This window comes from Bacillus mycoides, assembly GCF_001757995.1.
GTDB lineage: Bacteria > Bacillota > Bacilli > Bacillales > Bacillaceae_G > Bacillus_A > Bacillus_A mycoides_B.
The window spans coordinates 1-56,290 of record NZ_LXLV01000003.1 but is presented as its reverse complement, the minus strand read 5'-3'; the positions used below and the strand labels follow the sequence as shown (position 1 = coordinate 56,290).

Annotated in this window: 71 protein-coding genes, 2 rRNA genes and 2 other annotated features (1 of these 75 cut by a window edge); of the genes, 1 reads left to right on the top strand and 72 read right to left on the bottom strand. The window is 39.2% G+C overall.

Translation table 11 applies throughout. The features are described 5' to 3' along the window. A protein-coding gene (gene gerD / locus BWGOE10_RS00735; RefSeq protein WP_002063438.1) for a spore germination lipoprotein GerD crosses the window boundary here: on the top strand, nt 1-565 show its 3' portion. 47 nt of this gene lie to the left of the window's left edge; the window shows 565 of its 612 coding nt (coding positions 48-612); its start codon lies beyond the left edge, outside the window; its stop codon occupies nt 563-565. Between the two features lie 56 nt (nt 566-621). Here the strand turns inward: gerD and BWGOE10_RS00730 are convergent, their stop codons facing one another. From BWGOE10_RS00730 to BWGOE10_RS00380, 72 genes are all read right to left on the bottom strand, one after another. Beyond that, a complete protein-coding gene (locus tag BWGOE10_RS00730; protein ID WP_070140540.1) occupies nt 622-1,689 on the bottom strand; it encodes an Mrp/NBP35 family ATP-binding protein in 1,068 nt (355 codons plus the stop codon). A gap of 143 nt (nt 1,690-1,832) precedes the next feature. Continuing rightward, on the bottom strand, nt 1,833-2,546 hold the full coding sequence (cwlD, locus tag BWGOE10_RS00725) for an N-acetylmuramoyl-L-alanine amidase CwlD (RefSeq protein ID WP_002113331.1): 714 nt from the start codon (nt 2,544-2,546) through the stop codon (nt 1,833-1,835). A 66-nt stretch (nt 2,547-2,612) separates the two neighbouring features. Beyond that, nucleotides 2,613-3,041: a DUF2521 family protein gene (locus tag BWGOE10_RS00720; RefSeq protein ID WP_070140539.1), complete on the bottom strand. Its 429-nt coding sequence runs from the start codon at nt 3,039-3,041 to the stop codon at nt 2,613-2,615. A gap of 161 nt (nt 3,042-3,202) precedes the next feature. After that, nucleotides 3,203-3,595 carry a 30S ribosomal protein S9 gene (gene rpsI / locus BWGOE10_RS00715; protein ID WP_000079986.1) on the bottom strand — a complete coding sequence of 131 codons (393 nt, stop codon included), beginning with the start codon at nt 3,593-3,595 and terminating at the stop codon, nt 3,203-3,205. A 21-nt stretch (nt 3,596-3,616) separates the two neighbouring features. Continuing rightward, nucleotides 3,617-4,054, bottom strand: coding sequence for a 50S ribosomal protein L13 (rplM, locus tag BWGOE10_RS00710; RefSeq protein WP_001260795.1), 438 nt, complete (start codon nt 4,052-4,054; stop codon nt 3,617-3,619). A 152-nt stretch (nt 4,055-4,206) separates the two neighbouring features. After that, the gene (truA, locus tag BWGOE10_RS00705) at nt 4,207-4,950 is read right to left on the bottom strand and encodes a tRNA pseudouridine(38-40) synthase TruA (RefSeq protein WP_070140544.1); all 744 of its coding nucleotides are present in this window, start codon (nt 4,948-4,950) and stop codon (nt 4,207-4,209) included. 14 nt (nt 4,951-4,964) lie between these two features. Next, nucleotides 4,965-5,759 carry an energy-coupling factor transporter transmembrane component T family protein gene (locus BWGOE10_RS00700; RefSeq protein WP_070140538.1) on the bottom strand — a complete coding sequence of 265 codons (795 nt, stop codon included), beginning with the start codon at nt 5,757-5,759 and terminating at the stop codon, nt 4,965-4,967. Next, nucleotides 5,747-6,628 carry an energy-coupling factor ABC transporter ATP-binding protein gene (locus BWGOE10_RS00695; RefSeq protein WP_002113327.1) on the bottom strand — a complete coding sequence of 294 codons (882 nt, stop codon included), beginning with the start codon at nt 6,626-6,628 and terminating at the stop codon, nt 5,747-5,749. The genes BWGOE10_RS00700 and BWGOE10_RS00695 overlap by 13 nt, the downstream gene beginning before the upstream one ends. Further along, entirely contained in the window at nt 6,604-7,446 is an 843-nt protein-coding gene (locus BWGOE10_RS00690; RefSeq protein WP_070140537.1) for an energy-coupling factor ABC transporter ATP-binding protein, read from the bottom strand. The genes BWGOE10_RS00695 and BWGOE10_RS00690 overlap by 25 nt, the downstream gene beginning before the upstream one ends. Nucleotides 7,447-7,552: 106 nt before the next feature. Then, the gene (gene rplQ, locus BWGOE10_RS00685) at nt 7,553-7,915 is read right to left on the bottom strand and encodes a 50S ribosomal protein L17 (RefSeq protein ID WP_000331490.1); all 363 of its coding nucleotides are present in this window, start codon (nt 7,913-7,915) and stop codon (nt 7,553-7,555) included. A gap of 35 nt (nt 7,916-7,950) precedes the next feature. After that, the gene (locus BWGOE10_RS00680) at nt 7,951-8,895 is read right to left on the bottom strand and encodes a DNA-directed RNA polymerase subunit alpha (protein ID WP_000569644.1); all 945 of its coding nucleotides are present in this window, start codon (nt 8,893-8,895) and stop codon (nt 7,951-7,953) included. Between the two features lie 180 nt (nt 8,896-9,075). Continuing rightward, nucleotides 9,076-9,465: a 30S ribosomal protein S11 gene (gene rpsK, locus BWGOE10_RS00675; RefSeq protein ID WP_002009745.1), complete on the bottom strand. Its 390-nt coding sequence runs from the start codon at nt 9,463-9,465 to the stop codon at nt 9,076-9,078. A 24-nt stretch (nt 9,466-9,489) separates the two neighbouring features. Beyond that, nucleotides 9,490-9,855: a 30S ribosomal protein S13 gene (gene rpsM, locus BWGOE10_RS00670; RefSeq protein WP_002009746.1), complete on the bottom strand. Its 366-nt coding sequence runs from the start codon at nt 9,853-9,855 to the stop codon at nt 9,490-9,492. A 21-nt stretch (nt 9,856-9,876) separates the two neighbouring features. Beyond that, nucleotides 9,877-9,990 carry a 50S ribosomal protein L36 gene (rpmJ, locus tag BWGOE10_RS00665; RefSeq protein WP_000868344.1) on the bottom strand — a complete coding sequence of 38 codons (114 nt, stop codon included), beginning with the start codon at nt 9,988-9,990 and terminating at the stop codon, nt 9,877-9,879. Between the two features lie 35 nt (nt 9,991-10,025). Next, nucleotides 10,026-10,244 (bottom strand): translation initiation factor IF-1, encoded by a 219-nt coding sequence (gene infA / locus BWGOE10_RS00660; RefSeq protein WP_001029884.1) that lies wholly within the window; start codon nt 10,242-10,244, stop codon nt 10,026-10,028. Nucleotides 10,245-10,312: 68 nt separating this feature from the next. Further along, entirely contained in the window at nt 10,313-11,059 is a 747-nt protein-coding gene (gene map / locus BWGOE10_RS00655; protein ID WP_070140536.1) for a type I methionyl aminopeptidase, read from the bottom strand. Continuing rightward, nucleotides 11,059-11,709: an adenylate kinase gene (locus BWGOE10_RS00650; protein WP_002063428.1), complete on the bottom strand. Its 651-nt coding sequence runs from the start codon at nt 11,707-11,709 to the stop codon at nt 11,059-11,061. The genes map and BWGOE10_RS00650 overlap by 1 nt, the downstream gene beginning before the upstream one ends. Nucleotides 11,710-11,763: 54 nt before the next feature. Next, nucleotides 11,764-13,065 carry a preprotein translocase subunit SecY gene (gene secY, locus BWGOE10_RS00645; protein ID WP_070140535.1) on the bottom strand — a complete coding sequence of 434 codons (1,302 nt, stop codon included), beginning with the start codon at nt 13,063-13,065 and terminating at the stop codon, nt 11,764-11,766. Beyond that, nucleotides 13,065-13,505: a 50S ribosomal protein L15 gene (rplO, locus tag BWGOE10_RS00640; protein ID WP_002009754.1), complete on the bottom strand. Its 441-nt coding sequence runs from the start codon at nt 13,503-13,505 to the stop codon at nt 13,065-13,067. Before rplO ends, secY begins: the two co-directional genes overlap by 1 nt. 33 nt (nt 13,506-13,538) lie before the next feature. After that, complete coding sequence (gene rpmD / locus BWGOE10_RS00635; protein ID WP_001085231.1) at nt 13,539-13,721, bottom strand: 50S ribosomal protein L30; 183 nt, start codon at nt 13,719-13,721, stop codon at nt 13,539-13,541. A gap of 13 nt (nt 13,722-13,734) precedes the next feature. Continuing rightward, nucleotides 13,735-14,235: a 30S ribosomal protein S5 gene (rpsE, locus tag BWGOE10_RS00630; protein ID WP_002009759.1), complete on the bottom strand. Its 501-nt coding sequence runs from the start codon at nt 14,233-14,235 to the stop codon at nt 13,735-13,737. Nucleotides 14,236-14,256: 21 nt separating this feature from the next. After that, entirely contained in the window at nt 14,257-14,619 is a 363-nt protein-coding gene (gene rplR, locus BWGOE10_RS00625; RefSeq protein WP_002009761.1) for a 50S ribosomal protein L18, read from the bottom strand. Nucleotides 14,620-14,650: 31 nt separating this feature from the next. Next, on the bottom strand, nt 14,651-15,190 hold the full coding sequence (gene rplF / locus BWGOE10_RS00620; protein ID WP_070140534.1) for a 50S ribosomal protein L6: 540 nt from the start codon (nt 15,188-15,190) through the stop codon (nt 14,651-14,653). A 32-nt stretch (nt 15,191-15,222) separates the two neighbouring features. Then, nucleotides 15,223-15,621 (bottom strand): 30S ribosomal protein S8, encoded by a 399-nt coding sequence (gene rpsH, locus BWGOE10_RS00615; RefSeq protein WP_000245511.1) that lies wholly within the window; start codon nt 15,619-15,621, stop codon nt 15,223-15,225. 29 nt (nt 15,622-15,650) lie between these two features. After that, entirely contained in the window at nt 15,651-15,836 is a 186-nt protein-coding gene (rpsN, locus tag BWGOE10_RS00610) for a 30S ribosomal protein S14 (RefSeq protein ID WP_001085700.1), read from the bottom strand. Nucleotides 15,837-15,869: 33 nt separating this feature from the next. Further along, nucleotides 15,870-16,409 (bottom strand): 50S ribosomal protein L5, encoded by a 540-nt coding sequence (gene rplE / locus BWGOE10_RS00605; RefSeq protein WP_002091528.1) that lies wholly within the window; start codon nt 16,407-16,409, stop codon nt 15,870-15,872. A 26-nt stretch (nt 16,410-16,435) separates the two neighbouring features. Further along, a complete protein-coding gene (rplX, locus tag BWGOE10_RS00600) occupies nt 16,436-16,747 on the bottom strand; it encodes a 50S ribosomal protein L24 (protein ID WP_000558201.1) in 312 nt (103 codons plus the stop codon). 38 nt (nt 16,748-16,785) lie between these two features. Beyond that, on the bottom strand, nt 16,786-17,154 hold the full coding sequence (gene rplN / locus BWGOE10_RS00595; RefSeq protein WP_000615912.1) for a 50S ribosomal protein L14: 369 nt from the start codon (nt 17,152-17,154) through the stop codon (nt 16,786-16,788). A 43-nt stretch (nt 17,155-17,197) separates the two neighbouring features. After that, complete coding sequence (gene rpsQ / locus BWGOE10_RS00590; RefSeq protein WP_002091526.1) at nt 17,198-17,461, bottom strand: 30S ribosomal protein S17; 264 nt, start codon at nt 17,459-17,461, stop codon at nt 17,198-17,200. A 20-nt stretch (nt 17,462-17,481) separates the two neighbouring features. Continuing rightward, nucleotides 17,482-17,682 carry a 50S ribosomal protein L29 gene (gene rpmC, locus BWGOE10_RS00585; RefSeq protein WP_000855718.1) on the bottom strand — a complete coding sequence of 67 codons (201 nt, stop codon included), beginning with the start codon at nt 17,680-17,682 and terminating at the stop codon, nt 17,482-17,484. Next, the gene (gene rplP / locus BWGOE10_RS00580) at nt 17,672-18,106 is read right to left on the bottom strand and encodes a 50S ribosomal protein L16 (RefSeq protein ID WP_000928969.1); all 435 of its coding nucleotides are present in this window, start codon (nt 18,104-18,106) and stop codon (nt 17,672-17,674) included. Before rplP ends, rpmC begins: the two co-directional genes overlap by 11 nt. A 1-nt stretch (nt 18,107) precedes the next feature. Beyond that, complete coding sequence (rpsC, locus tag BWGOE10_RS00575; RefSeq protein WP_000529958.1) at nt 18,108-18,767, bottom strand: 30S ribosomal protein S3; 660 nt, start codon at nt 18,765-18,767, stop codon at nt 18,108-18,110. A gap of 3 nt (nt 18,768-18,770) precedes the next feature. Then, complete coding sequence (rplV, locus tag BWGOE10_RS00570) at nt 18,771-19,112, bottom strand: 50S ribosomal protein L22 (RefSeq protein WP_001148024.1); 342 nt, start codon at nt 19,110-19,112, stop codon at nt 18,771-18,773. A 17-nt stretch (nt 19,113-19,129) separates the two neighbouring features. Beyond that, nucleotides 19,130-19,408 carry a 30S ribosomal protein S19 gene (gene rpsS, locus BWGOE10_RS00565; protein WP_000124454.1) on the bottom strand — a complete coding sequence of 93 codons (279 nt, stop codon included), beginning with the start codon at nt 19,406-19,408 and terminating at the stop codon, nt 19,130-19,132. A gap of 60 nt (nt 19,409-19,468) precedes the next feature. Then, entirely contained in the window at nt 19,469-20,299 is an 831-nt protein-coding gene (gene rplB / locus BWGOE10_RS00560) for a 50S ribosomal protein L2 (protein ID WP_000511584.1), read from the bottom strand. A gap of 28 nt (nt 20,300-20,327) precedes the next feature. Next, nucleotides 20,328-20,618, bottom strand: a complete 291-nt coding sequence (gene rplW / locus BWGOE10_RS00555; protein WP_001205557.1) for a 50S ribosomal protein L23 — start codon at nt 20,616-20,618, stop codon at nt 20,328-20,330. Then, nucleotides 20,618-21,241: a 50S ribosomal protein L4 gene (gene rplD, locus BWGOE10_RS00550; RefSeq protein WP_001127261.1), complete on the bottom strand. Its 624-nt coding sequence runs from the start codon at nt 21,239-21,241 to the stop codon at nt 20,618-20,620. The genes rplW and rplD overlap by 1 nt, the downstream gene beginning before the upstream one ends. Before the next feature lie 25 nt (nt 21,242-21,266). Further along, on the bottom strand, nt 21,267-21,899 hold the full coding sequence (gene rplC, locus BWGOE10_RS00545; RefSeq protein WP_000160209.1) for a 50S ribosomal protein L3: 633 nt from the start codon (nt 21,897-21,899) through the stop codon (nt 21,267-21,269). A 34-nt stretch (nt 21,900-21,933) separates the two neighbouring features. After that, nucleotides 21,934-22,242, bottom strand: coding sequence for a 30S ribosomal protein S10 (gene rpsJ, locus BWGOE10_RS00540; RefSeq protein WP_001040595.1), 309 nt, complete (start codon nt 22,240-22,242; stop codon nt 21,934-21,936). Between the two features lie 400 nt (nt 22,243-22,642). Then, nucleotides 22,643-23,833, bottom strand: a complete 1,191-nt coding sequence (tuf, locus tag BWGOE10_RS00535) for an elongation factor Tu (protein ID WP_002113319.1) — start codon at nt 23,831-23,833, stop codon at nt 22,643-22,645. Nucleotides 23,834-23,950: 117 nt separating this feature from the next. Then, on the bottom strand, nt 23,951-26,029 hold the full coding sequence (gene fusA / locus BWGOE10_RS00530) for an elongation factor G (protein WP_070140533.1): 2,079 nt from the start codon (nt 26,027-26,029) through the stop codon (nt 23,951-23,953). Nucleotides 26,030-26,235: 206 nt separating this feature from the next. Further along, nucleotides 26,236-26,706, bottom strand: a complete 471-nt coding sequence (gene rpsG, locus BWGOE10_RS00525) for a 30S ribosomal protein S7 (RefSeq protein WP_001137492.1) — start codon at nt 26,704-26,706, stop codon at nt 26,236-26,238. 29 nt (nt 26,707-26,735) lie between these two features. Continuing rightward, entirely contained in the window at nt 26,736-27,158 is a 423-nt protein-coding gene (rpsL, locus tag BWGOE10_RS00520; protein ID WP_001142341.1) for a 30S ribosomal protein S12, read from the bottom strand. A 114-nt stretch (nt 27,159-27,272) separates the two neighbouring features. Beyond that, the gene (locus BWGOE10_RS00515; protein ID WP_070140532.1) at nt 27,273-27,521 is read right to left on the bottom strand and encodes a ribosomal L7Ae/L30e/S12e/Gadd45 family protein; all 249 of its coding nucleotides are present in this window, start codon (nt 27,519-27,521) and stop codon (nt 27,273-27,275) included. A 113-nt stretch (nt 27,522-27,634) separates the two neighbouring features. Next, on the bottom strand, nt 27,635-31,246 hold the full coding sequence (gene rpoC, locus BWGOE10_RS00510; protein WP_070140531.1) for a DNA-directed RNA polymerase subunit beta': 3,612 nt from the start codon (nt 31,244-31,246) through the stop codon (nt 27,635-27,637). Nucleotides 31,247-31,283: 37 nt separating this feature from the next. Then, nucleotides 31,284-34,817 (bottom strand): DNA-directed RNA polymerase subunit beta, encoded by a 3,534-nt coding sequence (rpoB, locus tag BWGOE10_RS00505; RefSeq protein WP_002115309.1) that lies wholly within the window; start codon nt 34,815-34,817, stop codon nt 31,284-31,286. Nucleotides 34,818-35,108: 291 nt separating this feature from the next. Beyond that, entirely contained in the window at nt 35,109-35,708 is a 600-nt protein-coding gene (locus BWGOE10_RS00500; RefSeq protein ID WP_070140530.1) for a class I SAM-dependent methyltransferase, read from the bottom strand. Between the two features lie 76 nt (nt 35,709-35,784). Next, complete coding sequence (gene rplL, locus BWGOE10_RS00495; RefSeq protein WP_002009788.1) at nt 35,785-36,144, bottom strand: 50S ribosomal protein L7/L12; 360 nt, start codon at nt 36,142-36,144, stop codon at nt 35,785-35,787. 67 nt (nt 36,145-36,211) lie between these two features. Then, nucleotides 36,212-36,712, bottom strand: coding sequence for a 50S ribosomal protein L10 (rplJ, locus tag BWGOE10_RS00490; RefSeq protein ID WP_002009790.1), 501 nt, complete (start codon nt 36,710-36,712; stop codon nt 36,212-36,214). Nucleotides 36,713-36,751: 39 nt separating this feature from the next. Beyond that, nucleotides 36,752-36,897 (bottom strand) — a sequence feature (ribosomal protein L10 leader region). 49 nt (nt 36,898-36,946) lie between these two features. Then, nucleotides 36,947-37,639, bottom strand: a complete 693-nt coding sequence (gene rplA, locus BWGOE10_RS00485) for a 50S ribosomal protein L1 (protein ID WP_002009792.1) — start codon at nt 37,637-37,639, stop codon at nt 36,947-36,949. A 180-nt stretch (nt 37,640-37,819) separates the two neighbouring features. After that, a complete protein-coding gene (rplK, locus tag BWGOE10_RS00480) occupies nt 37,820-38,245 on the bottom strand; it encodes a 50S ribosomal protein L11 (RefSeq protein ID WP_001085872.1) in 426 nt (141 codons plus the stop codon). A 168-nt stretch (nt 38,246-38,413) separates the two neighbouring features. Next, nucleotides 38,414-38,947, bottom strand: coding sequence for a transcription termination/antitermination protein NusG (gene nusG, locus BWGOE10_RS00475; RefSeq protein WP_002009795.1), 534 nt, complete (start codon nt 38,945-38,947; stop codon nt 38,414-38,416). Between the two features lie 131 nt (nt 38,948-39,078). After that, the gene (secE, locus tag BWGOE10_RS00470; RefSeq protein WP_002009797.1) at nt 39,079-39,258 is read right to left on the bottom strand and encodes a preprotein translocase subunit SecE; all 180 of its coding nucleotides are present in this window, start codon (nt 39,256-39,258) and stop codon (nt 39,079-39,081) included. Nucleotides 39,259-39,290: 32 nt separating this feature from the next. Then, a complete protein-coding gene (gene rpmG, locus BWGOE10_RS29390) occupies nt 39,291-39,437 on the bottom strand; it encodes a 50S ribosomal protein L33 (protein WP_012260172.1) in 147 nt (48 codons plus the stop codon). 128 nt (nt 39,438-39,565) lie between these two features. Continuing rightward, nucleotides 39,566-40,225 (bottom strand): RNA polymerase sporulation sigma factor SigH, encoded by a 660-nt coding sequence (locus BWGOE10_RS00465; RefSeq protein ID WP_002009799.1) that lies wholly within the window; start codon nt 40,223-40,225, stop codon nt 39,566-39,568. 67 nt (nt 40,226-40,292) lie between these two features. After that, nucleotides 40,293-40,805: an NYN domain-containing protein gene (locus BWGOE10_RS00460; protein WP_070140529.1), complete on the bottom strand. Its 513-nt coding sequence runs from the start codon at nt 40,803-40,805 to the stop codon at nt 40,293-40,295. A 3-nt stretch (nt 40,806-40,808) separates the two neighbouring features. Further along, entirely contained in the window at nt 40,809-41,552 is a 744-nt protein-coding gene (gene rlmB, locus BWGOE10_RS00455; RefSeq protein ID WP_070140528.1) for a 23S rRNA (guanosine(2251)-2'-O)-methyltransferase RlmB, read from the bottom strand. Further along, nucleotides 41,549-41,956, bottom strand: a complete 408-nt coding sequence (locus tag BWGOE10_RS00450) for a Mini-ribonuclease 3 (protein ID WP_002063411.1) — start codon at nt 41,954-41,956, stop codon at nt 41,549-41,551. Before BWGOE10_RS00450 ends, rlmB begins: the two co-directional genes overlap by 4 nt. A gap of 2 nt (nt 41,957-41,958) precedes the next feature. Further along, nucleotides 41,959-43,356 carry a cysteine--tRNA ligase gene (gene cysS, locus BWGOE10_RS00445; RefSeq protein ID WP_070140527.1) on the bottom strand — a complete coding sequence of 466 codons (1,398 nt, stop codon included), beginning with the start codon at nt 43,354-43,356 and terminating at the stop codon, nt 41,959-41,961. Continuing rightward, nucleotides 43,337-44,002, bottom strand: a complete 666-nt coding sequence (cysE, locus tag BWGOE10_RS00440) for a serine O-acetyltransferase (protein ID WP_070140543.1) — start codon at nt 44,000-44,002, stop codon at nt 43,337-43,339. Before cysE ends, cysS begins: the two co-directional genes overlap by 20 nt. Nucleotides 44,003-44,149: 147 nt before the next feature. Then, nucleotides 44,150-44,395 (bottom strand) — a binding site (T-box leader). Nucleotides 44,396-44,442: 47 nt separating this feature from the next. Further along, complete coding sequence (gene gltX, locus BWGOE10_RS00435) at nt 44,443-45,900, bottom strand: glutamate--tRNA ligase (RefSeq protein ID WP_070140526.1); 1,458 nt, start codon at nt 45,898-45,900, stop codon at nt 44,443-44,445. Between the two features lie 89 nt (nt 45,901-45,989). After that, nucleotides 45,990-46,466, bottom strand: coding sequence for a 2-C-methyl-D-erythritol 2,4-cyclodiphosphate synthase (gene ispF, locus BWGOE10_RS00430; protein ID WP_000488386.1), 477 nt, complete (start codon nt 46,464-46,466; stop codon nt 45,990-45,992). A gap of 117 nt (nt 46,467-46,583) precedes the next feature. Continuing rightward, nucleotides 46,584-47,264 (bottom strand): 2-C-methyl-D-erythritol 4-phosphate cytidylyltransferase, encoded by a 681-nt coding sequence (ispD, locus tag BWGOE10_RS00425; RefSeq protein ID WP_070140525.1) that lies wholly within the window; start codon nt 47,262-47,264, stop codon nt 46,584-46,586. Nucleotides 47,265-47,280: 16 nt separating this feature from the next. Then, entirely contained in the window at nt 47,281-48,384 is a 1,104-nt protein-coding gene (locus BWGOE10_RS00420; RefSeq protein WP_070140524.1) for a PIN/TRAM domain-containing protein, read from the bottom strand. Between the two features lie 160 nt (nt 48,385-48,544). Continuing rightward, on the bottom strand, nt 48,545-49,618 hold the full coding sequence (gene disA, locus BWGOE10_RS00415; RefSeq protein WP_070140523.1) for a DNA integrity scanning diadenylate cyclase DisA: 1,074 nt from the start codon (nt 49,616-49,618) through the stop codon (nt 48,545-48,547). A gap of 3 nt (nt 49,619-49,621) precedes the next feature. Then, on the bottom strand, nt 49,622-50,998 hold the full coding sequence (gene radA / locus BWGOE10_RS00410) for a DNA repair protein RadA (RefSeq protein WP_070140522.1): 1,377 nt from the start codon (nt 50,996-50,998) through the stop codon (nt 49,622-49,624). Nucleotides 50,999-51,092: 94 nt separating this feature from the next. Beyond that, nucleotides 51,093-53,528 carry an ATP-dependent protease ATP-binding subunit ClpC gene (gene clpC, locus BWGOE10_RS00405; protein WP_002063405.1) on the bottom strand — a complete coding sequence of 812 codons (2,436 nt, stop codon included), beginning with the start codon at nt 53,526-53,528 and terminating at the stop codon, nt 51,093-51,095. Nucleotides 53,529-53,550: 22 nt separating this feature from the next. Continuing rightward, nucleotides 53,551-54,615 carry a protein arginine kinase gene (locus BWGOE10_RS00400; protein WP_002091490.1) on the bottom strand — a complete coding sequence of 355 codons (1,065 nt, stop codon included), beginning with the start codon at nt 54,613-54,615 and terminating at the stop codon, nt 53,551-53,553. Between the two features lie 4 nt (nt 54,616-54,619). Continuing rightward, entirely contained in the window at nt 54,620-55,168 is a 549-nt protein-coding gene (locus tag BWGOE10_RS00395; RefSeq protein WP_070140521.1) for a UvrB/UvrC motif-containing protein, read from the bottom strand. Between the two features lie 169 nt (nt 55,169-55,337). Then, entirely contained in the window at nt 55,338-55,799 is a 462-nt protein-coding gene (gene ctsR, locus BWGOE10_RS00390; RefSeq protein WP_002115277.1) for a transcriptional regulator CtsR, read from the bottom strand. 211 nt (nt 55,800-56,010) lie between these two features. Then, a 5S ribosomal RNA gene (gene rrf / locus BWGOE10_RS00385) occupies nt 56,011-56,126 on the bottom strand. Between the two features lie 49 nt (nt 56,127-56,175). After that, a 23S ribosomal RNA gene (locus tag BWGOE10_RS00380) occupies nt 56,176-56,290 on the bottom strand; the annotation flags it as partial.

Genomic DNA, 56,290 nt, shown 5'->3' with positions numbered 1-56,290 from the left:
ACTAGTAGCATGTGCACAAGGAAAAGAAACGAAATCTGAACTAGATTACGATCAAACAAAGAAAATGATTGTTGATATTTTAAAAACCGATCAAGGAAAAAAAGCAATCCAAGATGTATTAACGGATGAAAAAATGAAACAAGCACTCATACTAGATGAAACGGTAGTAAAGAAAACGATTGAAGATGCGATGGTATCCGACAAAGGGCAACAATTCTGGGAAAAGCTCTTTAAAGACCCTGAGTTCTCATCGAAATTTGCTAAAAGTATGGGAAAAGAACAAACAAACTTGATGAAAACTTTACTTAAAGATCCTGAATACCAATCAGGTGTTATAGAGATTATGAAGAATCCTGAAGTAGAAAAAATTATGTTACAAACAATGAAGAGTAAAGAATATCGTCAATATTTACAACAAGTACTAACCGAAACCGCTGAAAGTCCACTCTTCCAAGCTAAAATGATCGACATCATTAGTAAAGGTGTACAAAAAGCCGAAAAAGGCGGATCTGATAAAAAAGGCGGTGAAGGTGGTTCTCAAGGTGGGAACAAAGAGCAACAGTAAAAATTATAATTATAATAATGAGTGGACAATGTATGTATCGCCCACTCATTATTACTTTATTTTTGTGTAACGGCCGTTTTATCAATAACTGTCTCAGCTATCGCACGATAAATGAGACCCGTTGTATGTGTATCTTCATATACTGAAGGTGCAAAGTCTTCTTTATTCCAATCAGGTTGCTGAAGTGGAATTCGGCCAAGTACATCCGTTTGGAGTTCCGTAGCTAGTTTGTCTCCTCCGCCTCTTCCAAACACATACTCTTTCTCACCAGTTGCTTTACTTTCAAAGTATGCCATATTTTCAACGACACCAAGAATGCTATGTTCTGTACGTAAAGCCATGGCTCCAGCGCGCGCTGCTACAAATGCTGCTGTTGGGTGCGGCGTTGTTACAATAATCTCTTTACAAGCCGGCAACATCGAATGCACATCTAGAGCAACATCACCCGTACCTGGTGGTAAATCCAATACTAAGTAATCTAAATCACCCCATTCTACTTCTGTGAAAAAGTGATTTAACATTTTCCCAAGCATCGGTCCTCTCCAAATAACAGGTGCGTTATCTTCTACAAAGAATCCCATTGAGATTACTTTCACGCCTAGACGTTCCACTGGTATTATCTTATCACCTCTTACAATTGGACGTTTTTCTATACCCATCATATCCGGTACACTAAAACCATAAATATCCGCATCAATGATACCAACCTTTTTTCCTAAACGAGCTAAAGCAACTGCAAGGTTAACAGAAACAGTCGATTTCCCTACTCCACCTTTTCCACTTGCCACTGCTAAAAATGTTGTATTTGAGTTCGGTGATAATAAGGATTCACTTTTCTCTTCCTCTTGCGGTGATGCAAACTGAGCTAATTCCTCTTCTGTAAATTCTGCAAAACGAAGCCCAACTGTTGCTGCTCCAAGTTCTTTTACTAACTTTACAATTCCAGACTGCAACTGCATTTGTTCCGCTGTACCTGTCTTTACAATTGCAATCTTAACACTTACATGTTCCTTCTCAGGCTTGACTGTTACTTCTTTAATTGCATTTGTTTCTTTTAACGTTTTATGTATAAACGGATCTACAATCCCTTCCAATGCTTCCACTACCTGCTCTTTTGTTACCATAATTAGCCCAGCCCCCTGTATGAAAAATAACGTAATGTTAATTAAATTTATCTTTCTTTACTTTTGAAATAAATGCGTTTACATTTCCAGTATAACATATTTTCGGAAAACTTCGTTAACGAGAGAAACTCGAAAAATCCTCCTTATTCTGGAGGATTTCCTTTTTCCGTAAAATAACGTAATATACCACGATATATTGCAGCCGCTACTTTTTGCTGGTATTTCTCCGAATTTAACATATATCTTTCATTCACATTCGATAAAAAGCCAGCCTCAATTAAAGCACCTGGTTTTTTGGCATACTTCAATAAATACACGTGAGGAATTGTTTTAGCAGAACGATTCGTATTTTCTAAGCTTGTTCTCAATTCAGCTTGTATAAATTTCGCAGCCCGTTCATTTTCAATCGAAGAACGGTAGTAAAACGTTTGTGCGCCCTTAGATCCACTACTAGTTAGGGCATTTAAATGAATACTCGCAAAAAAGTCTACATCAGGCTTATTAATGATCTCAACACGCTTTTTTAAATCCTCTGCTTTACGTCTACTATATGACTTTGTATCTTTATTAGCTAAATCATAATCTCCTTCACGCGTTAAAATAACTAAAGCACCTTGTTCTTGTAAATAATCTTGTACCTTTTTTGTAATCTCAAGCGTAATATCTTTTTCTACAATATCCTTTCCACCAACAGCCCCTCCGTCTGGTCCCCCATGCCCAGCATCTAGTACAATCACTTTCCCTGATAAGGGTAAATTCCAAGCTCGCCACGATTTTGTAATTTGAAATTCTTGTTTAACTAAAAAAAACAAAACAACCGCAGCGAGCGCAAAAGAGATAATTCGAATTCTCTTCATACCTTTCCTCCTCCAGCTAGTCCCTCTAATTACTTATATGGGACAAGAGGAAAGTTTATGCTTGTCTTAGTGTAGCTTTAATCGATATCTTCTTTCGCCCTTTTCATACCCTTCCTGCCACCACAAGCCGATAAACTGCTGGCACGATTCCAAAAGCAATTCCTCGTCTTGCAACTTAATTTCACGTATAGTCATACTCGTTAAAAATTGAAATAACGTTTCTGTTAATTGTTGCTCTTCTTCTAAAGCCCTATATTTCACATCAAAGAATGATTCACCATGATAACCAAATTTACTGTATCTCGCTCCTAATAAATAAGATTCTATCCCTAGTTCAATACAATAATCTTCATACTGACGATGAAGTTCTTGCATCTGAAAGGCATCACGAATATTTGAACGCAATGTTTTTAATGATAATTCTCGCAGCATCTTCCGCTCGTATTTTAACTGCTTTTCTTTTTGTTTTTCTTGTAAGTTGACAATGACATTCATAGTACTTATAAACCTCCCTAATACGTATTAGTCTAAACTTCTAAAGAAGAAGCATACGTGCGGCAGTAGCACTAAAATATTCCAAGCTACAAAAATTACAAAAGAAGAATTAAACATAAAAAACCCCAACCAAAATGGTTGGGGTTTTAAGTTCGCAAAAATTAACGTTTTGAGAACTGAGGTGCACGACGTGCGCCTTTAAGACCGTATTTTTTACGCTCTTTCATACGTGCGTCACGAGTTAATAGACCTGCACGTTTTAATGTTAGACGGTATTCTGGATCAGCTTTTAATAAAGCGCGAGAAATACCGTGACGAATAGCACCAGCTTGACCAGTGTATCCACCACCATTTACGTTTACAAGTACATCGTAGTTACCTAAAGTTTCTGTTGCAACTAGAGGTTGTTTCACTACTTCACGTAATGCAGCAAATGGGATATAGTTTTCAAAATCACGACCGTTAATGATAACGCGTCCTTCGCCTGGAACTAGGCGTACGCGCGCTACTGAACTCTTACGACGTCCAGTGCCATAGTATTGAACCTGTGCCAAAGTAAGCCCTCCTTTAATTAATTATCCGCGAAGTTCGTAAACTTCTGGTTTTTGTGCTTGGTGTGGATGCTCTGCTCCAGCATACACGTTTAATTTCTTAGACACTTGACGTCCTAAACGTCCTTTTGGAAGCATGCCTTTAATTGCAAGCTCTAACATTTGTACAGGGTAGTTTGTACGCATTTCTAGAGCTGTTCTTTGCTTAAGTCCACCTGGGTGGTTAGTGTGACGGTAGTAAATTTTATCGTTTAATTTATTACCTGTTAAATGAATTTTCTCAGCGTTAATAATAATTACATGATCACCCGTGTCAACGTGTGGTGTAAATGTAGGTTTGTTTTTACCACGTAAAATGGATGCTACTTCAGTAGATAGGCGACCTAAAGTTTGACCTTCAGCATCAACCACATACCATTTACGCTCAACTTCGTTAGCTTTTGCCATAAAAGTCGTACGCATGTGTTTCCCTCCTCGTTATCTTTTCCATAGAAAAAATCTATTGTTTATCTTAAACACGATTTCCTTCCGGGGCTAATCGTGGTTTTAGAAACAATACCATATGTTATGATATACTTTTGAGTTTCTAATGTCAAGCAAATGTTACACCAGGATTAGTTGTTATAGTTTACCTGCCATAAGTAAAGTCCGTGACCTGGAGCCATCTTTCCAGCAAACTGGCGATTTTGTTTCGCTAAAATCTCTGGAATGCTGTCAGGATCAAGCTTCCCTTGCCCTATGCTAAGTAACGTACCAACAATAATTCTGACCATATTATATAAAAATCCATTACCTACAAAACGAAAAATTAATTCATCGTCTTGCTCAATTAACTCGATTTCATAAATTGTTCGCACTTTATCTTTTTTGTCAGTTTTTGCCGAACAAAAAGAAGTGAAATCATGCGTTCCAATAAAATAAGGAATCGCTTTTCTTATAGCATTTATTTCGAGCGGATATGGATATTGATATACGTAATTTCTACGGAATACATCCGCAGTCTTTGATAATAATACACGATAACGATATTCTTTTCTCTCGACACCGTAACGTGCATGAAATTCTTCTGTTTTCTTCTCTACCTGTCTGATAACAATATCATCCGGTAACATTGTATTTAAAGCATTACTCCATTGCCACTCTTCAAGAGACAAAGGTGTATCAAAGTGTATCACTTGTCCTTTGGCGTGAACGGTAGAATCCGTTCTGCCTGATGCCTGCACACGAACAAGTTCTCCTTTATGCAACTTCTGCAATGCTTTCTCTATTTCTTGTTGAACAGTACGATGCTGTGGTTGAATTTGGTAACCACAAAAATGAATGCCATCATATGCAACTGTACATTTTATTCTATCCATTTCTCTATTCTCCATTACGACCGCACCCATGCCAAAATACAAGCTAAACAAAGTAAGCTTACAATTGTTACTGTATCACTTATTTTCCAGCGTAGTTGCCTAAATTTAGTACGTCCTTCGCCACTTCGATATCCACGAGCTTCCATCGCAATCGCTAAGTCCTCTGCACGCTTAAAAGCACTGATAAATAGTGGAACGAGTAGTGAGATGATAGCTTTCATCCTATCTTTTATCGGTCCTCCAGCAAAATCAATACCACGTGACGCCTGCGCTTTCATAATTTTACTCGTTTCATCCATTAATGTGGGGATAAATCGAAGAGAAATTGACATCATTAATGCGATTTCATGAACAGGAACTTTCATACGCTTCAACGGCTTTAATAACGTCTCTAAACCATCTGTAATCTCAATTGGCGTTGTTGTTAACGTTAATAATGTCGTCATTAAAATAATAACGAAAAATCGTATAGAAATGTAGATCCCTTGCTCTAATCCTTTTTCATGTATCGAAAACCAACCAAGCTGGAATAGTACTTCCCCTTCTTTATTTGTAAAAATATGCAGGAAAAATGTAAAAAGAAAAATCCATAAAATTGGTTTTAAGCCCGAAAGTACATAACGAATCGGCACTTTTGCAAAAAATAAAGCAATGAGTGCATATAAAAATAAAAATCCATATGAAATCGCATTATTTGCTAAGAAAACAACAAATACATATAAAAAGACAATCAACAGCTTCGTACGAGGATCAAGTTGATGAATGAGTGACTGACCTGGAATGTATCTCCCAATAATCAACTGCTGCATGATTCATGACCACCTTTTCGTAACACCTGTACAACTTCATGAGTAAGATCCTCTAAAGATAAGGTAGCCTTCGAAATTGAAATACCAAACTTCTCTTCAATTGCACGTTTATACTTTAAAGACATTGGAAGATCCACACCGATTTGTTCTAATTCATCAGCATGTGAAAATACTTCCTCTGCTCTTCCTTGCAAAAAGACCGTTCCTTTATGCATGACCACTATTTGATCTGCATACTTAGCGGCATCCTCCATATTATGGGTAACAAGAATAACTGTAAGCCCCTGTTCCTTATGCAAATTGTAAAACATCTCCATGAGCTCGTGCTGTCCTTTCGGATCAAGCCCTGCTGTAGGTTCATCTAATACAAGCACTTCGGGTTCCATCGCAAGTACGCCTGCTATTGCAACACGCCTCATTTGCCCACCGCTTAATTCAAACGGAGAACGTGCTAATAACTCTATGTCCAATCCAACAAGCTGGATTGCATCTTTCGCCTTTTGTTTCGCCTCTTCTTCAGATACACCAAAATTAGTAGGCCCAAAACAAATATCCTTTTCAACTGTTTCTTCAAATAGTTGATGTTCTGGAAACTGAAAGACAACCCCTACTTTTTTTCGTAGCGGCTTAAGTTTCTTCTCTTTCTTCCCTGCTGAAATTAAATGTTCACCAATTTGAACCGTACCATTTGTCGGCTGCAATAAACCATTTAAATGTTGAATCATCGTCGACTTACCTGAACCAGTATGACCGATAATGGCATAATAGCCCCCACTTGGAAACGACACGTCTACATCATAAAGTGCGCGTCTTTCAAATGGAGTTTTATATTGATAACGATGTTCTACTTTTTGGAATGTAATCTCCAAAGTTCGTTCACCAAGCTTTCCATTGTAAGATGCATATTTTGCAAGTGAATTTCATTTCTTTTTAATAATTCTGCTATTTTTACCGAAAAAGGTACATCTAATCCAATCTCTTGGAGCATATGAGAGGATTTGAAAATTTGCTCTGGAGTACCTTCCTCTAATATTTCTCCCTTGTTCAAAATAATAATACGGTCTGACTGTGCCGCTTCTTCTAAATCGTGCGTAATCGATAACACCGTAATACCCTTTTGATTAACAAGTTGTCTGACCGTTTCTACTACTTCACGTCTTCCCTGAGGGTCTAACATTGAAGTTGCTTCATCTAGTATTAAAATAGATGGCTGAAGTGCTAAAATACCTGCTATTGCGACTCGCTGTTTTTGTCCACCAGATAACGAATGGGGTTCATCATTAAGAAAATCTTCCATATGGACAAGTTGCAGAGCTTGTTCTAGTCTTTCTATCATCTGCTCCCTTGGCATTCCGATGTTCTCAAGACCGAATACAACGTCATCTTGTACTGTCGTTCCAACAAATTGATTATCTGGATTTTGAAATACCATCCCAATTTGCTTTCGAACATCCCATACTGTTTCCTCTGATAAAATCATTGTATCATTTACAGTAATTGTCCCTGATTCCGGTAAAAATAAGCCATTCAATAATTTTGCAAGTGTAGACTTCCCTGAACCATTTTGTCCAATAACAGATACCCATTCTCCCTCATATAAGGAAAACGAAACATCTTTTAATGCATAAGAGGCTGCCCCAGGATATTGAAATGATATATTTTCTGTCCGAAGTTTCTCTTTTTTCAATACAAGGCACCCTTTCTATCGCCAAGTTAGCCTATTTTTTTATACTTAAAAAAAAAGGGCCATGACCAGTTACTTGAAAAGAACTGTCCTGCCCTTTTAATCATCATTATACTAACTCGATAATTACCATTGGTGCTGCGTCTCCGCGACGTGGACCAATTTTTGCAATACGAGTGTATCCGCCTTGGCGCTCAGCATAGCGTGGAGCTACATCAGCGAATAATTTTTGAAGTGCATCTTGACCAGTCTCAGCGTTAGCAACTTCATTACGGATGAAAGCTGCTGCCTGACGACGAGCATGAAGATCTCCGCGTTTACCTAAAGTGATCATTTTTTCCACTACAGAACGAAGTTCTTTTGCACGAGTTTCTGTCGTTTGGATGCGCTCGTTGATAATTAAATCAGTAGCTAAATCACGTAACATAGCTTTACGTTGCGCACTTGTACGGCCTAATTTTCTGTATGCCATTCGTAGTTCCCTCCTTTGTTGATGGGTTTAAATCCTCAGTCGTCTTTACGTAAACCTAAACCTAATTCCTCAAGTTTATGTTTAACTTCTTCTAAGGATTTACGTCCTAAGTTACGAACTTTCATCATATCTTCTTCTGTTTTGTTCGCAAGCTCTTGTACAGTATTAATTCCTGCACGTTTTAGGCAATTATAAGAACGAACAGAAAGATCCAGTTCTTCGATAGTCATCTCTAGAACTTTTTCTTTTTGATCTTCTTCCTTCTCGACCATAATCTCAGCATTTTGTGCTTCGTCAGTTAAACCAACAAAGATATTTAAATGCTCAGTTAAGATTTTGGCACCTAAAGAGATAGCTTCTTTTGGCCCGATGCTTCCATCCGTCCATACATCAAGCGTAAGCTTATCATAATTAGCCACTTGTCCAACACGTGTCTTTTCCACTTGGTAAGTAACACGTGATACTGGAGTATAAATAGAATCAATAGGAATTACTCCTATTGGTTGATCTTCGCTTTTATTTGCATCAGCTGGCGTATACCCACGGCCACGCTTTGCAGTTAAACGCATGCGGAAATGCGCATTTTTTGCTAACGTCGCAATGTGTAAATCTGGATTTAAGATTTCAACATCACTATCGTGAGTAATATCAGCAGCTGTGACAATACCTTCGCCCTGTACATCGATTTCCAACGTCTTCTCTTCTTCAGAGTAGATTTTAAGAGCTAACTTTTTCAAGTTTAAGATGATCGTCGTAACGTCTTCTACTACGCCCTCAACTGTTGAAAATTCGTGTAAAACGCCATCGATTTGGATAGCAGTTACAGCGGCACCAGGGAGTGAGGATAAAAGAATACGACGTAAGGAGTTACCCAAAGTAGTACCATATCCACGCTCAAGCGGTTCAATCACGAATTTGCCATACTTAGCATCTTCGTTAAGTTCAACCGTTTCGATTTTCGGTTTTTCGATTTCAATCATTAACTAAACCCTCCTTCAAAACGTCGAAACCCCGGTTAAACAAAGGAAGAACCTCTGTTCAACCGAAAGTCCCCCTTAGGCAGTTCCCGATTGTGCACAACAAGCGATGTTTCTGTACGAAATTTCTCGATAATGCATCATATCCATTATAGACAAAAGGGAAAATTCTATACAGAAAAATTACACACGACGACGTTTTGGTGGACGACATCCATTATGAGGAACTGGAGTAACATCTCTAATTGCTGTTACTTCTAGGCCTGCAGCTTGAAGAGCACGAATTGCAGCTTCACGACCAGCACCAGGACCTTTAACAGTAACCTCTAAAGTTTTTAAACCATGCTCCATTGCAACTTTAGAAGCAGCTTCAGCAGCCATTTGCGCAGCGAATGGAGTAGATTTACGAGATCCACGGAAACCAAGTGCACCAGCACTAGACCAAGAAAGTGCGTTACCGTGAGTATCTGTAAGAGTTACGATTGTGTTGTTGAAAGTAGAACGAATATGAGCTATACCAGCTTCAATATTCTTTTTCACACGTTTTTTACGAGTGTTTGTTTTACGTGCCATTGTTAGTTCAACCTCCTTTACTTATTATTTCTTTTTATTTGCTACTGTACGACGTGGACCTTTACGTGTACGAGCATTGTTTTTAGAGTTTTGACCACGAACTGGTAAACCACGACGGTGACGAAGACCACGGTAAGAACCGATCTCCATTAGACGTTTAATGTTAAGAGATACTTCACGACGAAGGTCTCCCTCAACTTTAATACGATCGATGATATCACGGATACGTCCTAATTCATCTTCCGATAAATCACGAACTCGTGTTTCCGAAGAAATACCAGCTTCTGTAAGAATTTTTTCAGCAGTTGTGCGACCAATGCCGAATACGTAAGTTAAAGAAATAACAACGCGCTTGTCACGAGGAATATCTACACCTGCGATACGTGCCATTCTGAATGCACCTCCTTCTGATTAACCTTGTTTTTGTTTATGTTTAGGGTTTTCACAAATAACCATTACTTTTCCACGTCTACGAATAACTTTACATTTTTCGCAGATTGGTTTAACTGACGGTCTTACTTTCATGTCTCGAACCTCCTTAAAGATTACGGAGTGCTATATTATTTAAAACGGTACGTAATACGACCACGATTTAAATCGTACGGAGATAATTCTACCGTAACTTTGTCTCCTGGTAAAATACGAATGAAGTTCATACGGATTTTACCAGAAACGTGAGCCAATACGACATGCCCATTCTCTAATTCTACTTTGAACATAGCATTTGGCAACGTTTCAAGAACGGTACCTTCGACTTCAATTACATCATCTTTAGCCATTCAATAGTTCTCCCTTCTTCAAATCAGTAACATTTTACACTGCTCTGAAATCCCGGAGAGCCAGCTACTTATAAAGTGGTAAGGATTTCGTATCCTGCTTCTGTAAGAGCAATCGTGTGCTCAAAGTGGGCACACCATTTACCATCTACCGTTACCACTGTCCAGTCATCAGATAGTGTTTTTACATATCGTCTTCCTTGATTCACCATCGGCTCAACACAGATGACCATTCCCGGCTTTAATCTAGGGCCTCTATTTGGTGGACCATAGTGCGGGATTTGAGGGTCCTCATGTAAGTCTTGCCCGATTCCGTGACCAACATACTCCCTAACGATCGAGAACCCATTCTCTTCAGCATGGGTTTGAACCGCATGCGAGATGTTTGATAATCTTTCGCCTGGTTTTACTTGTTCTAGACCAAGATACAACGATTTTTCTGTGACATCAAGTAGCTTTTGAACAGATTCAGAAATGTTTCCAACTGGATACGTCCATGCAGAATCTCCATGGTACCCATTGTATTTCGCACCAATATCGATACTGATGATATCGCCCTCTTCGAGCTTACGCTTCCCTGGAATCCCGTGTACAAGCTCTTCATTTACAGAAGCACATATGCTCCCCGGAAATCCGTTGTATCCTTTAAAAGATGGCGTAGCACCATATTTTTGAATCGTCTTTTCCGCTATTTGATCGAGCTCTTTCGTTGTAATTCCTGGAGTAATGTGTTGTTTCAACTCTTGATGAGTTAAAGCAACGATCCTGCCAGCTTCTCGCATGATGTCTATCTCGCGAGGAGTTTTGCAGATGATCATTACGCTAAGCCTCCGATGAGAACATCGATATCAGCAAATACTTTATTGATATCTTGCTCACCATTAATGCTTTGTAAGTAACCAAGCTCCTCGTAGAAATCAAGCAAAGGTTTTGTTTGCTTAATATTTACATCTAAACGATTTGCTACAGTTTCTTCATTGTCATCAGAGCGTTGATATAATTCGCCACCACATTTATCGCACACATCAGCTTTTGCTGGCGGATTGAATTCTAAGTGGTAAGTCGCACCGCACTCTTTACAAATGCGACGGCCTGTAAGGCGTGTTAATAACAACCCTGAATCCACATTAATGTTTAAAACATAGTCGATTTTTTTGCCAAGATCTTTCATAATCTCTTCAAGAGCTGATGCTTGTGCAACAGTTCGTGGGAAACCATCTAATAAGAAGCCTTTAATACAGTCTTCCTGACTTAAACGTTCACGAACAATTCCGATTGTAACTTCATCTGGAACAAGCGCACCTTTATCAATAAAAGATTTTGCTTGTAAACCAAGTTCAGTTTCAGCCTTCATAGCTGCACGGAACATATCTCCTGTTGAGATGTGAGGGATGTTATACTTGGCAACAATCTGTTCGGCTTGTGTACCTTTACCAGCACCAGGAAGCCCCATTAAAATTAAGTTCATCCTTGTTCCCCCTCAGTACATGAGCATGTAGGGAAGACAATTCTTCCCACTTACTCACTGCTTGATAAACCCTTTGTAATGGCGTTTTACCAATTGGCTTTCTAGCTGCTTCATTGTTTCTAAAGCAACGCCGACAACGATTAACATACTCGTTCCACCAATCTGTGCAGATGGAGGAAGATTTCCCAATTTCGTAAAGATAACTGGTAATATTGCAATCGCTGCTAGGAAAATTGATCCCACAAAGGTCAAACGATACAAGATTTTTGTTAGATATTGTTCTGTATTCTTACCCGGACGAATACCTGGAACATATCCACCTTGCTTGTTTAGATTCTCTGACATTTGCTCTGGATTAACCTGAACAAATGCATAGAAATATGTGAAGGCTACAATGAGCGCAACATATATAATCATTCCCACTGGGTGAGAATAGTTAAAGTTTGCAATAATCCACTGCGACACATCATGTTTCGGGAAGAACTGTGCAATAGTTGGAGGCGTAATTAAGAATGAAACAGCAAAAATGACTGGAATAACACCCGCACTATTTACCTTAAGTGGTAAATGAGTGTTTTGTGCTCCAGCATGATTCCCATTCCCTCCTGTTACACGCTTCGCATATTGAATTGGAATCTTTCTAACAGCCTGTTGAATGAAAATAACGCCAACAATAACTGCTAGCACAGCTAGTAAAATCAATGCAACTTTAACGATACTCATGAACAATTGATCTCCGATATTTTGAAACTGTTGTTGATACACTTGAGATATAACACTTGGGATCGCTGCGGCAATACCACCAAAGATAAGGATGGAAATACCATTACCTACACCTTTAGATGTAATCTGTTCACCTAACCACATTAAAAATGCAGTACCAGCAGTCAGTACCGTAGCAATGTATAAATAAGTGCTCCAACCAGGATTCAAAATTAATTGCCCACCTACCATACCGTTAAAACCGATCGACATACCAAACCCCTGAATAAACGCAAGAACAATTGTAAAGTAACGCGTGAATTGCGTTAGTTTACGACGGCCCATTTCACCTTGCTTCGACCATTCCGAAAATTTAGGAACAACATCCATCTGCAATAATTGCACGATGATGGATGCTGTAATATACGGCATGATTCCCATCGCAAAGATGGAGAAGTTCTTCAAGGCGCCACCGCCAAATGTATTTAGTATACCTAAGGCATTTAATTGATCTTGTGCTTTCAGTACGTCTCCATTTGTGAATGGCACTGGGATAAACGTGCCAATCCTGAATACGATTAACATCGCTAAAGTGAATAATATTTTACGTCTTATCTCAGCAACGCGCATAAAGTTGGAGATTGTACGAAACATTAGATCACCTCAACTGATCCGCCAGCTGCTTCAATTGCTTCTTTAGCACTTGAAGAGAACTTGTGCGCTTTAACAGTTAATTTTTTCTCTACTGCTCCGCTTGCAAGAATTTTAACACCGTCGTTTAATTTGCTGATAACGCCAGTTTCCAGCAATAATTCAGGTGTTACTTCTGTACCATCTTCAAAACGATTTAACGTTGATAAGTTTACAATAGTAAACTCTTTACGGTTAATGTTTGTGAAGCCGCGTTTTGGTAAACGACGGAATAGTGGAGTTTGACCACCTTCGAAGCCAAGACGAACACCGCCGCCAGAACGTGCGTTTTGTCCTTTATGACCTCTACCAGCAGTTTTACCGTTACCAGAACCGATACCACGACCGACACGGTTACGTACTTTACGAGAACCTTCTGCAGGTTTTAATTCATGAAGTTTCATTCCCAGGCACCTCCTTATATTAATGAGTTATCCTTAAGCTTCTTTTACAGTTATAAGGTGAGAAACTTTGTTGATCATACCAAGAATAGCAGGAGTTTCTTCCTTAACTACAGTTGAATTCAACTTTTTAAGACCTAAAGCTTCTACCGTCGCACGTTGATCTTGTGGACGACCAATTACACTACGAGTGAGGGTAATTTCTAACTTTTTCGCCATTTGTTTTCCCTCCTTAACCTAGTAGCTCTTCTACAGATTTACCGCGTAATTTTGCAACATCTTCAGCGCGCTTAAGTTCGCTTAATCCGTTCACAGTAGCGCGAATCATGTTGATTGGTGTGTTAGAACCAAGAGATTTCGAAAGAATATCTTGTACACCAGCTAATTCTAGTACCGCACGAACAGGTCCACCAGCAATAACACCAGTACCCTCAGCAGCAGGTTTTAAGAATACTTCACCAGCTCCAAAATGACCGTTGATTGTATGTGGAATTGTTGTACCAACTAATGGTACTGCGATTAGGTTTTTCTTAGCGTCTTCGATAGCTTTACGAATTGCGTCTGGTACCTCTTGTGCTTTACCAGTACCGAATCCAACATGACCGTTTTTATCGCCAACTACAACTAGTGCAGCAAAGCGGAAACGACGACCACCCTTAACAACTTTCGCGACACGATTTATCGTAACTACACGTTCTTCAAGTTCTAATTTACTTGGGTCAATGCGTTGCATCAATTTTCCCTCCTTTGACCATTAAAATTGTAATCCAGCCTCACGAGCAGCTTCAGCTAGAGCTTTAACACGGCCATGGTATAAGTAACCACCGCGATCAAATACTACTTCTTTAACGCCTTTCTCTACAGCACGCTTAGCAACTGATTCTCCAACTTTCGTAGCAGCTTCAGTATTGCTAGTACCGTTAAGAGCAAGGTCTTTATCAAGAGTAGATGCACTTACTAATGTTACACCATTTACGTCATCAATAACTTGAGCGTAAATATGTTGGTTAGAACGGTACACGTTTAAACGTGGACGTTCTGCAGTACCAGTAAGTTTAGCACGTACACGTGCATGTCTTTTCTTACGAGTCGCATTTTTAGCAGCTTTAGTGATCATTCTTGTCACTCCTTTCTCTCACCTAACGGGTTTACTTAGCAGTTTTACCTTCTTTACGACGAACAACTTCGCCTTCGTAACGAATACCTTTACCTTTATATGGTTCAGGAGCACGTACAGCACGGATGTTAGCAGCAAATTCGCCAACACGTTGCTTGTCGATACCTTTAATTACGATTTTAGTTGGTGCAGGTACTTCAACTTCAAGACCTGCTTCCGGAGTCATTTCTACTGGATGAGAATAACCTACGCTTAAAACAAGTTTATCTCCTTGTTTTTGAGCACGGTAACCAACACCGACTAATTCAAGTCCGCGTGCGAAACCTGCAGTTACACCTTCAACCATGTTTCCGATTAAAGCACGAGTTGTACCGTGTAATGCACGGTGTTCCTTCTGTTCAGATGGACGCTCAACTGTTAGTGTATTTTCTTCAACTTTGATAGACATATCAGCATTGAATGTACGAGTTAATTCACCTTTAGGGCCTTTTACTGTTACAGTATTGTCTTCTGCAATTGTAATAGTAACACCTGCAGGGATTTCAAGAATCTTTTTACCAATACGAGACATGTGGTCACACCTCCGTTCGTTTTAAATATAAATTACCAAACGTATGCTACTACTTCTCCACCAGTTTGTAATTGACGAGCGTCTTTGTCTGTCATTACTCCCTTAGATGTAGAAACAAGAGCGATACCTAATCCGTTAAGTACACGTGGTACTTCGTCAGCTTTAGCGTAAACGCGTAAGCCAGGTTTACTGATACGTTTTAATCCAGTGATTACACGTTCATTGTTTGCACCATATTTCAGGAAAATACGAAGGATACCTTGTTTGTTATCCTCGATGTATTCTACATCACGAATGAAACCTTCACGTTTTAAAAGTTCAGCGATCTCTTTTTTGATTTTAGAAGCAGGAACCTCTAATTTCTCATGACGTACCATGTTCGCATTACGGATGCGAGTAAGCATGTCTGCAATTGGATCTGTCATCACCATGTGTTTTACCTCCTTCCCATTTGTGGGTTTTACCAACTAGCTTTTTTAACACCAGGAATTTGACCTTTATATGCAAGTTCACGGAAACAAATACGGCAAAGCTTAAATTTGCGGTATACAGAATGCGGACGACCGCAGCGTTCGCAACGTGTATACTCTTGTACTTTAAACTTAGGAGTACGCTTTTGTTTCGCGATCATAGATTTTTTAGCCACGTTTTCGCCTCCTCTACTTAGCGTTGGCTTCCATTATTTTTGGAATGGCATACCGAATTGTGTTAAAAGTTCACGAGCTTCTTCATCAGTTTTCGCTGTAGTAACGATTACGATGTCCATACCGCGGACTTTACTTACTTTATCATAATCAATCTCAGGGAAAATTAGTTGCTCTTTAACACCTAATGTGTAGTTCCCACGACCATCGAATGATTTCTTAGAAACACCACGGAAATCACGTACACGTGGTAAAGAAACTGATACTAATTTGTCGAAGAACTCATACATTTGTTGTCCGCGTAAAGTTACTTTCGCACCGATTGGCATACCTTCACGAAGACGGAAACCAGCGATTGATTTTTTAGCGCGAGTTACAACAGGTTTTTGACCTGCGATTTGAGTTAATTCTTCTACTGCATTGTCTAAAGCTTTTGAGTTAGATACCGCGTCACCAACACCAGTGTTGATTACGATCTTTTCGATTTTCGGTACTTCCATCACAGATTTATAGTTAAACTTGCTCATTAGAGCAGGAGTAATTTCCTTTTGGAACTTCTCTTTAAGGCGATTCAATGAAGTGACCTCCTTTCTTAAGAAAATTATTTATCTAATAATTCACCAGATTTTTTTGCAATACGAACTTTTTTACCATCTTCTACTTTGAAGCCTACGCGAGTAGGTTCGCCTGTTTTCGGATCTAATACCATAACATTAGAAACGTGAATAGGTGCTTCTTTCGTAATAATTCCACCTTGTGGATTTAATTGAGATGGCTTAGAGTGTTTTTTAACGATGTTAACACCCTCAACGATAACACGGTTTTGCTTTGGGAAAGCCACAAGGATAACGCCTTGTTTTCCTTTGTCTTTACCAGTGATTACCTGAACTTTATCACCTTTTTTTACATGCATCTTAATTCTGCACCTCCTTAGCAAGGCAATACCTTAAATTATAGAACTTCTGGAGCTAAAGAAACGATCTTCATGAAGTTGCTATCACGTAATTCACGAGCTACTGGTCCGAAGATACGAGTACCACGTGGGCTCTTATCGTCTTTGATGATAACCGCTGCGTTTTCATCAAATTTAATGTAAGAACCGTCCGGACGACGAGCTCCGCTCTTCGTACGTACCACTACTGCCTTAACAACGTCACCTTTTTTAACAACGCCACCTGGTGTTGCTTGTTTTACCGTAGCAACGATAATATCACCAATGTTAGCATATTTACGACCAGAGCCGCCCAATACTTTAATTGTTAAAAGTTCACGTGCACCAGAGTTGTCAGCAACTTTCAAACGAGATTCTTGTTGGATCATGTTATGAAACCTCCCTTCGGACTAAAAATTCCGATTCGTCTATTTAGATAACAACCGCTTCTTCAACGATTTCAACTAAACGGAAACGCTTAGTAGCAGAAAGCGGGCGAGTTTCCATGATTTTAACGATATCGCCAAGTTTTGCTTGGTTTTGCTCATCATGGGCTTTGTACTTTTTAGAATACTTAACACGTTTTCCGTACAAGGAATGAGTTTTGTAAGTTTCAACTAAAACTGTAATCGTTTTGTCCATTTTATCAGACACAACACGACCAGTATAAACTTTGCGTTGGTTACGTTCGCTCACTATGCAAACCTCCCCTCAATTTATCGATTAATTCCGATCTCTCTTTCACGAACTACAGTTTTCATACGAGCAATCGCTTTACGCACTTCACGGATGCGAGTTGGATTCTCTAATTGTCCTGTAGCAAGTTGGAAGCGAAGATTGAATAATTCTTCCTTTAAAGCTTTAACTTTTGTTTCGATTTCGGCAGTGGTTAATTCACGAATATCATTAGTTTTCATTAGATTCACCACCATTTTCTTCACGTTTTACGAATTTACATTTCACAGGTAACTTGTGAGCTGCAAGACGTAATGCTTCGCGTGCTACCTCTTCAGATACACCCGCAATTTCAAACATAATTTTCCCAGGTTTTACTACTGCTACCCAGCCTTCTGGTGCCCCTTTACCGGAACCCATACGTACTTCTAGAGGTTTTGCAGTGTAAGGTTTAGAAGGGAAAATTTTAATCCATACTTTACCGCCACGTTTCATGTAACGAGTCATTGCACGACGAGCAGCTTCGATTTGACGGTTTGTAATCCATGAAGCAGCTTGTGCTTGTAAACCGAATTCACCGAAAGCAATTTCAGTTCCACCTTTTGCACGACCACGCATTTTACCACGATGCTCTCTACGATATTTTACGCGTTTTGGCATTAACATATTATTTTCCTCCTTCCTCAGAAGCTTTCTTTTTTGTAGGAAGGACTTCTCCACGGTAGATCCATACTTTTACGCCTAATTTACCGTATGTTGTATCAGCTTCAACTGCTGCATAGTCAATATCAGCGCGAAGTGTATGAAGTGGAACAGTTCCTTCACTGTAAGATTCTGCACGAGCGATATCAGCTCCGCCAAGACGACCAGAAACCTGTGTTTTAATACCTTTTGCTCCTGCACGCATAGCACGTTGAATAACTTGCTTTTGTGCACGACGGAATGATACACGGTTTTCTAATTGACGAGCGATGTTTTCGCCTACTAATTTAGCGTTAAGATCAGCTCTCTTAACTTCTAAAATGTTAATGTGTACACGCTTACCTGTTAATTGGTTAAGTGCTTTACGAAGTGCTTCAACTTCAGTACCACCTTTACCAATTACCATACCAGGTTTTGCAGTGTGAATTGTAACATTTACACGATTTGCTGCACGTTCGATTTCTACTTTAGCAACAGCAGAATCTTTTAAGCGTACAGTAATGTACTCACGGATTTTGATGTCTTCATGTAATAATGTAGCGTAATCTTTCTCAGCGAACCAACGAGATTCCCAGTCACGGATAACACCGACACGAAGACCAATTGGATTAACCTTCTGACCCATCGATTATCCCTCCTTCTTTTCTGATACCACAACTGTGATGTGGCTTGTGCGTTTGTTAATTTGGCTTGCACGACCCATTGCACGTGGACGGAAACGTTTCAACGTTGGACCTTCGTCAACGAAGACTTTTTCAACAACTAGGTTGTTAATATCCATCTCATAATTGTGCTCTGCATTTGCGATTGCAGATTTTAAAACTTTTTCTACAACTGGAGAAGCAGTTTTTGGTGTGTGGTTAAGGATAGCAATCGCTTCACCCACTTGCTTACCTCGGATTAAGTCTACTACTAAACGAACTTTACGAGGAGCAATACGAACTGTTCTCGCTACTGCTTTAGCTTGCATTGAAGTGCCTCCTCTCATTATCTTCTAGTTTTCTTATCGTCAGCAAGGTGACCTTTATACGTACGAGTTGGTGCGAATTCACCTAACTTATGGCCAACCATATCCTCAGTGATGTACACAGGTACGTGTTTACGACCATCATATACAGCGATTGTGTGTCCGATGAACTGAGGGAAGATAGTTGAACGGCGAGACCAAGTTTTAACAACTTGTTTTTGCTCAGATGCAACTAATTTTTCCATTTTGCTCATTAAGTGATCATCGACAAATGGTCCTTTTTTTAAGCTACGAGCCATTTTGGTGCCTCCCTTCGTGATTGGCGTACGGTTCTTGAAGCGAACCGTACTACAATCCCATTATTTTTTACGACGACGAACGATAAATTTATCAGACGCTTTGTTTTTCTTACGAGTCTTGAATCCAAGAGTTGGTTTACCCCATGGAGACATTGGAGACTTACGTCCGATTGGAGAGCGACCTTCACCACCACCGTGTGGGTGATCAACCGGGTTCATTACAGAACCACGAACTGTTGGGCGCTTACCTAACCAGCGAGAGCGACCTGCTTTACCGATTTTGATAAGTTCGTGTTGTTCGTTACCAACTTGACCGATTGAAGCGCGACAAGCAGATAATACAAGACGTACTTCACCAGAAGTTAAACGTACAAGTACGTATTTCCCTTCTTTACCAAGTACTTGAGCAGATGTACCAGCAGAACGAACTAATTGTCCGCCACGACCAGGCTTAAGCTCGATGTTATGAACAACAGTACCTACTGGAATGTTGATTAATGGTAATGCGTTACCGATTTTAATGTCAGCCTCAGGACCAGACATAACTTCCATACCTACTTCTAAAGTTTTAGGAGCAAGAATGTAACGTTTTTCACCGTCAACGTAGTTAATTAATGCGATATTCGCAGAGCGGTTTGGATCATATTCGATCGTAGCAACGCGTCCTGGAATTCCATCTTTATTACGCTTAAAGTCGATGATACGGTATTGACGCTTATGTCCGCCACCTTGATGACGTACAGTAATTTTACCTTGGTTATTACGACCAGCCTTTTTGCTTAAAGGAGCAAGTAAAGACTTTTCCGGTCTGTCAGTCGTGATTTCAGCGAAATCATTCGTAGTCATGTTACGACGACCGTTAGTAGTTGGATTATACTTTTTAATTCCCATCTCAATTTCCCTCCTTCTTTAGTAAGAATTAAACGCCTTGGAAGATTTCGATTTCTTTGCTGTCAGCAGTTAGCTTAACGATTGCTTTACGACGACGGCTAGTAAAACCAGCGTGACGACCAACGCGTTTTGCTTTCGGCTTGTAGTTCATGATGTTTACTTTGTCTACATTAACACCAAAGATCGCTTCGATAGCGTCTTTAACTTCTGTTTTATTAGATTTAACGTCCACGTCGAACGTGTATTTTTTTTCAGCCATCATTTCCATAGAACGTTCAGTGATAACTGGGCGCTTAATGATATCACGAGGATCTCTCATTATGCAAGCACCTCCTCTACTTTTTCCACTGCCGCTTTTGTCATGATTAGCTTATCATGATGAAGCACATCTAGCACGTTTACGCCATCAGCAGTGATTACTGTTACTCCAGGGATATTGCGAGCAGATAACTCTACAGATTCGTTTGCATCAGCAGTTACGATAAGAGCTTTCTTCTCAACAGTTAATCCTTTAAGTACTGCTACCATGTCTTTTGTTTTTGGTGCATTTAACACTAGGTCCTCAAGAACTACAATGTTGTTCTCAACTACTTTAGTAGCTAATGCAGATTTAATCGCTAAACGACGAACCTTCTTAGGAAGTTTGTACGCATAGCTTCTTGGTGTAGGTCCGAATACCGTACCACCACCACGCCATTGAGGAGAGCGGATAGAACCCTGACGAGCACGTCCAGTTCCTTTTTGACGCCATGGTTTACGACCACCACCGCGAACTTCAGAACGAGTTTTTACTTTGTGTGTACCTTGACGTAAAGATGCACGTTGCATCATTACAGCTTCGAAAAGTACAGCTTCATTTGGTTCGATACCGAAAATAGCTTCAGCTAATTCGATTTCACCAACCTGTGAACCAGTTTGGTTATATACAGTAACTTTTGGCATTGGAATTCCTCCTTCCTATTGTGAATTATTTGCTAACCTTCACAGCGCCTTGAACAACTACAAGAGATTTCTTAGCACCTGGAACGTTACCTTTTACTAGTAATAAGTTGCGCTCAGTGTCAACTTGAACGATTTCTAAGTTTTGGATAGTAACTTGGTCTCCACCCATACGTCCAGCAAGTTTTTTGCCTTTAAATACACGGTTCGGAGCAACTGGGCCCATTGAACCTGGACGACGGTGATAGCGAGAACCATGAGACATAGGTCCGCGAGATTGTCCGTGGCGTTTGATAACACCTTGGAAACCTTTACCTTTAGAAATTCCTGTTACGTCAACGATTTCACCTGCAGCGAAAACTTCAACTTTTACCTCTTGACCAACCTCTAGTCCGTCCACGTCTGCATCGCGGATTTCGCGAATGAAGCGCTTAGGAGTTGTAGATGCTTTAGCAGTGTGGCCTTGTTCAGGTTTGTTAGTTAACTTTTCACGTTTGTCTTCGAATCCTAACTGGATTGCATTGTAGCCATCAGTTTCAGTTGTTTTCTTTTGAAGAACAACGTTTGGATTAGCGGCGATTACCGTTACTGGGATTAACTCACCGTTCTCAGCAAATACTTGAGTCATACCGATCTTTCTTCCTAAGATTCCTTTGGTCATGAGTTACACCTCCTACATTTTTAAGTTATATAAATTATAGTTTAATTTCGATATCTACACCAGACGGTAAGTCTAAACGCATTAATGAATCTACTGTTTGTGGAGTAGGACTCACGATATCGATTAAACGTTTGTGTGTGCGCATTTCGAATTGCTCACGAGAATCTTTGTACTTATGAACAGCACGAAGAATTGTGTAAATAGTCTTCTCAGTTGGTAATGGGATCGGACCAGAAACTGTTGCCCCAGAACGCTTAGCTGTTTCTACAATTTTCTCAGCTGATTGATCAAGAATACGGTGATCATAAGCTTTTAAACGGATACGAATTTTTTCTTTTGCCATTATTTTCCCTCCTTCGTTCGCCTATTTCTAAAATAGACCTTCTCCATGGAAATTTCCCCACACCATGCCATGGCAAAGCGGCCGGGTGTGTCAGCAACCTTCCACTTCATCGCAGTCAAAGACCAACATTGTCTATTATACAATGTTATTCGTCTAGATGCAAGCATCTTTTTGTTCGCATCTGCTTTTCTCTACTTTTGCTATTATACATGGCACTTTAAAGAATATCAAGTTTTCATCTACTCTTATTCAACTTACAGTTTTTGGGTGTTACTTTCGTTTTATATACTATAGAAGAAACTCATTCAAAACTAGAAAATGTATCTTTTTCTTCTATATAAATAAGCAATAAAAAAACTCAAGGGAGAATCCCTTGAGTTTTTAATAATCTAATTAAAGACTACTCAGCAACGATTGTAGCAACTACACCGTAACCTACTGTACGTCCACCTTCACGAATAGAGAATTTAGTTCCCTCTTCGATAGCGATTGGAGCGATAAGTTCGATAGTCATTTCGATGTTGTCACCAGGCATTACCATTTCAGTACCTTCTGGTAATTGGATGATACCAGTTACGTCAGTTGTACGGAAGTAGAACTGAGGACGGTAGTTAGCGAAGAATGGAGTATGACGTCCACCTTCTTCTTTAGATAATACGAAAACTTCAGCTTTGAATTTAGCGTGTGCTTTTACAGAGCCAGTTTTAGCAAGAACTTGTCCACGTTGGATGTCTTCACGAGCAACCCCACGAAGTAGAGCACCGATGTTGTCTCCAGCTTGAGCTTGGTCAAGAAGCTTACGGAACATTTCTACACCAGTTACAGTTGTAGAAGCATTTTCTTCAGCAAGACCAATGATTTCTACTACGTCACCAACTTTAACGATACCGCGCTCAACACGACCAGTTGCAACTGTACCACGACCTGTGATAGAGAATACATCCTCGATAGGCATTAAGAATGGTTTGTCAGTTTCACGTTCTGGAGTTGGGATGTAAGCATCAACTTCAGTCATTAATTCGATGATTTTTTCTTCCCACTCAGCTTCTCCTTGAAGAGCTTTAAGAGCAGAACCTTTAATTACAGGAATATCGTCGCCTGGGAATCCGTATTCAGATAATAGGTCGCGAACTTCCATTTCTACTAATTCTAATAATTCTTCGTCATCTACCATGTCGCATTTGTTTAAGAATACAACGATGTAAGGAACACCTACTTGACGAGAAAGAAGGATGTGCTCACGTGTTTGAGGCATTGGGCCATCAGCAGCAGATACTACTAAGATACCGCCGTCCATTTGAGCAGCACCAGTGATCATGTTTTTAACATAGTCAGCATGACCTGGGCAGTCAACGTGTGCATAGTGACGAGTTTCAGTTTCGTACTCAACGTGTGCAGTTGAGATTGTGATTCCGCGCTCTCTTTCTTCTGGAGCAGCGTCGATTTGATCGTATCCGCGTGCTTCAGCACCACCAGCTTTTGCAAGAACTGTAGTGATCGCAGCAGTTAATGTAGTTTTACCATGGTCAACGTGGCCGATTGTACCGATGTTAACATGGGGTTTAGAACGTTCGAATTTAGCTTTAGCCATTCTAAATTCCTCCTTAGTTTATATAGGTTATTTTATATTTAGACTAGAAAGTGAAACTTAAGCCTCACTTTCTAAGCTTACATAAGTAGTTATACTTGAACAATCGATAAAAATCAATTATTCACCTTTATTTTTTTTAATAATTTCTTCAGAAACAGACTTCGGTACTTCTTCATAATGATCAAATGTCATTGAGAATGTTCCGCGTCCTTGAGTGTTAGAACGTAATGCCGTTGCATAACCGAACATTTCAGAAAGTGGAACCATAGCGCGAACAACTTGTGCGTTACCGCGAGCTTCCATACCTTCTACACGTCCACGACGAGATGTTACGTCGCCCATAATGTCACCCATGTACTCTTCAGGAATTACAACTTCAACTTTCATCATTGGCTCAAGAATTACTGGGCTACATTTAGAAACCGCAGCTTTAAGCGCCATAGATGCAGCGATTTTGAACGCCATCTCAGATGAATCGACATCATGGTAAGATCCGTCAACTAACGCAGCTTTGATGTCAACTAGTGGATAACCAGCTAGTACACCATTTTTAAGTGAGTCTTCAAGACCCGCTCCAACAGCTGGGATGTATTCACGTGGAACTACACCGCCGACGATTTTGTTTTGGAATTCAAAACCTTTACCTTCTTCATTAGGTTCAAACTCAATCCAAACGTGACCGAATTGTCCACGACCACCAGATTGACGAGCGAACTTACCTTCAACTTTCGCAGCAGCGCGGAAAGTCTCACGGTATGCTACCTGAGGAGCACCAACGTTTGCTTCCACTTTGAATTCACGGCGCATACGGTCAACGATGATATCAAGGTGAAGTTCACCCATACCAGCGATGATTGTTTGGCCAGTTTCTTGGTCAGTGTGAGCACGGAATGTTGGATCTTCTTCAGAAAGCTTAGATAATGCTGTACCCATTTTATCTTGGTCAGCTTTAGATTTTGGTTCGATAGCTACAGAGATAACTGGCTCTGGGAATTCCATAGACTCAAGGATAACAAGACTCTTCTCATCACAAAGAGTATCACCAGTAGTAGTATCTTTTAAACCTACAGCAGCAGCGATATCACCAGCGTAAACTGTTGAAATCTCTTCACGGCTGTTAGCGTGCATTTGTAGGATACGACCTACACGCTCACGCTTACCTTTAGTTGAGTTTTTCACGTATGATCCAGAGTTTAACACACCAGAGTACACACGGAAGAACGTTAACTTACCAACATAAGGATCAGTCATGATTTTGAATGCTAAAGCTGCGAATGGTTCTTCATCGCTAGACTTACGTTCGATAGCTTCATCTGTATCCGGAAGAGTACCTTTAATAGCAGGTACATCTAATGGAGATGGTAGGTAGTCGATAACTGCGTCTAACAGAATTTGAACACCTTTATTTTTGAATGCAGAACCACAGATTACTGGGAAGAATTCTACAGAAGTTGTAGCCTTACGGATACCAGCTTTAAGCTCTTCTACAGTGATTTCTTCACCTTCTAGGTACTTCATCATCATTTCTTCATCAAGCTCAGCTACCGCTTCAATAAGTTTTCCACGGTATTCTTCAGCTAATTCTTTGTGCTCTTCAGGAATTTCGACACGCTCGATGTCTGTTCCTAAATCGTTACCGTACATGTAAGCACACTCTTCAACAAGGTCAATGATACCATTGAACTCATCTTCAGCACCGATTGGTAACTGAATTGGATGTGCGTTTGCTTGTAAACGATCGTGGATTGTTCCTACAGAGTATAAGAAATCTGCACCAATCTTATCCATTTTGTTAACGAATACGATACGAGGTACACCGTAAGTAGTAGCCTGACGCCAAACAGTTTCTGTTTGTGGTTCTACACCAGATTGTGCATCAAGTACTGCTACCGCACCATCAAGTACGCGTAAAGAACGTTCTACTTCTACTGTGAAGTCTACGTGTCCTGGAGTGTCAATGATGTTTACACGGTGACCTTTCCATTGAGCTGTAGTTGCAGCAGAAGTAATTGTGATACCACGCTCTTGCTCTTGCTCCATCCAGTCCATCTGAGATGCACCTTCATGAGTTTCACCGATTTTATGAATACGTCCTGTATAATACAGAATACGCTCAGTTGCTGTTGTTTTACCAGCATCGATGTGAGCCATGATACCAATATTACGAGTGTTTTCTAAAGAGAACTCTCTAGTCATTTGGTGTCTTGCTCCTTCCATATATGGATTGGATTATTTTATTTTAAGTAGCAAAAAAGCCACTTTATATTGTTACATATGCCAGTGTCCAGTACCCTCATTATGTAAAACGAGCGCCCAACGAAAGGGAGAGGCATTCTCCCTCTCCACACTTCCATAAGCGACAAATAAAGCGGTTTATGCTTACATTTATTTTACGTTGAATCCTACCAACGGTAATGAGCAAATGCTTTGTTAGCTTCTGCCATTTTATGAGTGTCTTCACGTTTCTTAACAGATGCACCAGCGTTGTTAGCTGCATCTAAGATTTCGTAAGCTAGACGCTCTTCCATAGTTTTTTCACCACGAAGACGAGCATAGTTTACTAACCAGCGAAGACCTAAAGTTGTACGGCGTTCTGGACGAACCTCAACTGGAACTTGATAGTTAGCACCACCAACACGACGAGCGCGTACTTCAAGAACAGGCATGATGTTCTTAAGAGCTTGCTCGAATACTTCCATTGGTTCTTTATCTGAACGTTCACGAACGATATCGAAAGCGTTATAAAGAATTGTTTGAGATTTACCTTTTTTACCGTCAACCATCATTTTGTTGATTAGGCGTGTTACAAGTTTAGAATTGTACATTGGATCTGGTAACACGTCACGTTTCGCAACAGGTCCTTTACGAGGCATATTGAGTTCCTCCTTTCATTATAAGTTTATTATTTTTTAGCAGGTTTTGGTCGCTTAGTACCATATTTAGAACGTCCTTGCATACGTTTGTCAACACCAGCTGTATCAAGCGCACCACGAACGATGTGGTAACGTACCCCTGGTAAATCCTTTACTCGACCACCGCGAATTAATACTACGCTATGCTCTTGTAGGTTATGACCGATACCTGGGATGTAAGCTGTAACTTCAATACCATTTGTTAAACGTACACGAGCGTATTTACGTAACGCTGAGTTCGGTTTCTTCGGAGTCATTGTACCAACACGAGTACATACACCACGTTTTTGAGGTGCAGAGATATCAGTTGATTTTTTCTTTAAAGAGTTAAAACCTTTGTTTAACGCAGGTGATTTAGACTTCCATACTTTATCAGTACGACCATTTCTCACTAATTGGTTAATAGTAGGCATTTGATTATCCTCCCTTCGCATGTTTGTATGACCACATATCCAGGTGGTTCATTATTAGTTGAAAACAAAGTTTTTGCAAGGAAGAGCAAATGCTCTCTCCTCACAAAAACAGTTTTAACTTATTATTCCTATTGCTGAAGCTCCCACTTGAATCCCCGAAACTTTTCCAAGCTTACGAACTGATTCAACTTTGGTTATGGGTATGTTATGTTGCAAGGCAGTACGAATGATAACATGAGTTAATCTCACATCAGCATCTTCCGCAATGACAACTTCTTTAACTATACCATCTTTGATTGCTTCCAATGTTCGTTTATGACCAACGACTACATTTTCAGCATTTGACACTTTTTGATAAGACATATAAATATCCTCCAAAGCATCGTTCAGGAGCAACCTTGATTATAGTAACATTTTGACTCATACAATGTCAACTAGGATTAGCTGTTTTTATACAAAATTTACGACGGAAAATTTTACTGTTCCACATAAACTTCATCGTTTTCTACATTCATGTTATCTTGTATTGTTTTTACAAGATCCACTTTGCGATAACGATTCATACCTGTTCCAGCAGGAACAAGCTTACCGATAATAACATTTTCTTTCAATCCTAGAAGCTCATCGCGTTTACCCTTAATTGCTGCATCTGTTAGAACACGAGTTGTTTCTTGGAACGATGCTGCAGATAAGAACGAATCAGTTTCAAGTGAAGCTTTAGTAATACCAAGTAGAACCGGTCTAGCTGTTGCTGGTTGTTTACCTTTCAGTAACACCTTCGCATTCGCATCAGTAAACTGATGGATATCTAGTAATGTTCCTGGTAATACATCTGTTTCACCCGCGTCACTTACACGAACTTTACGTAGCATTTGACGTACCATTACTTCTACGTGTTTGTCACCAATTTCTACCCCTTGCATACGGTATACTTTTTGAACTTCACGTAATAAGTATTCTTGAACGGCTGTAATGTCCGTTACTTTTAGTAATTCTTTCGGATCAATAGAACCTTCTGTTAACTCTTTACCGTGGCTAATTGGCTGTCCTAGAGTTACCTTCAGACGAGCACCGTAAGGAATAGCATACGTACGAGCTTCAACTTCACCCTGTACAACTACTTCTTGGCGATCTTTAACATCGTTGATCGCTGCGATAACACCGTCGATTTCACTGATAACTGCCTGACCTTTCGGATTACGAGCTTCGAAGATCTCTTGGATACGAGGTAAACCTTGTGTGATATCATCTCCGGCAACCCCACCTGTATGGAACGTACGCATCGTTAACTGTGTACCTGGCTCACCAATAGATTGAGCTGCGATAATACCTACCGCCTCTCCTACTTCTACGTCTGTACCAGTTGCTAAGTTACGACCGTAACACTTCTTACATACACCGTGGCGAGTATTACACGTAAACGCTGAACGGATATTTACAGTTTCAACACCCGAATTTTCAACGATATGAGCGATATCTTCAGTAATTAATTGGTTTTCACTAACTAATACTTCACCTGTTTCAGGATGTTTTACAGTTTTTCTTGCAAAACGTCCAACAAGACGATCATATAGTGACTCAATAACTTCATTACCCTCTTTAATCGCACCAATTAGTAAACCACGATCTGTTCCACAATCATCTTGACGAACAATTACATCTTGTGCAACGTCTACAAGACGACGTGTTAAGTAACCAGAATCGGCAGTTTTAAGTGCTGTATCGGCAAGACCTTTACGCGCACCATGCGTAGAGATGAAGTACTCAAGTACTGTTAAACCTTCACGGAAACTTGATTTGATCGGAAGCTCAATGATACGACCAGATGGATTGGCCATCAGACCACGCATACCAGCAAGCTGAGTAAAGTTCGATGCGTTACCACGGGCACCGGAATCACTCATCATGAAGATTGGATTGCGTTTATTCAAGGATTTCATCAGTTTTCCTTGGATAACATCTTTTGCATTACTCCAAATAGAGATAACGCGATCGTAACGTTCTTCTTCCGTGATTAAACCACGACGGAATTGTTTAATTACATTATCTACTTTTGCTTGTGCTTCATGGAGAATTTCATCTTTTTCACCTAATACAAGAATGTCTGATACCCCAACTGTAATACCAGCTTTTGTAGAGTATTTAAATCCTAAGTTTTTCATACGGTCAAGCATGCGAGATGTTTCAGTAATTTGGAAACGTTTGAATACTTCCGCAATAATGTTACCAAGGATTTTCTTGCTAAATGGTGCCACTTCTTCGCGACTAGCAATAATTTCTTTAATGTTCGCACCTTTTTCAACGAAATATTCCGCTGGTGTTTCTTTTTCAAGGTTTGAGTTTGTTGGTTCATTAATATAAGGGAACGACTCTGGTAAGATTTCGTTAAATATTAATTTACCAACTGTTGTTAATAGAAGCTTACTCTTTTGCTCTTCAGTAAACGTTACATTATTTACCGAACTCGCAGCAACTGCAACACGTGTGTGCAGATGTACATATCCATTTTGGTATGCAAGTATTGCTTCGTTTGCATCTTTGAAGACCATACCTTCACCGATTGCACCCTCGCGCTCAAGTGTTAAGTAATAGTTACCTAATACCATATCCTGAGATGGAGTAACAACTGGTTTTCCGTCTTTTGGATTCAAGATGTTTTGTGCCGCTAACATAAGAATACGCGCTTCTGCTTGTGCTTCTGATGATAACGGAACGTGAACCGCCATTTGGTCACCGTCAAAGTCCGCGTTGTATGCAGTACATACAAGTGGGTGAAGACGGATTGCACGACCTTCTACTAATGTAGGTTCAAACGCCTGGATACCAAGACGGTGAAGTGTTGGTGCGCGGTTTAGAAGTACCGGATGCTCTTTGATCACAGATTCTAAAACGTCCCAAACTTCAGGGTGTACACGCTCGATTTTACGTTTAGCACTCTTAATGTTGTGTGCTAATCCTTTTCCAACTAACTCTTTCATAACGAAAGGTTTAAACAATTCAAGCGCCATTTCTTTCGGCAATCCACATTGGTACATCTTTAAGTTCGGTCCTACAACGATTACAGAACGGCCAGAGTAGTCAACACGTTTACCTAATAAGTTTTGACGGAAACGTCCTTGTTTACCTTTAAGCATGTGAGATAGTGATTTTAATGGACGGTTACCTGGTCCAGTAACTGGACGGCCACGGCGACCATTATCGATTAATGCGTCTACAGCTTCTTGTAACATACGTTTTTCGTTTTGAACGATGATGCTTGGTGCACCTAAGTCCAATAGACGTTTTAAACGGTTGTTACGGTTAATTACACGACGATATAAGTCGTTTAAGTCAGAAGTAGCAAAACGTCCACCATCTAACTGTACCATCGGGCGTAGTTCTGGTGGGATAACTGGAAGAACATCTAAGATCATCCAAGATGGGTGATTTCCAGAGTTACGGAATGCTTCTAATACTTCTAGACGTTTAATAGCACGAGTACGGCGTTGTCCTTGTGCTGTTTTTAATTCTTCTTTTAAGAAGTCTACTTCTTTATCTAAATCGATGTCTTGCAGTAGTTTTTTAATCGCTTCTGCACCCATAGCAGCATGGAATGTGCTGCCATATCGATCACGATATGCACGGTATTCTTTTTCAGAAAGTAATTGCTTCTTATCAAGTGGTGTATCTCCACTTTCTGTTACAACATAAGAAGCGAAATAAATTACTTCTTCAAGCGCGCGAGGGGACATGTCTAAGACAAGTCCCATGCGGCTCGGGATACCTTTGAAATACCAAATATGAGATACAGGAGCAGCTAATTCGATATGACCCATACGTTCACGACGAACTTTTGCACGCGTTACTTCAACGCCACATCGATCACAAACTACACCTTTATAACGTACACGTTTATATTTTCCGCAATGACATTCCCAGTCCTTTTGTGGTCCGAAAATACGCTCACAGAACAAGCCATCTTTTTCAGGCTTTAACGTACGATAGTTAATTGTTTCTGGTTTCTTAACTTCACCGTATGACCAAGAACGAATCTTGTCAGGTGAAGCAAGTCCAATCTTCATATATTCAAAGTTATTTACATCTATCAAGGGGCCTACCTCCCTTTTAGTCTACAGGTTATCCCAATTATTCCTTAGTTGTCTCAACTTCAACATTCAATTTATCTGCTGATTGATGATCATCGTCATCTTCCGTATCACGCATTTCAATTTCTGTATCGTTGATAGACATCATTTTAACGTCCATACCTAAACTTTGCAGTTCTTTAATCAATACTTTGAATGATTCAGGAACGCCTGGTTCTGGAACATTTTCACCTTTAACAATTGCTTCATACGTCTTAACACGTCCAATAACATCATCAGACTTCACTGTTAAGATTTCTTGAAGAGTATAAGCAGCACCATAAGCTTCAAGTGCCCAAACCTCCATCTCACCGAAACGCTGTCCACCGAACTGAGCTTTACCTCCAAGAGGTTGCTGCGTTACAAGTGAGTATGGTCCAGTAGAACGAGCATGAAGTTTATCGTCAACCATGTGCGCAAGTTTGATCATATACATGACACCAACAGATACGCGGTTATCGAATGGCTCACCAGTACGTCCGTCATACAGGACTGTTTTCGCGTCATTTGCCATACCAGCTTCTTCAATTGTGCCCCATACATCTTCCTCACGAGCACCATCGAATACCGGTGTTGCAATGTGAATACCAAGGTATCTTGCTGCCATACCAAGATGAAGCTCTAATACCTGACCGATATTCATACGAGATGGTACCCCTAATGGGTTTAACATGATATCGATTGGCGTACCATCTGGTAAGTAAGGCATATCTTCTTCCGGTAAAATACGGGAAATAACACCTTTGTTACCATGACGACCGGCCATCTTATCGCCTTCAGAAATTTTACGTTTTTGAACGATATATGCACGTACAAGTTGATTCACGCCTGGTGGCAATTCATCGCCATCTTCACGGTTGAATACTTTTACGTCTAAGATAATACCGCCACCACCGTGTGGTACACGTAGTGATGTATCACGTACTTCACGTGCTTTCTCTCCAAAGATAGCGTGTAATAGACGTTCTTCAGCTGTTAATTCTGTTACACCTTTAGGTGTTACTTTACCAACAAGTAAATCTCCATCTTTTACTTCCGCACCAACGCGAATGATACCACGCTCGTCAAGGTTGCGTAATGCATCTTCCCCAACGTTTGGAATGTCACGTGTAATTTCTTCTGGTCCAAGCTTCGTATCACGAGCTTCTGACTCATATTCTTCAATATGAATAGAAGTGTACACATCATCTTTTACAAGGCGCTCACTCATAATGATCGCATCCTCGTAGTTATAACCGTCCCAAGTCATGAAGCCAACAAGCACGTTACGTCCAAGTGCTAGTTCACCTAATTCCATAGAAGGACCATCCGCAAGGATTTCACCTTTTACAACTTCATTTCCAACACTTACGATTGGACGCTGGTTGTAACAAGTTCCTTGGTTAGAACGAATGAATTTTTGCATTTTGTAGCGATCTAAGTCGCCTTTTACTGTTTGACCGTCAACGTCTACATAGCGACGTACCCAAACTTCACGTGCTTCTACGCGTTCAACAACACCAGGGTGTTTACAGATTACTGCAGCACCTGAGTCTTTTGCTGATACGTACTCCATACCTGTACCTACAATCGGAGATTCCGGATTCATTAACGGAACCGCCTGACGTTGCATGTTCGCTCCCATAAGTGCGCGGTTAGAGTCATCGTTTTCTAAGAACGGAATACAAGCTGTCGCTGCCGACACTACTTGTTTTGGAGATACATCCATGTAGTCGATGCGTTCTTTATTTGTGACAATGTTTTCACCACGGAAACGAGCTACGATATCTTCATCAAGGAATTCCCCTACTTCAGATAATTTCATATTCGCTTGGGCTACAACATAGTTATCTTCTTCATCTGCTGTTAAATAATCAACCTGCCCTGTTACAAGACCAGTTTCTGGGTCAACACGACGGTATGGCGTTTCAATGAAACCAAACTCATTTACTTTCGCAAACGAAGATAATGAGTTGATCAAACCGATGTTTGGTCCCTCTGGTGTTTCGATTGGACACATACGACCATAGTGAGAGTAGTGAACGTCACGTACTTCAAAGCCTGCGCGCTCACGCGTTAAACCACCGGGTCCTAATGCAGATAGTCTTCGTTTGTGAGTTAACTCTGCTAATGGGTTTGTTTGATCCATGAACTGAGATAACTGAGAACTTCCGAAGAACTCTTTAATAGATGCAATAACCGGGCGAATGTTAATTAACGCTTGTGGTGTAATTGCATTTGTATCTTGAATCGACATTCTCTCACGAACAACACGTTCCATACGAGAAAGACCGATACGGAATTGGTTTTGTAGTAACTCTCCTACAGAGCGCAGACGACGATTTCCTAAGTGGTCAATATCATCTGTATCCCCTACTTTATATAGCAAGTTAAAGAAGTAGCTAATAGAAGCAAGAATATCACCTGGTGTGATGTGTTTTATATCACGAGTAATATTTGCATTCCCAATTACGTTTATAGATCGTTCGCCTTCTGATTCTGGAGCGTAAATCTTAATAGATTGCAGCTCAACATCGCCTGCTACCACTCCACCCATTGGTTTCGCTGTTTTGAATCCAATGTTTTTCTCTAAGTAAGGTAGAATGCGATCCAGTGTACGACGATCTAAGACTGTTCCTTCTGCCGCTAAAATTTCACCAGTTTCTGGATCCACCAGTGTTTCAGCTAAACGTTGGTTAAACAATCTGTTTTTAATGTGTAGCTTTTTGTTGATCTTATAGCGACCTACATTTGCTAAATCGTAGCGCTTCGGATCAAAGAAACGAGACACAAGTAAGCTCTTTGCATTTTCTACTGTTGGTGGTTCACCAGGGCGTAGACGCTCATAAATTTCAAGCAATGCTTTTTCTGTGCTATCTGTGTTGTCTTTTTCTAACGTATTGCTTAAGTATTCGTTATCACCTAAAAGCTCGGTGATTTCTTGATCAGAGCCAAACCCTAATGCGCGTAACAAAACAGTTACAGGAAGTTTACGCGTACGGTCAATACGCACATATACAACATCCTTAGCATCTGTTTCATACTCTAACCAAGCTCCGCGGTTTGGAATTACAGTAGCAGTAAAACCACGTTTTCCGTTTTTATCCACTTTGCCACTATAGTATACGCTTGGAGAGCGAACTAACTGGGAAACGATAACACGTTCTGCACCGTTAATTACGAATGTTCCAGTCTCTGTCATGAGTGGGAAATCTCCCATGAACACATCTTGTTCTTTTACTTCACCAGTTTCCTTGTTGATTAGACGCACTTTTACACGAAGTGGTGCTGCATACGTCACATCACGCTCTTTGCATTCTTCTACAGAGTATTTAGGTTCACCTAAGCTGTAGTCGATAAATTCAAGCGATAGATTTCCCGTAAAGTCTTCGATCGGAGAAATGTCCTGGAACATTTCTCGCAAACCCTCATCAAGAAACCACTGATAAGAAGAGGTTTGAATTTCGATAAGATTTGGTAACTCTAATACTTCACTAATACGGGCATAACTTCTTCGTTGGCGGTGGCGTCCGTATTGAACTAGTTGACCTGTCAACTGCTTCACCCCTCAAATCATGAGTATTATAAACACACAAAAAAATTTGTGCAAAATCACAAATAAATACAACTACTGCTATTAGCGTAGTTTTTTTCTCTTAAAGATAGATACGTTGAGTCTTTCTACCTGCTCAAAAAAGAAAAATGGCTTCTATAAGAAAACCATCATTCTGTTTCATAATCTGCTGATTTTACTATCTTTTCCAAGAGAAACAAAAATATACATCTTTCTCAACGCAGAAAATCATATATTGGCATTGTATAATGTTAACATAGCCAAAAATAACCGTCAACGCTTTTTTGATTTTATGATATAATATCCTTTTTTCTTTTCTACAACTTCAACTTTAGAAAATACTTCTTCTAGTTTTTTCAGCGCAGATGGCGCACCTTGTTTCTTTTGAATAACAATCCACAATTCTCCACCTGAAACTAAATACTCCACAGCCTTTTCTAAAATCTCATGCACGATATCTTTACCAGCACGAATTGGAGGATTAGATAGAATAACAGCATACTTGCCATCTACATTTTCATAGACACTACTTTGCAAAATACGTATATTTTCAATTCTGTTATTAGCGGCATTTTCTTTTGCAAGTCCCAAGGCCCTTTCATTCACATCCACCATGTGAATTTCACGATTTTGAAACTCTTTCGCTAACGACAAACCGATTGGACCGTACCCACATCCTACGTCTAACACATTACCTTTAACATCTGGCATTTGAAACGCTTCAATTAAAAGACGAGAACCAAAGTCCACTTCGTTTTTCGAGAACACCCCATGGTCAGATAAAAAAGTAAATCGAGATTCACGAAGTGTAACTTCCCATCGTTTACGATCACTTTTACTAGAAGGGTCGTTAGAAAAATAATGGTCTGCCATATGGCCACCTCTTTTCTTTACAGTTAAAAAAAAAGCTCGCATGAGAGCGAGCTTTTTTTAAAGCACCAAAAGTTAATTACTTAACTTCTACAGCAGCGCCAACTTCTTCAAGTTTAGCTTTCATTTCTTCAGCTTCCTCTTTAGTAACGCCTTCTTTGATTGCTTTTGGAGTGTTGTCAACTAATTCTTTAGCTTCTTTTAAGCCAAGACCAGTGATTTCACGTACAGCTTTGATAACTTTGATTTTTTGAGCGCCAGCACTTGCAAGTACTACGTCAAATTCAGTTTGCTCAGCAGCAGCTTCACCAGCGCCACCAGCTACAGCTACAGGAGCAGCAGCAGTTACGCCGAATTCTTCCTCGATAGCTTTTACTAAGTCGTTAAGTTCTAATACAGTCATAGATTTAACTGCTTCAATGATTTGTTCTTTAGTCATTGTAAATATCCTCCCTTAAATAGGTTTGTATTGTTTTATAGATAACAAGTAATTATCTTTTAAAAAATTAAGCGCCTTGCTCTTCCTTTTGATCTGCAACTGCTTTAGTAGCAAGTGCAAGGTTACGGATTGGAGCTTGAAGAACGCTAAGAAGCATAGAAAGTAAGCCTTCACGTGATGGAAGAGTAGCGATAGCTTTAACCTCATCAAGTGTTACAAGTTTACCTTCGATTACGCCAGCTTTAATTTCTAAAGCTTCATGATTTTTAGCGAAGTCGTTTAATACTTTCGCAGGAGCAACTACATCCTCGTTACTGAACGCGATTGCGTTTGGTCCTGTTAAGAATTCGTTTAACTCAGCCATTTCAGCAGACTCTGCAGCACGACGAGTTAGAGAGTTTTTGTAAACTTTGAACTCAACGCCAGCTTCACGTAAGTTTTTACGTAATTCTGTTGCTTCAGAAACTGTTAAACCACGGTAGTCAACAACAATTGTAGATTTACTCGCGCGAAGTTTTTCAGCGATTTCAGTTACAACTTGTTGTTTAGTTTCGATTACTTTGCTCATGTTATTACACCTCCTGTAGATTATATAGAAGATGTACCGAAAGTGCACTAAAAACCTCCATGCCCAACTTGTAGACATGGAGGCATATAGTCACAGAAAAAAGATTCCGCTTCGTATATTAACACCTAGGTAGGAAATTAAGTCGAATCGACTCCTACTGTCTACGGTACACTATTAAAATTCACAACATAAATGATTATATTAAAACTTCTTTATGAAGTCAACTTCCAATTTTTACGCAAGTGTAGAAACGTCTACGCGCACGCCAGGTCCCATTGTAGAAGCAACAGTTGCGTTCTTCATGTAAGTACCTTTTGCAGCAGCTGGCTTAGCTTTTTGTAGCGTGTCAGCAATTGTTTTGAAGTTTTCTACTAATTTAGCATCTTCGAAAGATACTTTACCGATTGGAACGTGGATGTTACCAGCTTTATCAACGCGGTATTCAACTTTACCAGCTTTGATTTCGTTAACAGCTTTAGTTACATCGAAAGTAACTGTTCCAGTTTTAGGGTTTGGCATTAAACCTTTAGGTCCTAATACACGACCAAGTTTACCAACTTCACCCATCATGTCAGGAGTTGCTACTACTACATCGAAATCGAACCAACCTTTTTGGATTTTACCGATGTAATCAGCATCGCCTACGAATTCAGCGCCAGCAGCTTCAGCTTCTTTTGCTTTTTCGCCTTTAGCGAATACTAATACACGTTGCACTTTACCAGTACCGTGTGGAAGAACAACTGCACCACGAATTTGTTGGTCAGCTTTCTTAGGGTCAACACCTAAACGGAATGCAGCTTCTACAGTTGCATCAAATTTAGCTGTGTTTGTTTTCTTTACTAATTCTACTGCTTCTGTTGCAGAGTAAGCAGATGCACGATCAACAAGCTTCGCAGCTTCAACGTACTTTTTACCTCTTTTAGCCATGTTTGTTTCCTCCTTGAATGTGGTTTTAGCGGAATAACCTCCCACGTTTACGCCTTCATTCCGGGAACCCCCGAGGATGTGCGCCCATCCATTTATTTAAAAATGATAATCATTTACGATAATAAAGGTTGCGAATTGGAATTCCAGACCCGCAACCTTTTTTACAAAAAACAAATCGAATTAGTCTTCGATAACGATGCCCATACTGCGCGCAGTACCTTCAACCATACGCATTGCAGCTTCTACGCTAGCAGCGTTTAGGTCAGGCATTTTAGTTTCAGCGATTTCGCGTACTTTATCACGCTTAACAGTTGCCACTTTATTACGGTTTGGTTCACCAGAACCAGACTCAATACCAGCTACTTTCTTAAGAAGAACAGCAGCAGGAGGAGTTTTAGTAATGAAAGTGAATGAACGGTCCTCAAATACCGTAATTTCAACAGGGATGATAAGACCAGCTTGATCAGCTGTACGAGCGTTAAACTCTTTACAGAAGCCCATGATGTTAACACCTGCTTGTCCTAATGCTGGACCAACCGGCGGAGCTGGATTAGCTTTACCTGCAGGAATCTGAAGTTTTACCATTTTAATTACCTTTTTAGCCACGAGACACACCTCCTTAAGTCCGTGATGTGGTCAATTGGGCAGTGATTTGCCCTCCCACTTCATATTTTATCATAATGATAAAATCTTTTTCAAAAAACGTCTCCGTTACCGAAGACGTACTGACTTAAAAGATATTATCACTTTTTACAATTCATTTCAAGTTTCATTTTATAATTTTTCAATTTGATGGAAATCAAGTTCAACCGGAGTCTCCCGACCGAACATGTCTACAAGCACGCTAACTTTTTTCTTTTCCACATCAATTTCTTCAATCGCACCTGTATAATCCGCGAATGGCCCCTCATTTACACGCACTGTTTCATGAAGTTCAAATTCGAAATCAACCACTTCATTGTCCATTCCCATATGCTTCATGATGGTAACAACTTCCTCTTCTAATAGAGGCGATGGTTTAGATCCTGAACCAGAAGAACCGACAAAGCCTGTTACACCTGGCGTATTACGAACAACATACCAAGAATCGTCAGTCATGATTAGTTCTACTAATACGTAACCTGGGAACACTTTTCTTTTCGTTATTTTTTCTTTACCATTTTTCATTTCTACTTCTACTTCTTCCGGGACAACAACACGGAAAATTTTATCTTGCATACCCATTGATTCTACACGTTTCTCTAGGTTTGCTTTTACTTTATTTTCATATCCAGAATAAGTATGGACAACATACCAACTTTTTTCCATTCATTTAGGACGAGCGTCCTTCCCTCCCTGACGTACATTTTTTTGCGCAAATGAAAAAACCCGTTCACCGGGCTTTTACACAGTTCTTATAAATAACATTATATCATGGATAAGTGCTTCTTATTCAAGAATTAACCAAGAATTAACCGAATTAAAGAAGAAATGCCCATATCAACCACTGCGAAGAAAATCGCAAAGAACACAACTGTCGCGATAACAGTCGTTGTTGAGCGGAGTAATTCATCTTTTTTAGGCCAACTTACTTTTTTCATTTCGCGACCTACATCGCCGAAAAAGTTCGTTAAACGCATCTACGGGACCTCCAGTGTATTATTTCAATTATTTATTTTGTTTCTTTGTGAACTGTATGCTTATTGCATGTTTTACAAAACTTCTTTATCTCAAGTCGCTCTACTGAGCTCGTATCTTTCATCGTAGAGTAGTTTCGATTTTTACACTCTTCACATGAGAGTACAACTTTTTTCCTCATTAGTTACACCAACCTTGTAACATTGTCCCTAAAAATGTATCATACAACAAAAGACAATGTCAATGTCATGACTTTCACTCTCTTCGCAAAAAGAAAACAGGTGAATTATTTTACACCTGCGGCACTTGCTATGAATTTAAAGTTGTACTCTCTCTCATCTCCATATATCTTTCTAATTTCCTTTTTACACGCTGTAATGCGTTATCAATAGATTTCACATGCCTGTTTAACTGTTCTGAAATTTCTTGATAGGAACGACCATCTAAGTATAAAGAGAGCACTTTTCTTTCTAAATCGCTTAATAATTCAGATATTTTCGATTCTATGTCTGTATATTCTTCCTGACTTATAATCATCTCTTCTGGATCAGTTACTTTCGATTCCGAAATAACATCTAATAGTGTTCGATCAGATTCCTCATCGTAAATTGGCTTGTCTAAAGACACATACGAATTTAATGGAATATGCTTTTGCCTTGTTGCTGTTTTAATAGCGGTAATAATTTGTCGAGTGATACACAGTTCAGCAAATGCTTTGAACGAAGACAGCTTGTCCCCTTTATAATCACGAATGGCTTTAAACAATCCAATCATGCCTTCTTGAACAATATCTTCTCGATCGGCACCCACCAAGAAATAAGATCTTGATTTCGCGCGAACAAAGTTCTTATATTTGTGAATTAAATATTCTAGAGCGTCAGTATTACCTTTTCGAACTAACTCAACGATTGCCTCATCCTCTAAATCACGAAATGTAACGTCGCCTACACTTACGAAGCCTGCTTCCACCTTGATCCCTCCGACCGCTATATATTTAGCAATATTATACAGTAAAAAGATAAAGAGCGTCAATGCTTCAACGCTCTCCTCTTCTTAATTTTTCTAATTTTTCTGTAATATCTTCACTAAATATCTTTCGCATGGCGGGTTGCTTTTCTTTCGTGTCTTTTGTACGCCTTCTTACTTGTTGTTCCATCGCTTGCACTTCTAACTCTAATTCACGCGCAGATTTTCGAAGTGCACCTTGCGCAAATATAATCCATTGCTCCGTATAATCCGAAGTTGCAACGTATATTTGTGTATTTATATTTCTAAGCTCAATCGCAAGTTGTTCTATCTTTTCATCTGCAGTTTGATTCTTTCTCGTGAATATTACTTCCACCCGCGATTGTTTCATCTTTTTTTCAATACCATAGACTGTATAGGCATCAAAGACAATCATTACCTTTGTGCCTGTATAGCCTTGATAATCCGCCATCTTATCAATAAGTGCGTCTCTTGATGATTGTAAATCTACATCCCGCAGTTTCTTCAAGTCTCCCCAAGCTCCGATAATGTTGTAACCGTCAACGATTAAAATATCGTCCATTTTTTATTTACCAATTTCGTGACGTTTACGATATACCTCATACATTAACAAACTTGCGGCTACCGAAGCATTTAAGGATGTAACTTTACCGACCATCGGTAAAGTAATTAGGAAATCACACTTTTCACCAATAATACGACTCATACCTTTTCCTTCACTACCAATTACTAGTCCGATTGGCATATTACCATCTAAATTACGGTAATCTGTTTTCCCTTTGGCATCTGTACCAGCAATCCAAAGTCCACGTTCTTTTAATTCATCAATTGTACGTGATAAATTTGTTACACGTGCAACAGGAATATATTCAATTGCCCCAGTCGACGCTTTCGCAACTGCCGCTGTAAGTCCCACCGCTCTTCTTTTTGGAATAATAACCCCATGAGCCCCTGTTGCATCCGCAGTACGCATAATAGAACCTAAGTTATGCGGGTCTTCAATTTCATCTAAAATTAAGAAGAACGGATCTTCATTACGTTTTTCTGCTAATTTAAACAAATCCTCTAACTCAGCATATTGATATGCAGCTACTTGAGCAATTACACCTTGATGATTTCCCTCAACCAATTGATCTAATTTCTTCTTTGGTGCGTGTTGCAAAATAACCTTATTCTCTTTTGCTAATGCTAGTACAATCTGCACTTGTCCTTTGGCAGCACCTTCCGCTACCAAAATTTTATTAATATCTCGCCCCGCTCTTAAAGCTTCAATTACAGGGTTACGCCCGATAATATATTCACTACTCATGATGATGTGCTCCCTTCCTTTTCTTCCAAAACATCAATCGCCTTATATACAATCTCGTCCAATCTTTCACGATTATTCAACAAGTGATGATAACCGATTAGCGCTTCAAAGGCTGTACTATGTCGATATGTTTGTACATCTGTATTTTTCGGAACAGTACCCGAATTCGCATTACGCCCTCTTCTTAATACCGCCTCTTCCTCTTCTGTCAAAAATGCCGTCTCTAATAAATGATAAACAACTTTCGCCTGTGCTTTTGCCGAAACAAAGCTCGTCCCTAAGCGATGTAATTGATTAGGGCGAACTTTCCCTTTTTGAAGGAGGTGATAGCGGATATATTGTTCATATACCGCATCACCCATATATGCTAACGCTAAGCTGTTCAATTGCTTTGCATCAATCATTCTTATCCTCTTTTCCATCTTGTACCTTGAGCGGTATCTTCTAAAATAATATTACTTCCTTTTAAATCATCGCGAATTTGATCAGATAATGCGAAGTCACGATTTTGACGAGCTTCAATACGCTTTTGGATTAGTGCTTCAATTTCTTCATCAAGCAACTCTTCTTGTGCTAATTCTAATCCTAAAATACTAAATAATGTTTCAAGTTGTTTTACATACGCTTCAATTACAACTTTAGAAGTATGTTCTTCTAACAAATATTGATTTGCGTGATTTGCTACGTTATATAATTCAGTAATCGCATTAGCCGTATTGAAATCATCATCCATCGCTTCTTCGAATGCAATCTGGAACTTTTCCATTTCAGCTAACCATTTTTCACTATGGTCCGTTAAATCCGTACTACTTTCTATACGATGCTTTAAGTTACCGTAAGCTGTTTTAATTCTTTCTAGTCCATTATTAGTACTTTGCAATAAATCTTCGCTAAAGTTAATTGGGTGACGGTAATGTACCGATAGCATAAAGAACCTGATTAACTGCGGATCATATTGTTTAATGATATCGTGAACTAAAATGAAGTTTCCAAGCGACTTAGACATCTTCTCGTTATTAATATTAATATATCCATTATGCATCCAATAACGTGCAAATGTTTTTCCTGTCAACGCCTCAGACTGCGCAATTTCATTTTCATGATGAGGAAATGCTAAATCTTGACCACCAGCATGAATATCAATTGTATCCCCTAAATATTTACGTGCCATTGCTGAGCATTCAATATGCCACCCTGGGCGTCCTTTCCCCCAAGGGCTTTCCCAGAAGATTTCTCCTTCTTTCGCATCTTTCCATAAAGCAAAGTCAAGAGGGTCTTGTTTCTTTTCTCCTACTTCAATACGTGCACCGTGACGTAAGTCTGCAATCGGCTGATGTGATAATTTACCGTAACCTTCGAATTCTTTCGTTTTAAAGTACACATCACCTTCTGATTCATATGCATACCCTTTATTCACAAGTTCTTGAATAAATTCAATAATGATATCCATATTTTCCGTTACACGTGGATGAACCGTTGCATGTTTGCAACCTAGTGCCGTGACATCTTCAAAGTAAGCTTCAACAAAGCGATCTGCAATTGTTGGCACATCTTCACCTAATTCGTTTGCCGCCTTAATTAATTTATCATCCACGTCAGTAAAGTTAGATACATACTGCACATCATATCCTTTATATTCTAAGTAACGGCGTACTGTATCAAACACCATAGGTGGTCTTGCATTCCCAATGTGAATGTAGTTATACACTGTAGGTCCGCACACATACATCTTTACCTTATTTTCTTCTAATGGCATAAACTCTTCTTTTTGACGCGTTAACGTATTATAAATGTGAATAGTCATTTTTATCCTTCCTTTCTACCTTCACTTCGAGTTGCTTTCTCATTTTATCAAGTTCTGCTTCCATAACCTTTAATTTATCGAAAATCGGATCCGGAAGATCAGAATGATTTAATTCTTGACCAATCTTTACTCCATTTTGAATAACGACTCGGCCAGGTATACCTACAACTGTAGAATGCGCAGGAACTTCCTTTAACACGACAGATCCTGCTCCTATTTTAGAGTTCTCTCCAATAGTAATAGAACCTAGTACTTTAGCACCTGTTGCAATTAATACATTATCCTGAATTGTAGGGTGCCTCTTTCCTTTTTCTTTACCTGTACCACCTAATGTGACACCTTGATAAATTGTTACGTTTTCTCCAATTTCACACGTTTCTCCAATTACAATCCCCATTCCATGATCAATGAAAAAACGACGACCAATAGTTGCTCCTGGATGAATCTCAATGCCAGTAAAAAAACGACTAACCTGCGAAATCCAACGTGCCATAAAGAAAAAATTCCTTTTATAAAAAGCATGTGCAATTCGATGGGCCCAAACTGCATGTAATCCAGAGTAAGTTAAAATGACTTCGAAATAACTTCGTGCCGCTGGATCCTGTTCAAAAACGACTTCAATATCTTCCCGAAGCCTCTTAAACATCGATGTTCCCTCCCCTTTATGGGCTGCTTTTTTCGAGTGAACTAAATCCCCTAACTCCCCACTTACCCCTAAATCTTTATACAAGGGGATAAAACTTATACTCACACCCATTTACATGGTATAAAAAAAAGACGCCTCTGTCATATAGACAGAGACGCCTTATAAGCGCGGTTCCACTCTGTTTAGGCTAAAGAAGCCTCAAACTCATCCATGATAACGGTTTACACCGCTTCTGTTTACTTTGCGCCCTAAGACGTTCCGCGAAATGCTTCGCTGTTCAACAGAAGACTCGAAGGGGCATTTCAAAAATCCGCTTATAAACCACTTCCAGCCTAAGGGTGGTTCTCTCTGTAAAAAGCCTGATTTTCTACTTCTCCTTCTCGTCGCTTTTCCTTATTAGATTTTAGGTATACTTATTATATTGCTAAACCTAGAAAATGTTAACCAATTACTTTTTGAATACGATTTAAAACTTTTTCTTTTCCAAGAAGAGCAATAGCGTTAGGAAGCTCTGGACCATGCGTTTGTCCAGTAGTAGCAACACGGATTGGCATAAATAGGTTTTTACCTTTATGTCCTGTTTCCTTTTGAACTGCTTTAATAGCCGCCTTAACTGCCGCTGGCTCCATTGCTTCTAAAGCTTCTAATTGATCGGCAAATGCACGAAGTACTTCAGGTACTTGTTCACCTTCCAATACTTCTTGTCCTTCTTCTTCATGATCAACATGATCTTTAAAGAACATTTCAGAAAGCTCTACAATTTCAGCTCCAAAGCTCATTTGGTCATGATATAAAGCAATTACATCACGAACCCAAGCTTGTTCTTGTTCGCTTAAGTTTTCACCCACGCGACCCGCTTTCACTAAATGCGGTAAGCTTAGTTCAACAACCGTATCTAAATCTTGTTTTTTCATATATTGGTTGTTCATCCATTTTAGTTTTTGAGAATCAAATAATGCAGGTGATTTTGATAAACGAGCTGCATCAAACATTTTGATAAACTCATCTTGAGAGAAGATTTCTTCTTCACCTACTGGTGACCAACCTAGTAATGCAATAAAGTTAAAGATTGCTTCTGGAAGATATCCAAGATCTTTATATTGCTCAATAAATTGAATAATAGATTCGTCACGCTTACTTAGCTTTTTACGGCTTTCGTTTACAATTAAAGTCATATGACCGAACTGCGGAATATCCCAACCGAAAGCTTCATAAATCATCATTTGTTTTGGCGTGTTTGAAATATGATCATCACCACGAAGTACGTGTGTAATCTCCATTAAGTGATCATCTACTGCTACCGCAAAGTTATAAGTTGGAATTCCATCTTTTTTCACGATAACGAAATCACCAAAATCATTTGAATGGAATGCAACTTCATCTTTTACGATATCTTTAAACGTGTAGTCGCTATCAGCCGGCACACGGAAGCGAATACTTGGAATACGGCCTTCAGCCTCAAATCCTTTAATTTGCTCCTCAGTTAAATCACGGTGGTTTCCTGCATAACGCGGTGTTTCACCACGAGCGATTTGACCTTCACGCTCTGCCTCTAGCTCTTCTTCTGTCATATAACATTTGTAAGCTAAATCACGCTCTAATAAATCTTCATATAATTTTTTATAAATATCTAAACGCTCTGTTTGACGATATGGTCCAAATTCACCACCAACATCAACACCTTCATCCCAGTCCATACCGAGCCATTTCAAGTATTTTAATTGGCTTTCTTCTCCACCAGCAACATTACGTTTCACATCAGTATCTTCAATACGAATAATAAACTTACCATCTTGATGACGAGCAAATAAATAATTAAATAATGCCGTACGCGCATTTCCGATATGTAAGTGTCCTGTTGGACTTGGCGCATAGCGCACTCTCACTTGCTTTTCCATAGTTGGTACACCTTCCAATCTTAATGTCAACACATTCTATAATTGTACACCAAAAAAACGTGATTATCCATCTTACGAATTAAAAACCACTATTTTTTCTGTAATAAAACAACCGCTTGAGAAGCAATTCCTTCTTCTCTACCTGTAAATCCTAATTTTTCTGTTGTTGTTGCCTTTACATTAATATTATCAATAGACGTTTCTAATAGTTCACTAATACGTTTACGCATGCTTTCAATATGCGGTGCCATTTTTGGCTTTTGGGCAATAATTGTACAATCTAGGTTCCCTAGCTCATAACCTTGTTCACGCACAAATTCCCAAACCTTTTGTAACAATACAGCTGAATCCGCATCTTTAAAGGCAGGATCTGTATCAGGAAAATGTTTTCCAATATCTCCTGCTGCAATTGCTCCTAGACATGCATCAGCAATCGTATGTAACAATACATCTGCATCCGAGTGACCGATTAATCCTTTCTCATGAGGAATTGTAATTCCGCCGATAATTAACGGTCTACCTTCCGCAAATTCATGTACATCAAAACCTTGTCCAATTCGAAACATTCTTTACATCCTCCTCAAACTAAACTACTGAGCTTTATGACTCTATATTATATTGCTATCTCTATAAAGAAAAGCTCGGCAACGGCCGAGCTTTTCTTTACTATAATACCATCACTTCTATTTCCCCTGAACATGAAGGAAACTTTCAGCAATTAATAAATCCTCTGGAGTCGTCACTTTAATATTATAGTAACTCCCCTCTACTACGCCTACTTGCTTCCCGATACGTTCTACGAGACTTGCATCATCTGTACCAAGGAAACAACTTTGTTTTGCACTTCTATGAGCTTCTAATAAAAGAGGAACAGAAAATCCTTGCGGTGTTTGAACCGCTCTCAGCTGAGAGCGTTCTACCGTTTCAACAACAACACCCTGTTCTACTTTCTTAATTGTATCCTTCACTGGCACCGCACAAATGGAAGCACCATGTTTTTCTGCTGTAGTTAATACATCTTGTATCATTTTATTCGTTACGAACGGGCGCGCACCATCGTGTACGAGAACATACTCAACTCCGCTCACATGCTGAAGCGCATTATATACGCTATCTTGCCTTTCAGCCCCGCCTTGAATAAATTGCACCTGTTTTTCAACTGGGTACTTCTGCATTAACTCCTCAAAATAAGGGCGTTCCTCTTCGTTAATTGCGATAATAATACCTTTACATGCTTTATCTTTTTCAAAAGCACGTAATGTATGTACAATGATTGGTACTTCATTTATAAGTAAGAACAACTTATTTTTACCAGCACCCATTCGTTTCCCTTGACCCGCTGCTGGAATAATTAATGTATACATATTAATAATCCTCTACTTATAATGCTTTTTCTAATAATTTACGTTTTGCGAAAATCATACGACCGGCCGATGTTTGCAACACACTTGTAACTAGTACATTAAGTTGCGAACCGACAAATTCTCTACCGTCTTCTACTACAATCATCGTGCCATCATCTAAGTATGCAACACCTTGATTTTGCTCTTTACCATCTTTTACAACATAAACACTTAGTTCTTCGCCAGGGAGTACGACTGGTTTGATTGCATTTGCTAAATCATTAATGTTTAACACTGTTACTCCTTGTAATTCAGAAACTTTGTTTAAGTTGAAATCATTTGTTACAACAGTTCCACCAGTGACTTTCGCTAACTTTACAAGCTTGCTATCCACTTCTTGGATATCCTCGAAATCGCCTTCATAAATTTCTACCGGAATTGGCATCTCTTTTTGAATACGATTTAAAATGTCTAATCCTCTACGACCACGATTACGCTTTAAAGCATCAGAAGAATCGGCAATATGCTGAAGCTCTTCTAATACGAATTGTGGAATTACAATTGTTCCTTCTAAAAACTTCGTTTGGCAAATATCCGCAATACGTCCATCAATAATTACACTTGTATCGAGGATTTTCCAATGAGTTGTAGATTTTTCTACCTCTACCTCTTCGTTCTCACTATTGTTTTTCTTTTTACCTCCGCGCTGGGGTAATGTAAATAATCCTAACAATTCATTTCTCTTTTTAAATCCTACTTGGAATCCTAAATAACCAAGTAAAAGAGTAAAGAATACTTGTAATACTGTACTAATGACTGGAATCGTGAATTCACGAATTGGTATCAAAATTAAATATGCAACAATAAGACCAGAGATCAACCCTAATGTACCAAATAAAACATCCGCTACCGGTGCCTTTACAAGGGCTTCTTCGATATGCTTAATAAGTTTAACAATATAATCTACAAGCCAAAATGTTGTTAAAAATAAAATAATTGCACCAATAATCGCACGAACATACGATCCCTCAAGCCAAGGAACAGCTCCGATGTCCATTACATTAATAACTTTTGGAATTAAGAAAATCCCTAATGCTCCCCCGATCACTAAAAAGAAGAGCTGTACGATCCGTTTTAACATCCAACCACCTCCTACTCATTATTAACCATTGTTTCGCTTATCAAAACGCCGAATGCAAAAGCGGATGTGTTTTTTTGTAAATAGTTTTATTTACCAATATACCATATCATATAACAAAAATGTTCTAGTGTCGTTATATTATGGAATCAATGTAATATTCTTAATTGTGTCTACTCATATAGAGATGCTCTTGAATTCTTTTTAGGCCCTCACGTATTTTCTTCGCCCTAACTTCCCCAATTCCTTCCACATCATCCAATTCATTAATAGTTGCACGACAAACACCTTGTAGCGTTTTAAATCGATTAATTAAATTTTCAATGATAAGTGGTGGAACACGAGAAATTTTGCTTGCGATTCGGTATCCCCTCGGTGTCACGCTTTCTTCTAAGCTCGTTTGCCCTGGATAGCCGAGCAATTTAACTAAATCGCTATCCTCTAAAAGCTGTGTATTTGCAAGATCTTGTAACTTTTTCAAAATTTGATGGTGATCCTGCGTTTTTTCTTGATAATAATCCTTAATTAATAACGCTGCCTCTGCCTCTAAATCGGCTAGTAGTTCTGTAAGTTGTAAACGAATTAACCTGCCTTCTGTTCCTAACTCATGAATATAGCTCAATATTTCATTTTTAATACGCAGTACCATTTCAACACTATGTAAAACGTGAACTACCTCGGACATTGTAACGACCTCTTCAAATTCTAGAATGCCCAAATTCGTAATCCCATCATTCCATACAGCTTTATATTTTTCTAACGTTTGAATAGCTTGGTTTGCCTTTGTTAAAATTACACCTATATCTTTTAGTGTATAACGTAAGTTCCCTTGATATAGTGTAATTACGTTACGTCTTTGTGAAATAGCCACAACAAGGCTAGCTGTCTGCTTTGCTACACGCTCTGCCGTTCGGTGACGCATACCTGTTTCAATAGAATCAATGGATGGATCTGGAACTAATTGTGCATTTGCAATTAAAATTTTGCTTCCAGTTTCATTTAAAATAAGTGCCCCATCCATTTTTGCTAATTCATATAAACTAGCCGGTGAGAATGCACAATTAATGTGAAATCCTCCATCAACAATACTTTTAATCTGCTCATTATATCCAAGAACAATTAGCCCTCCAGTTTGCGCACGAAGTACGTTATCTATCCCTTCGCGTAGTGGTGTTCCTGGGGCAACGAGCTGTAGAATGTTAATCATACTTTTGACACGTTGCTTGTTTTCCTCCATAGCCTAGCCTCCTAATGTCAAACGAAGCGCTTCTCCTAAATTAGAAACACCTACTACCTCAATCCCATCTGGAACTGTCCATCCTCCCAAATTTTTTCTAGGAATAATAGCACGTTGAAATCCTAATTTCGCTGCTTCTTGTACACGCTGTTCAATTCTTGATACTCTTCTTATTTCTCCAGTTAGGCCTACTTCTCCTATTACCGCATCGGTTGGTGCAGTGGCTTTATCCCTGAAACTTGAAGCAATACTTAAAGCGACAGCTAAATCGATTGCTGGTTCATCTAATTTCAAGCCACCCGCGACTTTTAAATATGCGTCTTGATTTTGCAACAATAAACCTGTTCTTTTTTCTAGCACTGCCATAATAAGTGAAACGCGGTTATGATCAATTCCCGTCGCCATTCTTCGAGGATTTCCAAAACTAGTAGGGGAGATTAATGCTTGTATTTCCACTAAAACCGGTCTTGTTCCTTCCATTGAAGCAACCACTGTAGATCCTGCAACTCCAACTGGACGTTCCTCAAGGAAAATTTCAGAAGGATTTAGTACTTCTGCAAGACCTAGTTCCTTCATTTCAAAGATACCCATTTCATTTGTGGAACCAAAACGGTTCTTCACAGCTCGCAAAATACGATATGTATGGTGACGATCTCCTTCAAAGTAAAGAACTGCATCAACCATATGTTCTAGCATACGTGGTCCTGCAATTGCCCCTTCTTTTGTCACATGTCCGACGATAAAAATAGGAATCCCTTTCGTCTTTGCAAGTTTCATTAATTCCGCTGTACATTCACGCACTTGCGCTACACTCCCTGGGGCTGACGTCACTTCAGGTAAATGTATCGTCTGAATGGAGTCAATAACAACAAAAGCTGGATTCATCTCTTCAATGTGCGCTGCAATTCGCTGTAAATCAGTCTCTGCTACAACAAATAGATTACTACCCTTTACATGCAAACGATCTGCACGAAGTTTAATCTGCTTTGCTGACTCCTCACCTGATATGTATAGTACATCATATGAAGAATCTGCTAATTGCGATGAAATTTGTAATAACAATGTTGATTTCCCAATCCCAGGGTCTCCACCAATAAGTACTAAAGATCCATCTACAATCCCGCCACCAAGTACACGGTTAAACTCTTGAAATTTCGTTTCAATACGCGCCTCAGACTTTGTTTCTACCTCTGTTAAGCGTCTTGGTTTTGTTACTTCTGATTGAATTGCATTGGCATAATTAAGGCGTCTTGATGATACAACTGGTTCCATCTCTTCAACAAGCGTATTCCATTGACCACATCCAGGACATTTCCCCATATATTTTGGCGACTGATAACCACATTCTTGACATGTAAATTTTGTTTTCTTTTTAGCCATATCTTTTATAGTTCACTTCACTTTCATCTACAAACGTTTATCCTTCTCGTACAAGAAAGAGGGCTATCGCGTAGCCCTCTTCGTTTGTCTATACTTATTTTACCTTTTCCGCACTATGAATGACAAATGATTCTCCTTCTATATCAAAGATAACTTTTTGTCCTTTCTCAATAGCACCTTTTAACAGTTCTTCTGATAATCTATCTTCTACATGTTTTTGAATTGCTCTACGAAGCGGACGAGCACCGTACTCTCGATCAAATCCTTTATCAGCAATTGCTGAAATTGCTCCTTCTGTTAAGTGCAATTCAATCTCTTGTTCTTTTAAGCGATTCACTAACTGATTCACCATAAGAGTTACAATTTCTTGAATATGTTTTTTCTCAAGCATATGGAACACGATAATTTCATCAATACGGTTTAAAAATTCTGGACGAAATGCTTTTTTCAACTCATCCATTACTTTACCTTTCATATCTGAATAATCGCGGCTCTCATCTTGTACGTTAAATCCAAGATGTTTATTACGTTTTAATGCGTCTGCACCCACATTAGACGTCATAATAACAATTGTATTACGGAAATCAACTGTACGTCCTTTAGAATCTGTTAAACGGCCATCTTCTAATACTTGTAGTAAAATATTAAACACATCAGGATGAGCTTTCTCTACTTCATCTAATAAGACAACTGAATATGGCTTACGACGAACTTTCTCTGTTAATTGTCCACCTTCTTCATATCCAACATATCCTGGAGGAGATCCAACTAAACGAGAAGTAGAATGCTTTTCCATGTACTCAGACATATCGATGCGGATCATTGCATCCTCATCACCGAACATAGATTCCGCTAATGCCCTCGCTAGTTCTGTTTTACCTACACCAGTCGGTCCTAGGAAAATAAATGAGCCAATTGGACGTTTCGGATCTTTTAATCCCGCTCTCGCACGACGAACAGCTTTTGCCACAGCTACAACTGCTTCATCCTGCCCAATTAAACGATCATGTAAAATTGATTCCAAGTTTAATAATTTATCTGTCTCTGTTTGTGCAAGTTTAGAAACCGGAATACGTGTCCATGTGGAAACGACATTTGCAATATCTTCTACTGTTACTTCTGAGTTTTCTTGTCCTTGTTTCTCTTTCCACTGACGCTTTGTATCTTCTAACTTTTCACGTAAACGTTGTTCCATATCACGTAAGGAAGCAGCTTTTTCAAATTCTTGGCTTTGTACAGCTGCATCTTTTTCTTTTCTAATTTCCTCAAGCTTCACTTCAAGCTCTTTTAAGTTTGGCGGTGTTGTATAAGAACGTAAGCGCACTTTTGATGCAGCCTCATCAATTAAATCGATTGCTTTATCAGGTAAAAAACGGTCTGTAATGTAACGATCTGAAAGTTTTACAGCCGCATCAATTGCATCATCTGTAATAGATACGCGGTGATGCGCCTCATAACGGTCACGTAAACCTTTTAAAATTTGAACTGATTCTTCTAAGTTTGGTTCGTCAACATGAATTGGTTGGAAACGTCTTTCTAATGCTGCATCCTTTTCAATATATTTACGATATTCGTCTAAAGTTGTTGCACCAATACATTGTAATTCACCACGTGCTAAAGATGGTTTTAAAATATTCGACGCATCAATTGCGCCTTCCGCCCCCCCTGCACCAATTAACGTATGAAGCTCATCAATAAATAGAATGATGTTACCAGCTTGGCGAATCTCATCCATCACTTTCTTTAAACGATCCTCAAATTCACCACGATATTTTGTTCCAGCAACAACTGTACCCATATCTAATGTCATAACACGCTTATCTCTTAAAGTTTCAGGAACCTCATTATTTACAATTTGCTGTGCTAATCCTTCTGCAATTGCTGTCTTACCTACACCAGGTTCTCCAATTAATACTGGATTGTTTTTTGTTCTACGGCTTAACACTTCAATTACACGTTGAATTTCTTTACTACGTCCAATAACAGGATCTAAACGATTTTCACGTGCAACAACTGTTAAATCACGTGCTAGACTGTCAAGTGTAGGTGTATTCGCATTTGTTGATGAACCACCTTGGTGACCTGAACTAGCTTCATTACTTCCAAGGAGTTGTAACACTTGTTGTCTTGCTTTATTTAGGCTTACACCTAAATTATTTAAAACACGTGCTGCTACACCTTCACCTTCACGGATTAAACCAAGTAAAATATGTTCTGTTCCAACGTAGGAATGGCCCAATTTACGAGCTTCGTCCATAGACAACTCAATAACTTTTTTAGCACGAGGTGTGTAATGTACTGTTTGAGAAGCCTCCGTTCCACGTCCAATTAATGCTTCTACCTCTTTTTGAACTTTCTCTGGACTTAATCCAAGAGCAATTAACGCTTTTGCTGCAATTCCTTCACCTTCGCGTACAAGCCCAAGTAAAATATGTTCTGTTCCAATATTATTATGCCCAATGCGAATTGCTTCCTCTTGAGATAAAGCTAATACTTTCTGTGCTCGTTCTGTAAATCTTCCAAACATCATAGAAATCGCCTCCTACTTGCGCTTAATTTTGTTCAATTCGTAATCGCTCACGGATTAAGGTTGCTCTTCGATAATCTCTTTCTTCTGGTCCTAGAGGTCCTCCTGCATATTGTTGCAAAATGCCTGGCTGAGTAAGAACCATTAACTCGGTTAAAATATTTCTCGATATACCTTGTATATATCCTAAGTCAATACCAAGTCGTACATCTGATAAGCAAGTGGCTGCTTCTGCAGATTGAATTAAACGACTGTTAGCTAGTATTCCGTAAGAACGATATACCTTATCTTCAAGCTCAATACTTGAATTTTGTACAATTAATTCTCTAGCCATTTTTTCTTGATGGATGATTTGTTGAATGACACTCTTTAAATCTGCAATAATATCTTCTTCTGATTTCCCTAGTGTCATTTGATTTGACACTTGAAATATATTACCTAACGCTTCGCTACCTTCACCGTATATTCCTCTTACTACTAACCCTAATTTTTGAATTACTTGTATAATACGGTTAATTCTTTTCGTTAAAACCAGTCCTGGCAAATGAATCATTACCGAAGCCCTTAATCCTGTACCTACGTTAGTGGGGCAACTCGTAATATATCCAAGCGATTCATCAAAAGCATATTCAACCTGTTCCTCGATCCAATTATCTATTTGATTGGCACTTTGAAGCGCCTCTGATAACTGCAAACCTGAAAATAGGCACTGAATCCTAACATGATCCTCTTCATTAAGCATGATACTTATATGTTCACTTTCTGATAGTAGGCATGCTCCGTATTCTGTTCCTGCAAGATTTGGACTAATTAAATGCTTCTCAACTAAAACTCTCCTTTGAAGAGGATTTAATTCATTCATTTTTAATAGTTCAAACTCCCCAAAAGGTTCTACAGGTTTATTTATAAACTTCTTCTTAAATAACTCATGAATCTGTTTAGCTTCTTCCTCGTTTTGCATAGTAGAGAATTGATATTTTTTAAAATTACGAGCCAAACGAATTCGACTACTTAAAACAATATCAGAATCAGGGCCATCCCCCTTCATCCATGGACTAATCGCTTCATTCATAATTCTGTCCAGTGACATAGAACTATTCCCCCTCTCTATGCTCACTAAGCTGATTTTCAAGACCTCGAATTTTATCTCGTACTTCAGCTGCTTTCTCAAATTCCTCTTTCTGCACATATTGTTTCAGATTAAGTTTTAGTTCATCTAATTCTTTCTTTAAGTAGATATTTCCTTCTATACGTTCAGGAATTTTTCCACAATGCTCTGTATGCCCACCGTGAAGACGTTTTAACAATGGTTTTAAATGCTCCTTAAACGTATCGTAACAAGAAGCACATCCAAAGCGTCCCACTTTTGTAAATTGTTCGTATGTCATCTTACAATTCGGACATCTTGATATATTTGTATTTGAAAATGCATCTTGCCCTTCTTCAAACATTGCTGGTTCACTATGCAATAATCCGGCTAATAGGTCATGGAATGAAAAATTAGACTGCGGTGATTGAAAGAAAGACGTATAGCCACTTTGTTCTGCACATTGCTCGCAAAGATGAACTTCCGCCTTTTTTTCGTTGATTACTTTTGTATAATGTAAAGTTGCTGGTCTTATATTACAGTTTTGACAAGTCATCGCTATCCCCCACCTTTACAACAGGAACGATCTATCTCATGCTACTTTTCATACATTACTAGATTGTTCTCTTTCCTTAATCCATTTAGTAAAAGCACATGTCATCTTTCAAAATTCCTACAATATTAAACTGCATTATCTTAGTTATCATTCTTAACAAAAGTTATATTTATTTATATTTCAGTGTTCTTAACATTGCGCATAATATTCGAGCCCTAAGTTCATCTCGAGAAGGAACATCCATTAATAATACAGAACGATCTAGTACGCTTAACATAAGTTTTGCTTCACGATTTGTTATAATCCCCTCTTCTATTAAACGTATAATCATACTTTCAGCATTTCCTTGTGCAACGCTATGATCAATCATATGAAGCATTTGATCAATAATGTCTATATCATCATGCAGTTTGACTTTTATAATGCGAATGTAACCTCCTCCACCTCGTTTACTTTCTACTACAAATCCTCTTTCTAACGTAAAACGGGTATTGATTACATAGTTGATTTGAGACGGCACGCAATCGAATCGATCAGCGATCTCATTCCTCTTGATTTCAATCACATTATTATTGCTTAAGTCAATAACTTGCTTTAGATATTTCTCAATGATATCAGATATATTTCTCATTTATCCGCCACCTTTATTGACTTTGACTATCTTTGACTTTAATTATATACGTATTAAAAAAATTTGCAACTCTTTTGCTTATTCACTATCCTAGCCACATTTCCCTGCCTTTAATCATAAGGACGATTCTTTAAGTAAAGATTTTTTAAATTACTATGAATTGTAAAAAGAAACACGAAAAAACACGAGTCAAATGACTCGTGTTTTAGTTGCTTGGCGACGTCCTACTCTCACAGGGACAAGGTCCCAACTACCATCGGCGCTAGAGAGCTTAACTTCCGTGTTCGGTATGGGAACGGGTGTGACCTCTCTGCCATCATCACCAAACTATGAAGGCATATTCCTTCAAAACTAGATAACATTCGCTTCATATTATATGGTTAAGTCCTCGATCTATTAGTATTCGTCAGCTCCACATGTCACCATGCTTCCACCTCGAACCTATCAACCTGATCATCTTTCAGGGATCTTACTAGCTTACGCTATGGGAA

Excerpts from the sequence above, each read along its gene's own strand:
- BWGOE10_RS00730 (WP_070140540.1), bottom strand. The coding sequence starts at position 1,689 with ATGGTAACAAAAGAGCAGGTAGTGGAAGCATTGGAAGGGATTGTAGAT.
- cwlD (WP_002113331.1), bottom strand. The coding sequence starts at position 2,546 with ATGAAGAGAATTCGAATTATCTCTTTTGCGCTCGCTGCGGTTGTTTTG.
- BWGOE10_RS00720 (WP_070140539.1), bottom strand. The coding sequence starts at position 3,041 with ATGAATGTCATTGTCAACTTACAAGAAAAACAAAAAGAAAAGCAGTTA.
- rplM (WP_001260795.1), bottom strand. The coding sequence starts at position 4,054 with ATGCGTACGACTTTTATGGCAAAAGCTAACGAAGTTGAGCGTAAATGG.
- truA (WP_070140544.1), bottom strand. The coding sequence starts at position 4,950 with ATGGATAGAATAAAATGTACAGTTGCATATGATGGCATTCATTTTTGT.
- BWGOE10_RS00700 (WP_070140538.1), bottom strand. The coding sequence starts at position 5,759 with ATGCAGCAGTTGATTATTGGGAGATACATTCCAGGTCAGTCACTCATT.
- rplQ (WP_000331490.1), bottom strand. The coding sequence starts at position 7,915 with ATGGCATACAGAAAATTAGGCCGTACAAGTGCGCAACGTAAAGCTATG.
- BWGOE10_RS00680 (WP_000569644.1), bottom strand. The coding sequence starts at position 8,895 with ATGATTGAAATCGAAAAACCGAAAATCGAAACGGTTGAACTTAACGAA.
- rpsK (WP_002009745.1), bottom strand. The coding sequence starts at position 9,465 with ATGGCACGTAAAACAAACACTCGTAAAAAACGTGTGAAAAAGAATATT.
- rpsM (WP_002009746.1), bottom strand. The coding sequence starts at position 9,855 with ATGGCACGTATCGCAGGTGTAGATATTCCTCGTGACAAGCGCGTTGTT.
- rpmJ (WP_000868344.1), bottom strand. The coding sequence starts at position 9,990 with ATGAAAGTAAGACCGTCAGTTAAACCAATCTGCGAAAAATGTAAAGTT.
- infA (WP_001029884.1), bottom strand. The coding sequence starts at position 10,244 with ATGGCTAAAGATGATGTAATTGAAGTCGAAGGTACCGTTCTTGAAACG.
- map (WP_070140536.1), bottom strand. The coding sequence starts at position 11,059 with ATGATCATCTGCAAAACTCCTCGCGAGATAGACATCATGCGAGAAGCT.
- BWGOE10_RS00650 (WP_002063428.1), bottom strand. The coding sequence starts at position 11,709 with ATGAACTTAATTTTAATGGGGCTTCCTGGTGCTGGTAAAGGTACACAA.
- secY (WP_070140535.1), bottom strand. The coding sequence starts at position 13,065 with ATGTTTCGTACAATCTCCAACTTTATGCGCGTTGCTGAGATAAGACGT.
- rplO (WP_002009754.1), bottom strand. The coding sequence starts at position 13,505 with ATGAAACTTCATGAATTAAAACCTGCAGAAGGTTCTCGTAAAGTACGT.
- rpmD (WP_001085231.1), bottom strand. The coding sequence starts at position 13,721 with ATGGCGAAAAAGTTAGAAATTACCCTCACTCGTAGTGTAATTGGTCGT.
- rpsE (WP_002009759.1), bottom strand. The coding sequence starts at position 14,235 with ATGCAACGCATTGACCCAAGTAAATTAGAACTTGAAGAACGTGTAGTT.
- rplR (WP_002009761.1), bottom strand. The coding sequence starts at position 14,619 with ATGATCACTAAAGCTGCTAAAAATGCGACTCGTAAGAAAAGACATGCA.
- rplF (WP_070140534.1), bottom strand. The coding sequence starts at position 15,190 with ATGTCTCGTATTGGTAAAAAGATTCTTGAAATCCCTGCAGGTGTTACT.
- rpsH (WP_000245511.1), bottom strand. The coding sequence starts at position 15,621 with ATGGTGATGACAGATCCAATTGCAGACATGCTTACTCGCATCCGTAAT.
- rplX (WP_000558201.1), bottom strand. The coding sequence starts at position 16,747 with ATGCATGTAAAAAAAGGTGATAAAGTTCAGGTAATCACTGGTAAAGAC.
- rplN (WP_000615912.1), bottom strand. The coding sequence starts at position 17,154 with ATGATCCAACAAGAATCTCGTTTGAAAGTTGCTGACAACTCTGGTGCA.
- rpmC (WP_000855718.1), bottom strand. The coding sequence starts at position 17,682 with ATGAAAACTAATGATATTCGTGAATTAACCACTGCCGAAATCGAAACA.
- rplP (WP_000928969.1), bottom strand. The coding sequence starts at position 18,106 with ATGTTAATGCCAAAACGCGTAAAATATCGTAGAGAGCATCGTGGTAAA.
- rpsC (WP_000529958.1), bottom strand. The coding sequence starts at position 18,767 with ATGGGTCAGAAGGTTAATCCAATTGGTCTTCGTGTCGGTGTTATCCGT.
- rplV (WP_001148024.1), bottom strand. The coding sequence starts at position 19,112 with ATGCAAGCTAAAGCAGTAGCGAGAACAGTTCGTATTGCTCCTCGTAAA.
- rpsS (WP_000124454.1), bottom strand. The coding sequence starts at position 19,408 with ATGGCTCGTAGCTTAAAAAAAGGACCATTTGTCGATGATCACTTAATG.
- rplB (WP_000511584.1), bottom strand. The coding sequence starts at position 20,299 with ATGGGAATTAAAAAGTATAATCCAACTACTAACGGTCGTCGTAACATG.
- rplW (WP_001205557.1), bottom strand. The coding sequence starts at position 20,618 with ATGAGAGATCCTCGTGATATCATTAAGCGCCCAGTTATCACTGAACGT.
- rplD (WP_001127261.1), bottom strand. The coding sequence starts at position 21,241 with ATGCCAAAAGTTACTGTATATAACCAAACTGGTTCACAGGTTGGTGAA.
- rplC (WP_000160209.1), bottom strand. The coding sequence starts at position 21,899 with ATGACCAAAGGAATCTTAGGAAGAAAGATCGGTATGACTCAAGTATTT.
- rpsJ (WP_001040595.1), bottom strand. The coding sequence starts at position 22,242 with ATGGCAAAAGAAAAAATTCGTATCCGTTTAAAAGCTTATGATCACCGT.
- tuf (WP_002113319.1), bottom strand. The coding sequence starts at position 23,833 with ATGGCTAAAGCTAAATTCGAACGTTCTAAACCCCATGTTAACATCGGT.
- fusA (WP_070140533.1), bottom strand. The coding sequence starts at position 26,029 with ATGACTAGAGAGTTCTCTTTAGAAAACACTCGTAATATTGGTATCATG.
- rpsG (WP_001137492.1), bottom strand. The coding sequence starts at position 26,706 with ATGCCTCGTAAAGGACCTGTTGCGAAACGTGACGTGTTACCAGATCCA.
- rpsL (WP_001142341.1), bottom strand. The coding sequence starts at position 27,158 with ATGCCTACTATTAACCAATTAGTGAGAAATGGTCGTACTGATAAAGTA.
- BWGOE10_RS00515 (WP_070140532.1), bottom strand. The coding sequence starts at position 27,521 with ATGTCTTATCAAAAAGTGTCAAATGCTGAAAATGTAGTCGTTGGTCAT.
- BWGOE10_RS00500 (WP_070140530.1), bottom strand. The coding sequence starts at position 35,708 with ATGGCAGACCATTATTTTTCTAACGACCCTTCTAGTAAAAGTGATCGT.
- rplL (WP_002009788.1), bottom strand. The coding sequence starts at position 36,144 with ATGACTAAAGAACAAATCATTGAAGCAGTTAAATCTATGACTGTATTA.
- rplJ (WP_002009790.1), bottom strand. The coding sequence starts at position 36,712 with ATGAGCAAAGTAATCGAAACTAAACAACAAGTTGTAACTGAAATCGCT.
- rplA (WP_002009792.1), bottom strand. The coding sequence starts at position 37,639 with ATGGCTAAAAGAGGTAAAAAGTACGTTGAAGCTGCGAAGCTTGTTGAT.
- nusG (WP_002009795.1), bottom strand. The coding sequence starts at position 38,947 with ATGGAAAAAAGTTGGTATGTTGTCCATACTTATTCTGGATATGAAAAT.
- secE (WP_002009797.1), bottom strand. The coding sequence starts at position 39,258 with ATGCGTTTAACGAACTTTTTCGGCGATGTAGGTCGCGAAATGAAAAAA.
- rpmG (WP_012260172.1), bottom strand. The coding sequence starts at position 39,437 with ATGAGGAAAAAAGTTGTACTCTCATGTGAAGAGTGTAAAAATCGAAAC.
- BWGOE10_RS00460 (WP_070140529.1), bottom strand. The coding sequence starts at position 40,805 with ATGGACGATATTTTAATCGTTGACGGTTACAACATTATCGGAGCTTGG.
- rlmB (WP_070140528.1), bottom strand. The coding sequence starts at position 41,552 with ATGAGTAGTGAATATATTATCGGGCGTAACCCTGTAATTGAAGCTTTA.
- BWGOE10_RS00450 (WP_002063411.1), bottom strand. The coding sequence starts at position 41,956 with ATGATTGATGCAAAGCAATTGAACAGCTTAGCGTTAGCATATATGGGT.
- cysS (WP_070140527.1), bottom strand. The coding sequence starts at position 43,356 with ATGACTATTCACATTTATAATACGTTAACGCGTCAAAAAGAAGAGTTT.
- cysE (WP_070140543.1), bottom strand. The coding sequence starts at position 44,002 with ATGTTTAAGAGGCTTCGGGAAGATATTGAAGTCGTTTTTGAACAGGAT.
- gltX (WP_070140526.1), bottom strand. The coding sequence starts at position 45,900 with ATGGAAAAGCAAGTGAGAGTGCGCTATGCGCCAAGTCCAACAGGACAC.
- ispF (WP_000488386.1), bottom strand. The coding sequence starts at position 46,466 with ATGTTTCGAATTGGACAAGGTTTTGATGTACATGAATTTGCGGAAGGT.
- ispD (WP_070140525.1), bottom strand. The coding sequence starts at position 47,264 with ATGTATACATTAATTATTCCAGCAGCGGGTCAAGGGAAACGAATGGGT.
- BWGOE10_RS00420 (WP_070140524.1), bottom strand. The coding sequence starts at position 48,384 with ATGTTAAAACGGATCGTACAGCTCTTCTTTTTAGTGATCGGGGGAGCA.
- disA (WP_070140523.1), bottom strand. The coding sequence starts at position 49,618 with ATGGAGGAAAACAAGCAACGTGTCAAAAGTATGATTAACATTCTACAG.
- radA (WP_070140522.1), bottom strand. The coding sequence starts at position 50,998 with ATGGCTAAAAAGAAAACAAAATTTACATGTCAAGAATGTGGTTATCAG.
- clpC (WP_002063405.1), bottom strand. The coding sequence starts at position 53,528 with ATGATGTTTGGAAGATTTACAGAACGAGCACAGAAAGTATTAGCTTTA.
- BWGOE10_RS00400 (WP_002091490.1), bottom strand. The coding sequence starts at position 54,615 with ATGTCACTGGACAGAATTATGAATGAAGCGATTAGTCCATGGATGAAG.
- BWGOE10_RS00395 (WP_070140521.1), bottom strand. The coding sequence starts at position 55,168 with ATGACTTGTCAAAACTGTAATATAAGACCAGCAACTTTACATTATACA.
- ctsR (WP_002115277.1), bottom strand. The coding sequence starts at position 55,799 with ATGAGAAATATATCTGATATCATTGAGAAATATCTAAAGCAAGTTATT.